This window comes from Actinoplanes sp. ATCC 53533, assembly GCF_003947245.1.
This window is the reverse complement of sequence record NZ_QHHV01000039.1, coordinates 1-56,191: the sequence shown is the minus strand read 5'-3', so window position 1 is coordinate 56,191 and position 56,191 is coordinate 1. Positions and strand designations below refer to the sequence as shown.

The 56,191-nt window shown below is 71.5% G+C and carries 54 protein-coding genes and 2 tRNA genes (1 of these 56 cut by a window edge); 25 read left to right on the top strand and 31 right to left on the bottom strand.

What is annotated here, in order from left to right; all coding sequences use genetic code 11:
* Positions 1-2,669, top strand: the 3' portion of a protein-coding gene (locus tag DMB66_RS14840; RefSeq protein WP_125804656.1) for a hypothetical protein. The gene continues 31 nt to the left of window position 1, outside the view; the window shows 2,669 of its 2,700 coding nt (coding positions 32-2,700); its start codon lies beyond the left edge, outside the window; its stop codon occupies positions 2,667-2,669.
* Here the strand turns inward: DMB66_RS14840 and DMB66_RS14835 are convergent.
* Positions 2,659-3,087 carry a VOC family protein gene (locus tag DMB66_RS14835; protein ID WP_125804655.1) on the bottom strand — a complete coding sequence of 143 codons (429 nt, stop codon included), beginning with the start codon at positions 3,085-3,087 and terminating at the stop codon, positions 2,659-2,661. The genes DMB66_RS14840 and DMB66_RS14835 overlap by 11 nt on opposite strands.
* A gap of 10 nt (positions 3,088-3,097) precedes the next feature.
* Positions 3,098-3,550, bottom strand: a complete 453-nt coding sequence (locus DMB66_RS14830) for a helix-turn-helix transcriptional regulator (protein WP_125804678.1) — start codon at positions 3,548-3,550, stop codon at positions 3,098-3,100.
* Between the two features lie 94 nt (positions 3,551-3,644).
* Here DMB66_RS14830 and DMB66_RS14825 point away from each other — a divergent pair, with 94 nt between their 5' ends.
* The 3 genes from DMB66_RS14825 to DMB66_RS14815 all read left to right on the top strand — a co-directional run bounded on the left by DMB66_RS14825 (position 3,645) and on the right by DMB66_RS14815 (position 6,731).
* Positions 3,645-4,685 carry a MerR family transcriptional regulator gene (locus DMB66_RS14825; protein WP_125804677.1) on the top strand — a complete coding sequence of 347 codons (1,041 nt, stop codon included), beginning with the start codon at positions 3,645-3,647 and terminating at the stop codon, positions 4,683-4,685.
* Positions 4,686-4,738: 53 nt separating this feature from the next.
* Positions 4,739-5,800: a low specificity L-threonine aldolase gene (locus tag DMB66_RS14820; RefSeq protein WP_125804654.1), complete on the top strand. Its 1,062-nt coding sequence runs from the start codon at positions 4,739-4,741 to the stop codon at positions 5,798-5,800.
* A gap of 76 nt (positions 5,801-5,876) precedes the next feature.
* Positions 5,877-6,731 (top strand): oxidoreductase, encoded by an 855-nt coding sequence (locus DMB66_RS14815; RefSeq protein WP_125804653.1) that lies wholly within the window; start codon positions 5,877-5,879, stop codon positions 6,729-6,731.
* Positions 6,732-6,758: 27 nt separating this feature from the next.
* On the opposite strand, the gene DMB66_RS14810 is transcribed toward DMB66_RS14815, so the two are convergent.
* Complete coding sequence (locus DMB66_RS14810; RefSeq protein WP_125804652.1) at positions 6,759-7,739, bottom strand: hypothetical protein; 981 nt, start codon at positions 7,737-7,739, stop codon at positions 6,759-6,761.
* Between DMB66_RS14810 and DMB66_RS14805 the strand changes: the two genes are divergently transcribed.
* The 5 genes from DMB66_RS14805 (at position 7,738) to egtD (ending at position 12,821) form a co-directional block, all read left to right on the top strand.
* The gene (locus DMB66_RS14805) at positions 7,738-8,478 is read left to right on the top strand and encodes a class I SAM-dependent methyltransferase (RefSeq protein ID WP_125804651.1); all 741 of its coding nucleotides are present in this window, start codon (positions 7,738-7,740) and stop codon (positions 8,476-8,478) included. The genes DMB66_RS14810 and DMB66_RS14805 overlap by 2 nt on opposite strands.
* Before the next feature lie 89 nt (positions 8,479-8,567).
* Positions 8,568-9,806, top strand: a complete 1,239-nt coding sequence (egtA, locus tag DMB66_RS14800; protein ID WP_125804650.1) for an ergothioneine biosynthesis glutamate--cysteine ligase EgtA — start codon at positions 8,568-8,570, stop codon at positions 9,804-9,806.
* Positions 9,803-11,110 carry an ergothioneine biosynthesis protein EgtB gene (gene egtB / locus DMB66_RS14795; RefSeq protein ID WP_125804649.1) on the top strand — a complete coding sequence of 436 codons (1,308 nt, stop codon included), beginning with the start codon at positions 9,803-9,805 and terminating at the stop codon, positions 11,108-11,110. Before egtA ends, egtB begins: the two co-directional genes overlap by 4 nt.
* Entirely contained in the window at positions 11,110-11,859 is a 750-nt protein-coding gene (gene egtC / locus DMB66_RS14790; protein ID WP_125804648.1) for an ergothioneine biosynthesis protein EgtC, read from the top strand. The genes egtB and egtC overlap by 1 nt, the downstream gene beginning before the upstream one ends.
* Positions 11,856-12,821 (top strand): L-histidine N(alpha)-methyltransferase, encoded by a 966-nt coding sequence (gene egtD / locus DMB66_RS14785; protein WP_125804647.1) that lies wholly within the window; start codon positions 11,856-11,858, stop codon positions 12,819-12,821. Before egtC ends, egtD begins: the two co-directional genes overlap by 4 nt.
* Here the strand turns inward: egtD and DMB66_RS14780 are convergent.
* The 3 genes from DMB66_RS14780 to DMB66_RS14770 form a co-directional block, all read right to left on the bottom strand.
* Complete coding sequence (locus DMB66_RS14780) at positions 12,818-13,564, bottom strand: SDR family oxidoreductase (protein ID WP_125804646.1); 747 nt, start codon at positions 13,562-13,564, stop codon at positions 12,818-12,820. The genes egtD and DMB66_RS14780 overlap by 4 nt on opposite strands.
* 58 nt (positions 13,565-13,622) lie before the next feature.
* On the bottom strand, positions 13,623-14,576 hold the full coding sequence (locus DMB66_RS14775; RefSeq protein ID WP_125804645.1) for an RNA polymerase subunit sigma-70: 954 nt from the start codon (positions 14,574-14,576) through the stop codon (positions 13,623-13,625).
* Positions 14,577-14,638: 62 nt separating this feature from the next.
* Positions 14,639-15,025 carry a RidA family protein gene (locus tag DMB66_RS14770; protein WP_199752358.1) on the bottom strand — a complete coding sequence of 129 codons (387 nt, stop codon included), beginning with the start codon at positions 15,023-15,025 and terminating at the stop codon, positions 14,639-14,641.
* A 27-nt stretch (positions 15,026-15,052) separates the two neighbouring features.
* Between DMB66_RS14770 and DMB66_RS62560 the strand changes: the two genes are divergently transcribed.
* The gene (locus tag DMB66_RS62560; RefSeq protein WP_199752356.1) at positions 15,053-15,247 is read left to right on the top strand and encodes a hypothetical protein; all 195 of its coding nucleotides are present in this window, start codon (positions 15,053-15,055) and stop codon (positions 15,245-15,247) included.
* A gap of 40 nt (positions 15,248-15,287) precedes the next feature.
* Here the strand turns inward: DMB66_RS62560 and DMB66_RS14765 are convergent, their stop codons facing one another.
* From DMB66_RS14765 to DMB66_RS14725, 9 genes are all read right to left on the bottom strand, one after another.
* Positions 15,288-16,265, bottom strand: coding sequence for an ABC transporter substrate-binding protein (locus tag DMB66_RS14765; RefSeq protein WP_125804644.1), 978 nt, complete (start codon positions 16,263-16,265; stop codon positions 15,288-15,290).
* Positions 16,266-16,294: 29 nt separating this feature from the next.
* On the bottom strand, positions 16,295-16,900 hold the full coding sequence (locus tag DMB66_RS14760) for an ATP/GTP-binding protein (RefSeq protein WP_199752362.1): 606 nt from the start codon (positions 16,898-16,900) through the stop codon (positions 16,295-16,297).
* A complete protein-coding gene (locus DMB66_RS14755) occupies positions 16,881-17,327 on the bottom strand; it encodes a DUF742 domain-containing protein (RefSeq protein ID WP_125804642.1) in 447 nt (148 codons plus the stop codon). The genes DMB66_RS14760 and DMB66_RS14755 overlap by 20 nt, the downstream gene beginning before the upstream one ends.
* Positions 17,324-17,749, bottom strand: a complete 426-nt coding sequence (locus DMB66_RS14750) for a roadblock/LC7 domain-containing protein (RefSeq protein WP_125804641.1) — start codon at positions 17,747-17,749, stop codon at positions 17,324-17,326. Before DMB66_RS14750 ends, DMB66_RS14755 begins: the two co-directional genes overlap by 4 nt.
* 46 nt (positions 17,750-17,795) lie before the next feature.
* The gene (locus DMB66_RS14745) at positions 17,796-20,306 is read right to left on the bottom strand and encodes a nitrate- and nitrite sensing domain-containing protein (protein WP_233624561.1); all 2,511 of its coding nucleotides are present in this window, start codon (positions 20,304-20,306) and stop codon (positions 17,796-17,798) included.
* Positions 20,307-20,625: 319 nt separating this feature from the next.
* Positions 20,626-21,594, bottom strand: coding sequence for an ABC transporter substrate-binding protein (locus DMB66_RS14740; RefSeq protein ID WP_125804640.1), 969 nt, complete (start codon positions 21,592-21,594; stop codon positions 20,626-20,628).
* Between the two features lie 59 nt (positions 21,595-21,653).
* A complete protein-coding gene (locus DMB66_RS14735) occupies positions 21,654-23,642 on the bottom strand; it encodes a proline/glycine betaine ABC transporter permease (RefSeq protein ID WP_125804639.1) in 1,989 nt (662 codons plus the stop codon).
* Positions 23,639-24,697: a glycine betaine/L-proline ABC transporter ATP-binding protein gene (locus DMB66_RS14730; RefSeq protein ID WP_125804638.1), complete on the bottom strand. Its 1,059-nt coding sequence runs from the start codon at positions 24,695-24,697 to the stop codon at positions 23,639-23,641. The genes DMB66_RS14735 and DMB66_RS14730 overlap by 4 nt, the downstream gene beginning before the upstream one ends.
* 37 nt (positions 24,698-24,734) lie before the next feature.
* Positions 24,735-26,243, bottom strand: a complete 1,509-nt coding sequence (locus tag DMB66_RS14725; protein ID WP_199752354.1) for a GMC family oxidoreductase — start codon at positions 26,241-26,243, stop codon at positions 24,735-24,737.
* 853 nt (positions 26,244-27,096) lie between these two features.
* Here DMB66_RS14725 and DMB66_RS14720 point away from each other — a divergent pair.
* From DMB66_RS14720 to DMB66_RS14705, 4 genes are all read left to right on the top strand, one after another.
* Positions 27,097-27,555 carry a hypothetical protein gene (locus DMB66_RS14720; protein WP_125804636.1) on the top strand — a complete coding sequence of 153 codons (459 nt, stop codon included), beginning with the start codon at positions 27,097-27,099 and terminating at the stop codon, positions 27,553-27,555.
* Positions 27,556-27,761: 206 nt separating this feature from the next.
* A complete protein-coding gene (locus DMB66_RS14715) occupies positions 27,762-28,190 on the top strand; it encodes a hypothetical protein (protein WP_125804635.1) in 429 nt (142 codons plus the stop codon).
* A complete protein-coding gene (locus DMB66_RS62555; protein ID WP_199752352.1) occupies positions 28,187-28,909 on the top strand; it encodes a hypothetical protein in 723 nt (240 codons plus the stop codon). The genes DMB66_RS14715 and DMB66_RS62555 overlap by 4 nt, the downstream gene beginning before the upstream one ends.
* A 216-nt stretch (positions 28,910-29,125) precedes the next feature.
* Positions 29,126-30,313 carry a hypothetical protein gene (locus DMB66_RS14705; protein ID WP_125804634.1) on the top strand — a complete coding sequence of 396 codons (1,188 nt, stop codon included), beginning with the start codon at positions 29,126-29,128 and terminating at the stop codon, positions 30,311-30,313.
* Positions 30,314-30,521: 208 nt separating this feature from the next.
* Here DMB66_RS14705 and DMB66_RS14700 read toward each other — a convergent pair.
* Both DMB66_RS14700 and DMB66_RS14695 read right to left on the bottom strand, forming a co-directional pair.
* Positions 30,522-30,596: transfer RNA gene (locus tag DMB66_RS14700), tRNA-Met, on the bottom strand.
* Between the two features lie 2 nt (positions 30,597-30,598).
* Positions 30,599-30,671, bottom strand: a tRNA-Lys gene (locus DMB66_RS14695).
* A 153-nt stretch (positions 30,672-30,824) separates the two neighbouring features.
* Between DMB66_RS14695 and DMB66_RS65865 the strand changes: the two genes are divergently transcribed.
* Together DMB66_RS65865 and DMB66_RS14685 are read left to right on the top strand one after the other, a co-directional pair.
* Complete coding sequence (locus DMB66_RS65865) at positions 30,825-31,019, top strand: hypothetical protein (protein WP_199752350.1); 195 nt, start codon at positions 30,825-30,827, stop codon at positions 31,017-31,019.
* 400 nt (positions 31,020-31,419) lie between these two features.
* Entirely contained in the window at positions 31,420-32,136 is a 717-nt protein-coding gene (locus tag DMB66_RS14685) for a hypothetical protein (RefSeq protein ID WP_233624560.1), read from the top strand.
* 154 nt (positions 32,137-32,290) lie between these two features.
* On the opposite strand, the gene DMB66_RS14680 is transcribed toward DMB66_RS14685, so the two are convergent.
* The gene (locus DMB66_RS14680; protein WP_125804633.1) at positions 32,291-33,571 is read right to left on the bottom strand and encodes a DUF4407 domain-containing protein; all 1,281 of its coding nucleotides are present in this window, start codon (positions 33,569-33,571) and stop codon (positions 32,291-32,293) included.
* A gap of 109 nt (positions 33,572-33,680) precedes the next feature.
* Between DMB66_RS14680 and DMB66_RS14675 the strand changes: the two genes are divergently transcribed.
* Positions 33,681-34,535 carry an aldo/keto reductase gene (locus DMB66_RS14675; protein WP_125804632.1) on the top strand — a complete coding sequence of 285 codons (855 nt, stop codon included), beginning with the start codon at positions 33,681-33,683 and terminating at the stop codon, positions 34,533-34,535.
* Positions 34,536-34,559: 24 nt separating this feature from the next.
* Here DMB66_RS14675 and DMB66_RS14670 read toward each other — a convergent pair whose 3' ends face one another.
* The 6 genes from DMB66_RS14670 to fdxA form a co-directional block, all read right to left on the bottom strand.
* On the bottom strand, positions 34,560-35,207 hold the full coding sequence (locus DMB66_RS14670) for an SIMPL domain-containing protein (RefSeq protein ID WP_125804631.1): 648 nt from the start codon (positions 35,205-35,207) through the stop codon (positions 34,560-34,562).
* Positions 35,208-35,318: 111 nt separating this feature from the next.
* Positions 35,319-36,491, bottom strand: coding sequence for a S8 family serine peptidase (locus tag DMB66_RS14665; RefSeq protein ID WP_158647242.1), 1,173 nt, complete (start codon positions 36,489-36,491; stop codon positions 35,319-35,321).
* Positions 36,479-38,041 (bottom strand): hypothetical protein, encoded by a 1,563-nt coding sequence (locus DMB66_RS61165; RefSeq protein ID WP_158647241.1) that lies wholly within the window; start codon positions 38,039-38,041, stop codon positions 36,479-36,481. The genes DMB66_RS14665 and DMB66_RS61165 overlap by 13 nt, the downstream gene beginning before the upstream one ends.
* On the bottom strand, positions 38,038-38,460 hold the full coding sequence (locus DMB66_RS14660; protein WP_125804629.1) for a hypothetical protein: 423 nt from the start codon (positions 38,458-38,460) through the stop codon (positions 38,038-38,040). The genes DMB66_RS61165 and DMB66_RS14660 overlap by 4 nt, the downstream gene beginning before the upstream one ends.
* A gap of 114 nt (positions 38,461-38,574) precedes the next feature.
* Positions 38,575-39,663, bottom strand: a complete 1,089-nt coding sequence (dapC, locus tag DMB66_RS14655; protein WP_370318414.1) for a succinyldiaminopimelate transaminase — start codon at positions 39,661-39,663, stop codon at positions 38,575-38,577.
* Between the two features lie 2 nt (positions 39,664-39,665).
* A complete protein-coding gene (gene fdxA / locus DMB66_RS63715; RefSeq protein ID WP_125804627.1) occupies positions 39,666-39,992 on the bottom strand; it encodes a ferredoxin in 327 nt (108 codons plus the stop codon).
* An 82-nt stretch (positions 39,993-40,074) separates the two neighbouring features.
* Here fdxA and DMB66_RS14645 point away from each other — a divergent pair, with 82 nt between their 5' ends.
* On the top strand, positions 40,075-41,091 hold the full coding sequence (locus DMB66_RS14645) for a GNAT family N-acetyltransferase (RefSeq protein WP_125804626.1): 1,017 nt from the start codon (positions 40,075-40,077) through the stop codon (positions 41,089-41,091).
* Here DMB66_RS14645 and DMB66_RS14640 read toward each other — a convergent pair.
* Genes DMB66_RS14640 through mshB form a run of 5 tightly spaced genes read right to left on the bottom strand, consistent with a single transcriptional unit; the run spans position 41,045 to position 46,155 of the window.
* Positions 41,045-42,559 (bottom strand): diguanylate cyclase, encoded by a 1,515-nt coding sequence (locus DMB66_RS14640; protein ID WP_125804625.1) that lies wholly within the window; start codon positions 42,557-42,559, stop codon positions 41,045-41,047. The two genes, DMB66_RS14645 and DMB66_RS14640, sit on opposite strands and share 47 nt — an antisense overlap.
* 40 nt (positions 42,560-42,599) lie before the next feature.
* Positions 42,600-43,064 carry a hypothetical protein gene (locus tag DMB66_RS14635; protein ID WP_199752348.1) on the bottom strand — a complete coding sequence of 155 codons (465 nt, stop codon included), beginning with the start codon at positions 43,062-43,064 and terminating at the stop codon, positions 42,600-42,602.
* Between the two features lie 19 nt (positions 43,065-43,083).
* A complete protein-coding gene (locus DMB66_RS14630) occupies positions 43,084-44,808 on the bottom strand; it encodes a VanW family protein (protein WP_125804624.1) in 1,725 nt (574 codons plus the stop codon).
* A gap of 52 nt (positions 44,809-44,860) precedes the next feature.
* On the bottom strand, positions 44,861-45,310 hold the full coding sequence (locus DMB66_RS14625; protein WP_233624559.1) for a hypothetical protein: 450 nt from the start codon (positions 45,308-45,310) through the stop codon (positions 44,861-44,863).
* Entirely contained in the window at positions 45,307-46,155 is an 849-nt protein-coding gene (mshB, locus tag DMB66_RS14620; protein WP_125804671.1) for an N-acetyl-1-D-myo-inositol-2-amino-2-deoxy-alpha-D-glucopyranoside deacetylase, read from the bottom strand. The genes DMB66_RS14625 and mshB overlap by 4 nt, the downstream gene beginning before the upstream one ends.
* 106 nt (positions 46,156-46,261) lie before the next feature.
* Here mshB and DMB66_RS14615 point away from each other — a divergent pair, with 106 nt between their 5' ends.
* Positions 46,262-48,016 (top strand): prolyl oligopeptidase family serine peptidase, encoded by a 1,755-nt coding sequence (locus DMB66_RS14615; protein WP_370318410.1) that lies wholly within the window; start codon positions 46,262-46,264, stop codon positions 48,014-48,016.
* On the opposite strand, the gene DMB66_RS14610 is transcribed toward DMB66_RS14615, so the two are convergent.
* The gene (locus DMB66_RS14610) at positions 48,013-48,480 is read right to left on the bottom strand and encodes a zinc ribbon domain-containing protein (RefSeq protein ID WP_199752346.1); all 468 of its coding nucleotides are present in this window, start codon (positions 48,478-48,480) and stop codon (positions 48,013-48,015) included. The genes DMB66_RS14615 and DMB66_RS14610 overlap by 4 nt on opposite strands.
* A 101-nt stretch (positions 48,481-48,581) precedes the next feature.
* On the opposite strand from DMB66_RS14610, the gene DMB66_RS14605 reads away from it, so the two are divergent.
* Both DMB66_RS14605 and DMB66_RS14600 read left to right on the top strand, forming a co-directional pair.
* On the top strand, positions 48,582-49,100 hold the full coding sequence (locus DMB66_RS14605; RefSeq protein WP_125804623.1) for a Uma2 family endonuclease: 519 nt from the start codon (positions 48,582-48,584) through the stop codon (positions 49,098-49,100).
* A 37-nt stretch (positions 49,101-49,137) separates the two neighbouring features.
* The gene (locus tag DMB66_RS14600) at positions 49,138-49,695 is read left to right on the top strand and encodes a Uma2 family endonuclease (RefSeq protein ID WP_125804622.1); all 558 of its coding nucleotides are present in this window, start codon (positions 49,138-49,140) and stop codon (positions 49,693-49,695) included.
* On the opposite strand, the gene DMB66_RS14595 is transcribed toward DMB66_RS14600, so the two are convergent.
* On the bottom strand, positions 49,692-51,242 hold the full coding sequence (locus tag DMB66_RS14595; RefSeq protein ID WP_233624557.1) for a GGDEF domain-containing protein: 1,551 nt from the start codon (positions 51,240-51,242) through the stop codon (positions 49,692-49,694). The genes DMB66_RS14600 and DMB66_RS14595 overlap by 4 nt on opposite strands.
* A gap of 128 nt (positions 51,243-51,370) precedes the next feature.
* Between DMB66_RS14595 and DMB66_RS14590 the strand changes: the two genes are divergently transcribed.
* From DMB66_RS14590 to DMB66_RS14570, 4 genes are all read left to right on the top strand, one after another.
* Positions 51,371-52,807, top strand: coding sequence for a TldD/PmbA family protein (locus tag DMB66_RS14590; RefSeq protein ID WP_370318432.1), 1,437 nt, complete (start codon positions 51,371-51,373; stop codon positions 52,805-52,807).
* Positions 52,808-52,850: 43 nt separating this feature from the next.
* Positions 52,851-54,227: a TldD/PmbA family protein gene (locus tag DMB66_RS14585; RefSeq protein ID WP_125804619.1), complete on the top strand. Its 1,377-nt coding sequence runs from the start codon at positions 52,851-52,853 to the stop codon at positions 54,225-54,227.
* 739 nt (positions 54,228-54,966) lie between these two features.
* Positions 54,967-55,425 carry a hypothetical protein gene (locus tag DMB66_RS14575; RefSeq protein WP_125804617.1) on the top strand — a complete coding sequence of 153 codons (459 nt, stop codon included), beginning with the start codon at positions 54,967-54,969 and terminating at the stop codon, positions 55,423-55,425.
* Positions 55,426-55,553: 128 nt separating this feature from the next.
* Positions 55,554-56,191, top strand: a 638-nt coding sequence (locus tag DMB66_RS14570) for a hypothetical protein (protein WP_125804616.1), incomplete at its 3' end; no start/stop codon positions are given.

Sequence of the window (56,191 nt, the reverse complement as noted above, 5' to 3'; positions counted from 1 at the left end):
CCGCGGCTTTACTGGTGAGTGGCGCGGGTCAGGCATGGGCGGCCCCGCCCGATCCGGCGCCGGACGACGGCTGGTCGGTGACGGACGGCCAGCTGACCTGGCGGGCCGACAAGCGGATCCCGATGGGCGACGCGGCGGTCGAGTTCTACGCCGGTGACCAGTTGCTGGGCCGGCCGCAGGCGGCGGCCGACGACCGCACCTTCCGGCTGCCGCTGGAGCACGCCAGGAGCCTGCGGGACCTGCAGGTCCGCGCCGGCGGCCGGCGCCTCGACGCGGCCCCGCCGGCATCGGCGCGCAAGCGGGCGGCAGTGCCACCGGCGGCGCCGCAGGCTCTCCCGGCCAGCAAGGTGGATCCCGGCGTCAAGGGGCCGTACCGGACGGTCACCGGCGAATACACGCTGCCCGGGGTGAAGCTGCCGGACTTCCCGGCACCGGTCGAGATGCAGGGGGTGGTGGTCGCCCCGCGAGGTGCGCCCGGCCCGCGCCCGCTCGCGTTGTTCCTGCACGGGCGGCACTACACCTGCTTCAAGGGCGCCGACGAGGACGCGCTGAGCGGCGACTGGCCCTGCGCCGAGGGCACGCTGCCGATCCCGAGCCACCGCGGCTATCTCCAGGCCCAGGAGCTGCTGGCCTCGCAGGGATACGTCACCGTGTCGATCTCGGCCAACGGCATCAACGGCCAGGACTTCGCCGCCTTCGACGGCGGCGCCCAGGCCCGGTCCTCCCTGGTGCGGCTGCACCTCGCGCGCTGGGCCGACTGGGCCGGCGCCGGGCGGGCGAACGCACCGGCCATCGTGAAGTCCGCGCCGCGGGCGGACCTGTCCAAGGTGTTCCTCATGGGACACTCCCGTGGCGGCGAGGGCGTCAGCCGCGCCGCGATGGACAGCCTCACCCCGCCACCCGCCGCGCAGGACGGCTACCACGGCAAGGTCCGCTGGGCGATCCGCGGCATGCTGCTGATCGGCCCGACGATCTTTGGGCAGAACCCCGTTCCGGACGTGCCGTCCGCGACGATCCTGCCCGGCTGCGACGGCGACGTCGCCGACCTGCAGGGTCAGATCTTCGTCGACGCCACCCGCGGGGTCAGCCGGGGCAAGGCCCTGCACAGCTCGCTGTACGCCATCGGCGCCAACCACAACTTCTTCAACACCGAGTGGACGCCGGGCCAGTCGGTCGCGCCGTCCTTCGACGACTTCTACGGTGGCGAGGTGCCCGACCCGGTGTGCTCGCCCGGCACCGCGACCCGGCTCACGGCGCAGCAGGAGCAGACGGTCGGTGCGACGTACATCGCGGCTGCCGCGCGGCTCTTCGTCGGTGCTGACGACCGGGTCCGGCCGCTGCTCGACGGCTCCGGCGTGCGGGCCCCGTCCGCCGGCACGGCCCGGGTGCTCAGCCACGCGATCGGCGCCGGGCGCACCGCCGCGCTCATCCCCGACGAGTCCGTCAAGGTCACCGGCGGGCGGCTCTGCGAGCAGGTCACCGACGACGCGACCAAGGCGTGCCTGGCCACCGACGCCTGGTTCAGCCCGTCCCCGCACTTCGTCCCGTTCGGCTTCGCCCGCGAGCCGGGCCGCTACGCCGTCGACATGACCTGGTCGGCGCCGGGGCAGCCGGTCGCGCTGCGGCCGGGCCGGCCCGTCAGCGTCGCCGGCGCGCGTGACCTGGCCCTGCGGCTGGTGGTGCCGCCCAACACCACGAACAACCGGTTCGGTGTCGCCGTCACCGACACGACCGGCCGCCGGACCGAGCTCGGCGAGGTCCGCCTGGACGGCCTGCCCGGCACCGAATACACGACCGCGCACTGGGGCCAGGAGGTCCGGGTGCCGATCAAGCAGGTTCGCGGCAAGGTGGCGAAGCTGGAGTTGACGCCGCGCGGCGCCGCCGGCCGGGCCTGGCTGATCGACGCGTGGGGTTGGCGGCCGGGCACCCCGGCGGTGCGGCCGGTCTCGCTGCCGCGGATCGACATCGGTGAGCTCAGGGTCGCCGAGGGGGATGCGGGCACCCGGACCTACCAGGTGCCGGTCAAGGTGACCGGCCGCGGCACCGGTCAGGTGCGGATGTTCCTCACCGACGGCAACACCTCCGAGACCAGGTCGTGGCTGGTCGCGGTCCGGCCGGGCACCCGGACCATCCGGGTGCCGGTCGAGGTCACCGGCGACACGCTCTACGGCGCCGGGGAGGCCTCCGTGCTGAACGCCAAGGCCGTGCGGGGCACGGTGATCGGGGACTACATCGGCGGCGTACTGGTGAACGACGACGACCCCGCGCCTCGGATCACCGTCGAGCCGGTCGCGGACCGAGTCGCCGAGGGCGGCACGCTGTCCTGGCGGATCCGGCTGTCCGCCGCCGCGGAGATCCCGATCTGGGTGGCGGGCGGCCTGCAGCCACCCGCCACCGGCACCGAGCTGTCCAGCACGGACGTCGACCCGACCTGGTTCACGGAGCAGACCGGCGAGGAGCCGCTGCCGTCGCGGCCGCTGTCCCAGACCTATCTGCAGCCCTACACCGAGGTGGCGCCCGGTGAGCTGGCCGGTGAGCTGACCATCCCGACCGTCGTCGACTCGACGGACGAGCCCGACGAGGTGGTCCAGATCGAGCTGACGCGGAGCGGCCGGGGCGAGGAGGAGCCGCCCCCGCTGGGCACGGTGACCGGAACCGTCACGGATTGAGCCCATCCGCCGACCCCTCGGAGAACCGGACCATGTTTCCCGAGGGGTCGCGGAAGGCGCAGTCGCGGACGCCGTACGGCTGGTCGATCGGCTCCTGGATCACCTCGGCGCCCGCCGCCCGCACCTTCTCGAAGGTCTTGTCGCAGTCGTCGGTGCGGAAGATGATGCCCGGCAGCAGGCCCTTGGCCAGCAGGTCCGCCGTCGCCTGCCGGTCGGCGGGCGAGGTGTGCGGGAAGTAGCCGGGTATCTCCAGGCCGATCTCCACCCCGGGCTGCTCCGGTGCGCTCAGGGTCAGCCAGCGGTTCTCCTCGAAGGTCACGTCGTTGCGCACCTCGAGGCCCAGGACGTCGCGATAGAAGGCGAGCGCCGCGTCGTAGTCGTGCACGATCAGGAAGCAGTGCGACAGCGAGAGAGTCATGCCGACCACGCTAGGAGGCCCGGGCGGCGGCCGCTTCTCGAAACCGACCCGGTCGCCCCAGCCGGCTGAGCACGCAGCCCGGGATGGCGCCGGCCGCCCGGTGGTCCCGGGCGCGGTAGGCGGACGGCGACTCGCCGACCAGGGCGGAGAAGCTGGCGCTGAAGGAGCCCAGCGAGGTGCAACCCACCCGGACGCAGGCCTCGGTGACGCCGACATCGCCGCGGCGCAGCAGCGCCTTGGCCCGCTCGATGCGGCGGGTCATGAGATAGCCGTACGGGGATTCGCCGTAGGCGGCCCGGAAGCGGCGGCTGAAGTGGCTGGGCGACATGCACGCGGTCCGGGCCAGCGCGGCCACGTCGAGCGGCTGGGCATAGTCGCGGTCCATCCGGTCGCGGGCCCGGCGCAGCAGGCCCAGCTCGTCCGCGGGTCCGCACTTGCCCGAGCCCGGCCGACCGTTCACCATCACCACGTCACGCGCCATGACAAGCACCATCGCACAGGCGCTTGACCCTCGAGCAGGTCGAGACAGCAGGGTCTCAGGTGTGGAGAGCGACGACATGTACGGCATCGGGGAGATCGCGCGGGCCAGCGGCCTGAGCATCAGCGCGCTGCGCTTCTACGACGGGGCCGGGGTGCTGGTCCCGGCCGAGGTGGATCCCACGACCGGCTACCGCCGCTACAGCGACGACCAGCTCCGGGCGGCCCGACTGGTGGCGGGGCTGCGCCGGGTGGGGATGCCGGTCGCCGGGATCACCCGCGCGGTCGCGGAGCTGCGGAATCCCCCGGCGGTGCGCGAGCTGCTCGACGAGCACCTGCGCCGGCTGGAGGACGGCCTCGCCGACGCCCGTCGTGAGCTCTCCCGCGTCCATGCCCTGCTGGATCTTCAGGAGCACACCGTGACCAGAATCTCGCTGCCCGCCGCCGCCCTCGCCGCCGCCCTCGACGCGGTCCGCTTCGCCGCCTCCACCGACCCCGAGCTCCCGCTGGGCGGGGTGCTGTTCGAGACCGGGGCCGCGGGGCTGACCGTGGTGGCGACCGACCGCTACCGGCTGGCCGTCGCCGAGGCTGCCACCGCCGGCTCCGGGCCGCCGGCCAGGCTCGTGGCGCCCCTGCCGTTCATAGCCGACTTGCGCGCGCTGCTCGCCGGGGACGGCCCGGCGGTGCTCACGCTGACCCCGGACCTGCTCAGCGCCGAGGTCGACGGGCGGCTTGTCGAGGGCAAGCCGATCGACGTCGACTTCCCCGACTATCGCCGCCTGATCGACCTCGGCGCGGCCGGCACCCGGCAGGTGACGGTCGACGTGTCGGCCCTGCGCGCGGCGGTCGGCGCGGTGCCGGCCGTGCCCCGGGAGCACGAGGGCAGGCAGTTCGACGTCACCGTGCTGGGCCTGGATCCGGCCGGCGGGCTGCGGGTCGCGGCCGATGCGGAGTGGGCCGCCGACGAGGAGGCGCACGTCGCGGTCAACCGCGAATTCCTGCTCCAGGCCCTCGGCGCGGGCGGCGCCGGCCAGCTGGTCCTGGAGCTCGACGGCCCGATCAAACCCCTGGCGGTACGCGGCACCGGCACGTTCTCGCTCCTCATGCCCGTGCGCCGCTAGCGGACATCCGCCGGCACCCTGACACCGGGGCGGTAACACGACAGACTGGCGCGGTGGATGACGACCTCAACGCCCGCCGGGCCGCCTGCACCGACGCTCTGAACAGCAACGGCCTGCTCCGGCCGCCGGAGATGCTCGCCACGATCGACCCCGATACCGCCACCGACCTGTACGGCGAGGGCGGTGTCGTGGCCGAGCTGGAGGCGCACGTCGCCACCGTGCTCGGCAAGCCGGCCGCGGTGTTCCTGCCCAGCGGCACCATGGCGCAGGGTGCCGCCCTGCGCGTGCACGCCGATCAGCGCACCAGCCGGACGATCGTCTGGCATCCGTACTCGCACGTCGAGCGGCACGAGGGGCAGGGCTATGCGCGGCTGCACCAGCTCGTCGGGCGGCCGGTCGGCGACTTCGAACGGCTGATCCGGATCGACGACCTGAACGGCGTGGCCGAGCCGGTGGCGGCGCTCCTGCTGGAGCTTCCGCAGCGTGATCTCGGCGGGTCGCTGCCGCCGTGGGACGAGCTGGTCGCGCAGACCTCGTGGGCCCGTGACCGGGGCGCCGCCGTGCACCTCGACGGTGCCCGGCTGTGGGAGGCCAGCGCCGGCTACGAGCGCAGCCCCGCCGAGATCGCCGCCCTCTTCGACACCGTGTACGTGTCGTTCTACAAGGGCATCGGGGCGCTGCCGGGCTGCTGCGTGGCCGGGTCGGCGTCGGATGTCGCCCAGGTGCGGGAGTGGCGGGGGCGGCTGGGCGGGACGTTGTTCGCCATGTGGCCGGCCGCGGCGTCGGCGCTGGGGCTGCTCGACGCCGCGCTGGCCGAGATGCCGGCCCGGCTGGCGCACGCCCGGGCCATCGCGGCGGCGCTGGCCCGGGTGCCAACGGTCCGGGTGGTGCCCGACCCGCCGCAGACGCCGATGATGCATCTGCTGTTCGCGACGACTTCGGAGCGCTTCCGGGCGAACGCGAAGCGGATCTCCGAGGAGACCGGGCTGTGGGTGTGGCCGAGCCCGGTCGAGACCGGCGACCCGGGGGTGGTGCGCTGCGAGCTGTCCGTCGGCCGGGCGACGATGCGCCACAAGCCGGAAGCGATCGCCGAGATCCTCGCCGACCTCTGCTGAGCCGCGCGGGCCCGAATAGGGTCGGGCATTTCGGTGACCTCTGGCGGAACCGGGTGGGAATCGTAGAGTGAGGGGCGTGACTGATGACACCTTTCCGCTCGGCGACCGCTCGGTGCGACGGATCGGCTTCGGCGCGATGCAGCTCGCCGGGCCCGGGGCCTTCGGACCACCACGTGACCGCGCCACCGCACTCGACGTCCTGCGCAAGGCGGTGGAGCTGGGCGTCAACCACATCGACACCGCGCAGTACTACGGACCGGACGTGGTCAACGGCCTGATCCGCGAGGCGCTGCGGCCGTACCCGGATGATCTTGTCTTGGTCAGCAAGGTCGGCGCGGCCCGGGACGACAGCGGGCGCTGGCTGCCGGCGCTGGCGCCGGAGCAGTTGCGGGCCGGCGTGCTCGACAACTTGCGCTCGCTCGGGGTCGACCGGCTGGACGCGGTCAACCTGCGGTTGTTGGACGGCGGTGGCGATTTCGACGCGCAGCTCGACGCGATGATCGCCATCCGGGACGAGGGCCTGATCGCCGGGATCGGGCTGAGCAACGTGTCCCGCCAGCAGCTCGTGCACGCGGTGCAGCGCACGGAGATCGTCTGCGTGCAGAACCCGCTGAACCTGCTGGCCCGCGAGTCGCTGCCGCTGCTGCGCGAGTGCCAGGAGCTGGGCATCGCGTTCGTGCCGTTCTTCCCGCTCGGCTCGGCCTTCGCCGGGGCCGACGGGCTGCTCACCCACCCGGAGCTGATCGCCGTCGCGGAGCGGCTGGAGGCGCTGCCGTCCCAGGTCGCGCTGGCCTGGCTGCTGGAGCTGGGCCCGAACGTCCTGCTCATTCCGGGCACGTCATCGCTCGGCCACCTGATCGACAACATGACCGCCCGCCGGGTCCGCCTGGACGACGAAGCCCGCAAGATCCTGGACACGATCACCGACTGACAGCCCGCGCCGGCGTGAGCGGGCGGCTCAGGCCGGAGCGGGGGCCGTCGTCGGGACGGCCGAGATCAGGTCGGCCAGGACCTGGCCCGCCAGGGTGTGCGGGTCCGGCGGGTCCGGGTATCGGGCGGCGATCCCTTCGTTCAGCGCCTCCAGGCGCGCCGGCAGCCCCGCCAGGAAGCCGTCCAGGCCGCGTTGCGCCGGCCGCTTCATGAGCGGCGCGAGCAGCCCGACGAACGGCCGCAGCCAGCCGGCCCCCTGGGCGCTCGCCTGGGTGGTCACCAGCCAGCGGCCCGGCTCGGCCGCGGTCACGGCCAGCTCCGCGGTGGCCCGGCCGCGCGGGTGGGTCACCGCCGCGACCAGTTGCGGTTCGGTGTTCCCGTACGGCGGCAGCCGGCTCGGATCGACCTGCACCCGCACGGTCACCATGCCACTGAGCAGCCCGCGGGCGCCGAGCCAGTCCGGCACCTCCAGTTGCACGCCGGCCGGCCCCGGGGAGAGCTCGACCCGCGCCCGGGTGCCCGAGCCGTCGTGGTGCACGGTGAAGCACGTCCGTTCCCGCTCGTCGGCTTCGAGCCTGATCGCGTACGCGTGCCAGGTCGTTTCCACCCGCCCGGTGGCCCGCGCCGCGGCGATCCGGCCGCGCTCCCACTCGGTCGCGGCCTTCGCGTCCGCGTGCACCAGCCGGGCCGCCACCGCCGCTTCCTCGGCCGTCGGGGCCGGCACCTCGTCTTCGCGCAGCACCAGCCGGTAGGTCACACCCGGCAACGGATGCCGCCCGTCGACGACCCGCAGCCCGCCGTGCGGGCGCTCGGTGACCGGATGCCGGACCACGCCGTCGACGAAGACCAGCGCACGCCAGCCGGCGAGCAGTTCCGGCAGGGCGGCGAGGAACGGTCGCGCATCGATCGCTGCGACTTCAGTCCGACCGCAGAGGCGCACCATGTCCGGATGGTAGACCGGGCCGAACCCGGTCGCGCCGCGCGGAGCAGCCCGGTTACCGTCGGGCATGCGCACTTCACCGGATTACGGCCGACTCGTCGATGAGGCCGTCGGGGTGCAGATCACCGGGTGGGAGTTCGCCTGGCTCGACGGCCGCGCGGTCGGTTCCGATCCGTCCTGGTCCTATCCCGGGCTGGCCCGGCCGCTGCTGCGGCACGCGGGCAGCCTGCTGGATCTCGACACCGGCGGCGGTGAGCTGCTCGTGGAGCTGACGCCGCTGCCCGCGCACACCGTGGCGGTGGAGAGCTGGGCGTCGAACGTGCCGGTGGCCCGGGACCGGCTGACGCCGTTCGGGGTGTCGGTGGTCACCGAGCTCCCGGGCGGGGAGAACGAGTTCGACGTGGTGCTGAGCCGGCACGGCCGGTTGCCCGCCGAGGACATCGCCCGCCTGCTCAAGCCGGGTGGGACGCTGCTGAGCCAGCAGGTCGGCAGCGACGACCTGAAGGACCTGAACGCCGAGCTGGGCGCGCCACCGCCGTACGCGACGAGCTGGACGGCGGCGAAGGCCGTCGCGGCCCTGGAGGCGGCCGGGCTGACCGTGACCGACGTCCGCGAGGAACGCCCGGCGCTGACGTTCCACGACATCGGCGCGCTGGTCTATCAGCTGCGGGCGGTGCCCTGGCAGATCCGGGATTTCACTCCCCAGCGGTACGACCGCGCGCTGCGCCGGATCGACGCGATCATCCGCACCCACGGTCACTACGCGGCTACCGCGCACCGCTTTCTGGTCCAGGCGTCGCGGCCTTGACCGGCGATGAGTGTGGCGCAGGCAACCTATACGAGCTCGGCCTATTGTCGGTAAGGTCCGGCGTGGACTGATCTACTCGGGGGAGGGGCATGCCCACCTTCAGTCACGAAGACAAGAGGTCCGACGGCGTCCTGCGGCATCTCGCTCAGGCCGCCGACCACATCTCCGGCATCTGCTTCAAAACCGGTCCACCCCGGCGCATCGGCGTCGAATTGGAATGGACCGTCCATCGCTCCGACGCCCCGGCGGCCTACCTGGAAGCCGCCGACCTGCGCACAGCCCTCGGCACCCACGCACCATCCGCACTCGGCAATCCCCACTCCGGCGCAGTCCTACCCGGCGGTGGCGCGGTGACCGTCGAGCCCGGCGGCCAGCTCGAGATCTCCTCGGCGCCGGCCGGCTCCCTCACCGAATTGCACCAATCCCTCAGCGCCGACCAGGCGCACCTCACTGCCCTGCTGGCCCGCTCGGGCCTGGTCCTGGGTGACACCGGCCTCGATCCGTACCGGTCGCCCCGGCGCATGCTGCAGACCCCGCGATATGCCGCCATGCAGCGCAGTTTCGACGCCGCCGGCCGGCACGGCCGCACGATGATGTGCAGCACCGCCGGCATGCAGATCTGCCTCGACGCCGGCACCGAACGGCAACTGCCGCACCGCTGGGGCGCCCTGCACGAGATGGGGCCGGCGTTGCTGGCCGCGTTCGCCACCTCGGGCCGGCACGCCGGCCGCGACACCGGCTGGGCCTCGGCCCGGATGGCCACCTGGTACGGCATCGATCCCGGCCGCACCCGGCCGGTCAGCACCCCCGGCGACCTGGCCACCGGCTGGGCCGACTACGCCCTCGCCGCGCCGCTGCTGTGCGTGCGCCGGGGCGAGCAGTCCTGGGACGTGCCGGCCGGGGTCAGCTTCGCCGACTGGATCGACGGCGCGCTGGGCGATCCGCCGCGGGTGGACGACCTCGACTACCACCTGAGCACGCTGTTCCCGCCGGTCCGGCCGCGCGGCTACCTCGAGGTCCGCTACCTCGACACCCAGCCCGGCACCGAGTGGATCGCCCCGGCCGCGGTGGTGACGGCGCTGCTCGCCGACGACGCGACCACCGACGCGGCCCGCGCGGTCGCCGCCGCCACGGCCGGCGAGTGGGTGACCGCCGCCCGCGCCGGGCTGGCCGACCCCGCGATCCGGCGCACCGCCACCGACCTGCTGGATCTGGCCTGCCGCAACCTCGACAGCACCGGCCTGCCCCCCGCCGTGCGGGACGAGGTCACCGACATCGTCGACCGGCGCCTGGAGCGCGCCGGCACCCGGAAGGACGCACACCGATGACCCCGGATCTCCGCCTCGCCGTCGCCGCCGAGCTGGAGCGCGCCCGCGCCCGCACGGCCCTGCTGACCGACGCCGTGGACGACGCCGATCTCGTCCGGCAGCACTCGCCGCTGATGTCGCCGCTGGTCTGGGACCTGGCGCACGTCGGCAACCAGGAGGAGCTCTGGCTCGTCCGGGACGTCGGCGGCCGCGAGCCGGTGCGCCGCGACATCGACGAGCTCTATGACGCGTTCAAGCATCCGCGCGGCGACCGCCCGGCCCTGCCGCTGCTCGGCCCCGCCGAGGCCCGCGCCTACGTCGGGCAGGTCCGGGACAAGGCCCTCGACGTGCTGGACCGGGTGCGGCTGGACGAGGGCCGGCCGCTGCTCGCGGACGGGTTCGCCTTCGGCATGATCGTGCAGCACGAGCAGCAGCACGACGAGACGATGCTGGCCACCCACCAGTTGCGCACCGGCGCGCCGGTGCTGGCGGCGGATCCGCCGCCGCCGGCCCGGGTGGGCGTCTCCGGCGAGGTGCTGATCCCCGGCGGCCCGTTCGCGATGGGCACCGACACCGAGGCGTGGGCGCTGGACAACGAGCGGCCCGCGCACACCGTGCAGGTGCCCGCCTTCTTCATCGACGCCGCGCCGGTGACCAACGGCCGGTATGCGGAGTTCATCGCCGCGGGCGGCTACGACGATCCACGCTGGTGGAGCGAGCGGGGCTGGGCCCACCGCCAGCAGGCCGGCCTGACCGCGCCCCTGCACTGGCAACGCGACGGCGACGGCTGGGCGGCCACGGCGTTCGGGCGCACCGAGCGGATCGTGCCGGACCAGCCGGTGGTGCACGTCTGCTTCTTCGAGGCGGAGGCCTACGCCGCCTGGGCCGGACGCCGGCTGCCCACCGAGGCGGAGTGGGAGAAGGCCGCCCGCTTCGACCCGGCGTCCGGGCGGTCCCGGCGCTTCCCCTGGGGTGACGAGGACCCGGAGCCACGGCACGCCAACCTCGGCCAGCGCCACCTGTCGCCCGCCCCCGTCGGCGCCTACCCCGACGGCGCCTCGCCGCTGGGCGTGCACCAGCTCATCGGCGACGTGTGGGAGTGGACGAGTTCCGGCTTCCACCCCTACCCGGGCTTCGCCGTGTTCCCGTACGAGGAGTATTCGCAGGTGTTCTTCGGCGGCGACTACCGGGTGCTGCGGGGCGGCTCCTTCGGCACCGACCGGGCCGCCTGCCGCGGCACCTTCCGCAACTGGGACCACCCCGTGCGACGGCAGATCTTCAGCGGCTTCCGCTGTGCCCGCGACGCCGGGCCCGGCGTCGGCTGATGTGCCGCCATCTGGCCTACCTGGGTCCATCCCTGCCGCTGGCGCGGCTGCTGTTCGACGCGCCGCACGCCCTGGCCCAGCAGGCGTGGGCGCCGCGGGACATGCGCGGCGGCGGCACCATCAACGCCGACGGCTTCGGCGTGGCCTGGTATCCGGGCGACGGCGCCGACCCGGTGCGCTACCGCAGCGCGGCACCGCTCTGGTCGGACGCCGCGCTGCCGGCGCTCGCCGCGCACACCCGCTCGGGTGGCGTGCTCGCGGCGGTCCGCTCGGCCACGGTCGGCATGCCGGTGGTCGAGACCGCGGCGGCGCCGTTCGCCGAGGGGCCGTGGTTGTTCAGCCACAACGGGGTCGTCAAGGGCTGGCCCGACTCGGTGGCCGGGCCGGCCGCCCGGCTGCCGGTGCGTGACCTGCTGACCCTCGACGCCCCGACCGACGCGGCGCTGCTCTGGGCCCTGGTCCGCGACCGGCTGCGGGCCGGGGTGCCGGCCGCCAAGGCGCTGGCCGAGACGGTCACGGAGGTCTCGGCGGCCGCGCCCGGCTCCCGGCTCAACCTGCTGCTGACCGACGGACGGCAGATCGTCGCCAGCACGGCCGGCCATGCCCTCTCCGTCCGCGCGGACGCCGCGTCCGTGCTGGTCAGCTCCGAACCCATCGATCCCGGCCCGGCCTGGCAGGCCGTGCCGGACGGCCATCTGCTGGTCGCCACACCGTCCGGACTGGACATCACCGCCCTAGGGAGATCATGAGCGCGCTGGAGATCCATCTCGACGATCAGGACCTCGACCGTACGCTGCGCGGCGACGTGGCCGCCGGGCTGACCGCGACCCCGAAATCGCTGCCACCGAAGTGGTTCTACGACGCCCGGGGCAGCGAACTGTTCGAGGACATCACCCGGCTGCCGGAGTATTACCCGACCCGCACCGAACGCGCGATCCTCACCGGGCACGCCGCCGAGATCGCCCGGATCAGCGAGGCCAAGACCCTGGTCGAGCTCGGCTCCGGCTCCTCGGAGAAGACCGTCCTGCTGCTCGACGCGCTGCTCGCGCACGGCACGCTGGGCTCGTTCGTCCCGCTCGACGTGTCGGCCTCCGCGCTGGGCGAGGCCGTCGACCGGCTCGCCGTGCGCTACCCCGGGCTGTCCGTCCGGGGCGTGGTCGGCGACCTGACCCGGCACCTGGCGCACATCCCGGACGGCGACAGCCGGATGGTCGCGTTCCTCGGCGGCACCATCGGCAACCTGGTCCCCGCCGAGCGCGCCGAGTTCCTGACCCGGCTGCGGGCGGCGCTCCAGCCCGGCGAGTGGCTGCTGCTCGGCACCGACCTGGTCAAGGACCCGGCAGTGGTGGTGCCCGCGTACGACGACGCGGCCGGGGTCACCGCCGAGTTCAACCGCAACGTGCTGCGCGTGGTCAACAACCGGCTCGGGGCGGACTTCGACGTGGACGCCTTCGCCCACGTCGCGCTCTGGGACGCCGAGCACGAGTGGATCGAGATGCGGCTGCGGGCCACCTCGGCGCAGCGCGTGTCCATCCGCGATCTCGACCTGACCGTGGAGTTCGCCGCCGGGGAGGAGCTGCGCACCGAGATCTCGGCGAAGTTCCGCCGGGAGGGCCTGGCGGCCGAGTTGGCGGCGGCGCGCTTCGCCCTGCGGCACTTCTGGACCGACCCGGCGGACCTGTTCGCGGTCTCCATGGTGCAGGCGGTCTAATCCACGACGGCGCCGCACGTCATGTTGAGCGCGGCGCCGGTGATCGTGCGGGCCCAGTCCGAAGCGGCGAAGACCGCCACGTGACCGACGTCTTCGAGGGTCGCGGTGCGGCCGAGCAGGGTCCGCGCCGTCAGATCCGCCTCGATCGCGGCGCGGCCCGCGAAGGCGACCGGGATCGCCTCCGGCACGCCGCCGGTCCGCAGGGTGACGACCCGGATGCCGTGCGGGCCCAGCTCGGCGGCGAGCTGGCGGCGCATCGCCTCGATCGCCTCGAAACCGGTCAGCAGGCCGCCGAGCCGGTAACGGCGGGCCGCGGTGGGGTCGCCCGAGCCGCCGAAGGTCAGGATCACCCCGGAGCCCCGGGGCATCATGTGCCGGGCGGCGGCCCGGGCGGTCAGGAACTTCGAGCGTACGGAGGTGACGACCGGGCTCAGGTAGTCGTCGAGCGGCATGTCCACCATGGCCGTGCCCTGCACGTCGTGGTCGGCGATCAGGTTGACCGAGATGTCGATGCCACCCGCCGTGGCGGCCACGGCGTCGGCATGCGCGTCGACCGCGTCGGCGTCCAGCGCGTCGACCTCGGCGATCTCCGCGCCGATCGGGCCGGCCACGGCGGCGAGGGTGGCGCGGGTCCGGCCGGCGAGGAAGACCCGGGCGCCCTGGGCCGCGTACGCCCGGGCGATCGCGCCACCGATCGATCCGCCGCCGCCATAGATGATCGCGTTCCTGCCGTCGAGCAGCATGTGCCGTCTCCTTCTCGCCTCGGGTTGTCCCCTCTACAACCCGGCTCTCGTCGGAAACTCATCGCACTTCGCCGGGCAGGTCGAAGTCGCGCTGCAACCCGTCGGTGAGAAACGAGACCACCTCGGCGATGCTCGGGCCGTCCAGCCGCAGCACGTCGAGCCCGGCCCACACGTAGGCGCCCCGCTCCTCGTCCCACAGGTAGGTGCCGAAGGCGAGCTGCCCGTTCGCGTACGCGGGCCGCAGGCGCCACCGGTGCCGCAGCGGTCCGGCCAGTAGGAACTCCCGGATGGCGGCCCGGCCGCGATACCACTCGGACAGCGGCGGCATCGAGTACGTGGCCCCTTCGGTCAGCAGCGCCACGATCGCGTCGACGTCCGCAGCCTCCCACGCGGCCGCGTACCGGTCGGCCAGCTCTTTGATCTTGTCGTCGCCGGCCGGAACCGGATCGCCGAGCGCGGGCCGCCGCTCGGCCAGGGCGGCGCGGGCGCGCTGCAGGCCGCTGTTGACCGCCGCCACGGTGGTATCGAGCTGGGCGGCGACCTCGGCGGCGGAGAAGCCCAGCACCTCGCGCAGCAGCAACGCGGCCCGCTGCGGCCCGGAGAGGTGCTGCAGCGCGGCGACGAAGGCCAGCCCGATCCCTTCCCGTTGCTCCACGGTGGCCGCCGGCCCGAGCCGCCGGTCCGGAAACGGCTCCAGCCAGGCCACCTCGGTGAGCGGCGCGCCCGGGCTGAGGTCGGCGGGCAGCTCCCGGCGGGCCCGCTGCTCGATCAGGGTGAGGCAGCGGTTGGTGGCGATCCGATAGAGCCACGGCCGCAGGGCTCCGGCCCGGAACGTGTGCAGGCCGCGCCACGCCCGCACCAGCGATTCCTGCAGGGCGTCCTCGGCGTCGTGCAGCGAGCCGAGCATCCGGTAGCAGTGCGCCAGCAGCTCGGCGCGGTGCCCGCCGACCAGCCGCCCGAAGGCGTCGGCGTCGCCCGCGCGGGCGGCCGCGAGCAGGGCCGTCTGATCCATCCGACCATGGAAGCAGAGCCCACCGCGCGGCGGGCACCCGGCTCCCGGGGTGCTCGCGCTGGTCAGCCGGCGACGGCGAGCGCCTCGATCTCGACCCGGAACGCCGGGTGGACCAGGCCGCTGACCTGCACCAGGGAGCTGGCGGGCGGGCGCAGCGGGTCGATGAACTCGTCCCGGACGGACCGGAAATCGGCTAGGTCGCCCATGTTGGTGAGGAAGACGGTCAGCTTCACCACGTGCGCCAGGTCGGTGCCCGCGGCGGCGAGCGCGCCCCGCAGATTGTGGAAGACCTGCCGGGTCTGCGCCCGGGGGTCGTCGGCGCCGACCACCCGGCCGTCGGCGTCCAGGGGCACCTGACCGGAGACCACGACCATGGTGCCGGTGAACGAGACGGCGTGGCTGTACCCGTTGGTCGGCGGTAGCCCCGCCGGATTAACGTGGTGCTGCATGCCGGGCAGCGTAGCTATGGTGTCCGAATGTCGCGAATCTTCGGTGAGGTCGCTGCCCTGTATCTGGGGCTGCTCCGGACGTTCTCCACCTACCGGCAGCGCTCGCCGGCGGATCAGCGACTCGCGGTGGCCAACCTCGGCGCGGCGATCGACGGCTGGGGCGGCAGCCTGCGGCTGGACCTGCACACGGTTCTCGTCCTGGCCCGGGCCACCGCCTGGTGACCGCCCGCTCGACCTACCGTCGCGCCGAGGTGCGCGCTCGTCAGCGGGCCGGCAACCACGCCTGCCAGGTCGCGCGGTTCGCCTCCAGCCAGCGCTTCGCCGCGTCGTCGCGCGACAGCTTCTTGACCGTGATGTCCCGGGCGACCTCGTTCTGGTCGTCGTTGGTCCAGCGGAAGTTCTTGATCAGATCGGCCGCCGGGCTGCCCGAGTCGACGAACGCCTTGCGCGCGATCTTGTCAAGGTCGTACGGCTGGTAGTCGCAGGCCACGGTCTTCGGGTCGGCGTCGCAGCCGGGCTTGTAGATCGGCAGCGGGATGTGCACGAGCTCGATCTCGGAGAGCAGCCACTGCGGGGTGTAGAAGTAGCCGATCAGCGGCTTCTTCTCCGCCTCCGCCTTCTGGAACGCCGCGATGAGGGCGTCCTCGCTGCCGGCGTACACCACCGAGAAGTCGAGCTTGAGGTTTTTGATCAGCGAGGCGTCGTTGGTCACGAACGACGGGTCACCGCCGAGCAGCTGGCCCTTGCCGCCGGACTTGCTCGTCTTGAACGTGTCGGCGTATTCGTTGAGGTTCTTCCACTGCAGGATGTCCGGGTGTTCCTTGGCCATCCACGGCGGCACGTACCAGCCGATGACACCCTTGTTGCCGGTCAGGCCCTGCTCGACGGCGACCTTCTTGTCGTCGATATAGGTCTTCTTGAGGTCGTCGTGACCCCAGTTCTCCAGGATGGCGTCGACCTCGCCGCTGGCCAGGCCCTTCCACGACTCGTCCTCGGTGAGGTCCTTCTCCACCACGGTGCAGCCCAGCTCCTGCTTGAGCAGGTAGCTGACCACCGCGACGTTGGCGGCATAGCCCACCCACGGGTTGACCGCGATCGACACTGTGCCGCACGCGGTGCGCTCCACCCCGGGCGGGGCGGTGATCGCCTGGGACGAGTCCGCGCAGGCGGCCAGGGCCGCCACGCTCGCCAGGGCGACCACCCGCCGCAGCGTACGGGTGACGGTGGTGCTTGCTCGCATCGCTTTCCGTTTCTCTGTCGTCCGGGTGGTCACCACGTCGGCACCGGCCGTTCCCGGCTCAGCCGCTTGGTCAGGACCTCCTCGGTCAGCGCTACCAGGAGGTTCTTCACCGATTCCCGCCGGCGCGCGTCGCACTCCAGCACCGGCACGTTGTCGCCGATGCCCAGGGCCTCGCGGACCTCCTCGAGGTCGAAGCGCTGCGACAGGTCGAAGGTGTTAACCCCGATGAGGAACGGGATGTCATGTTCCTCGAAGTAGTCGATCGCCGGGAAGCAGTCCTCGATGCGCCGGGTGTCCAGCAGCACGATCGCGCCCAGCGCCCCGTCGACCAGGTCGTCCCAGAGGAAGGCGAACCGGTCCTGCCCGGGCGTGCCGAACAGATAGAGCAGCAGGGCGTCATCGAGGGTGATGCGGCCGAAGTCGAGGGCCACCGTGGTGGTGGTCTTGTTCGCGACCGCGGAGGTGTCGTCGATGCCGATCGACCGCTCGGTCATCTCGGCCTCGGTGACCAGCGGCTCGATCTCGGAGATCGCACCGACGAAGGTGGTCTTGCCGACGCCGAAGCCGCCGCTGATGACGATCTTGACAGCCACCGGCGGCAGCGGCGCCGGCTCACTAGAGCGCCCGAACACGATCCCTGATCCTTTCGATCAATGCGATGGGAAGCTCACCGAGCTGCTCCTCGATCCGCAGATAGCCGTCGGTCACCAGGTCGGCGACGATGACCCGGACCACGCCGAGCGGCACCCGCAGGGCCACCGACAGGTCCGCGATGGACATCGGCGCCTGACACAGCTCGACGATGCGCCGCGACTCGAAACGCAGCGGAGCCGACAGCGCGGCCGGGGCCGCGTGCAGCAACGTCTCGATGCGCAGCCCGTCGTGCAGCGGGCGGGTCCGGCCACCGGTCAGCATGAACGGACGGACGACCAGGTCGTCGCCCGGTTCCGGTGCGGCGTGCGCGGGCCCAGGCCCCGGCGACGGCTCCGACCACGAGGGCATGGCCGGCTCGGCGTACGGGATCATGCGGGGGTCCGGGCCCCACTCCCCCCGATGACTCATCGCGGCAGGTACTGGCGGGATTCGGAGATCAGCGCCGGGGTGAGCAGGGCGCCGAACCGCTCGGCCAGCAGGGATATCTCGTAGCCGACGAGACCCACGTCGCTGTCGCCGCCCGCGACGACACCCAGGCAGCTGCCGCCGGCGATGACCGAGACCAGCAGGAAGCCCCGCCGCATCTCGATCATGATGAGCTTCAGTCCGTCGAAGTCGTAGCGGCGGGAGGCGCTGCGCGCGACGCTGGCCAGGCTGGACACGATTGCCGCCAGATGGTCGGCCTCGGCCCGGCTCAGACCGTCGGAGCTGGCGATCAGCAGGCCGTCGGAGGATACCGCGACCGCGTCGCGGACCCCGTCGGTCTGGTGGACGAAGTTGCCTAGCAGCCAATTGAACTGGTGCCGGTCGGCAGACGTGTCAACGCTCATCGGAGCTTCTTTCGGCCTCGTTGCGGGGGGTGGGCAGGGGCGAGGGTCATAGCTGGTCGGTGGACTCGGTGCTGCCGCGCTGCATACCGCTGCGGAACGCGGTCAGCCGGGCGCGGACCTCGTCCGGTGAATCGCTGACCGGCGCCGGGCGTTCGGCGGTGCGGGTGGGGGCCGTACCGCCTGCCTTGCCCGGGCCGGAGTTCGCCGTCTTGCGGGCCTTCGGAGCCCGCTTCTTCAGGCCGTTGGGGGTGCGCTCGGATTCATCGGGTGGTGGCGCGAAAGAGTACATGTCCATCCCCATCGTCGAGGTGGTCATCGCGTCCTCGTACCGGGCCGTGGGTGAACCGGCTCCGACCGGCTCCACGTCCGCCGGCTGGCGGCGGACGGCCGGGCTGCCGGGCACGGTCACGTACTCAATCGTGCCAGGCCGGATGCGGCTGTCCAAGGCCGTCGGCTGCTCGGCGGACGGCAGGGTGAGGACCTGGGTGGCCGCCGGGTCCGACGCTTCGAGAGCGCGCGGGGAATCCACCGCCGGGAGCCGTTCCTCGTCGGCCGGCCGGGCGGGACGGCCCGAGCCGGTCACGGCCTGGTTACCGGCCACGATGGACGGCGGCAGCACGATCCGCGCCGTCACACCGGTCACCGGCGAGGGCGCCAGCTGCACATCGATGTCCATGTCGGTGGCGAGCCGGCCGACCACGTAGTGGCCGAGGAAGCGGGTCGGCGCGGTGATGAAGTCGCCCTCGCCGCGCAGCCGCTGATTGGCCAGTTCGAGATCCGCGCGGCCCATGCCGATGCCCTGGTCGGTGATGGCGATCAGGTAGCTGTCGCCGATCCGGCGGCCCTGGATCTCCACGTCCGCGTCCGGCGGCGAGAAGGCCAGGCCGTTCTCGACCAGCTCGGCGAGCATGTGCGCGACGCCGCTGACGACCGCGCCGGCGACCAGCGCGTCGTCGACCCGGCGCAGGGCGACGCGCCGGTATTCCTCGACCTCGGACACCGCGGCGCGGATGACGTCGGCGATCGGCAGCGGGTCCGACCACTGCCGCGGGCTGGCAGCGCCGACGAGGACCAGCAGGCTCTCCGCGTTCCGGCGCATGCGGGTGGCCAGGTGGTCGAGCTCGAAGAGGTTCGCCAGCCCGGTCGGGTCGGACTCCTCGCGCTCCAGGCTGGTGATGAAGCCGAGCTGGCGGCGCAGCAGGTTCTGGTTGCGGCGGCCGAGGTTGGCCAGCGACTCGGTGGTGCTGCGCCGCAGCATCGCCTGCTCGGTGGCCAGCGAGTAGGCGGTGGCCTGCACCCGGTCCAGCGCGTCGGCGACCCGCCGGACCTCGTCGCTGGCGCCGGGTGGCACGGGGACGGTCAGCGGCGGAGCGTCGTCGTCACCGCTGATCGCCTTGCGGACCGCCTCGGGCAGCCGCTCGCCGGCCAGCCGGTTGGCCTCGTCGGCCAGGGTGGCCAGCGGCGCGGCGATCGAGCGCGACGCCACCGTGGCCAGGTAGACCGAGCCGATGAAGCAGATGATCACGGCGCCGACCAGCAGGCCCATCCGCCGGGTGGCGGCATCCTGCAGGACGGCGGCCCGGGCCTGGATGACGGAGCCGACGTGCTGCTGCAGCTGCAGCATGTCGTCCAGGACCGTGGTCAGGGCCGACCACCAGGACTGCGGGTTGACCTGCAGGTTGCGGCCGTCGCCGGCGTTGAGCGCCACGTTTTCGAAGTAGCTGGCGACCTGCGCGGCGCCGGTGCTCAGCACGTAGTCCTTGGCCTTGCGCTGGGTCTCGTCCGCATAGCGGGTGAACGACGCGAGCGCCGCGTCCTTCGCCGAGCGCATCGTGGCGAACTGCAGGAACTCGCCGCGGTTGAAGCCGCTGGCCGAGAACACGCCGTTGAGGAAGGCCCGCTCCTGCGCGGTGCTCTCCTTGGCGTCGCCGAGGGCTTCCAGCGCGGCGACACCGCGCCGCAGGGCCGGGTCGGCGGAGCTGTCCAGGCCATAGTCGACGCTGCTCAATTCGGCGATGCGCCCGGTATAGAAGGTGAAGGTGGGTGCGCGGTCGGCGGCTCCGGCGTCGGTGCCGGCGCGGACGCCGGCCAGGCCGTCAAGCTCGCTGACCGCGGTGGCGACCCGGTCCTGGGCGACGCCGCCGGAGGAGATCAGATCCTCCACCTTGGCCCGCTGGTCGTCGACCCGCTTGCGGGCCGGTGCGAGCTCGGCTCGGAAGCCGACGTTGCCGCCGAGCAGGCCGGCGGTGAGACCACGCTCGGTCTGCAGTTCCTGCACGAGGTCCTGGACCGCGAGGACGAGGGTGACGGCGCGCGCGGAGGCAGCAGCCGTGCGGTAGTTGCCGACCTCGGTGACCGTGATGACGCCCAGCAGCACGAGGACCGCGACGACGGGCAGCGTCAGCGTGCGGACGACACGGCGGCGGATCGAGCTGCCGCCGGCTCCCGGAGCGGGCGCCGCGGCAACGGCGGCGGACTCGGGCGGGTAGGCAGCGGAATTGTTGGTGTCGGTGATATCGGCGTCGTGGCGGGCCTGCCGCGGACGGGGGATCTTCACGGACGTACCGCCCCTGGAGCGACGCAGCCGGCAGTGCGGCCGGGTCCAGACCGTCTGCCGATGGCGATCGGGTCTACGACCGGACAACTCCGTGCGGACACGCGATCTCTCCTTCGTCGGGTGGCGGCTGTCTCTGTCTGCCGCTGAACGGGGATTCCAAGTTGTATCAAGATCAGCTTCTGGACCGGTGGGTAGATCGGATCATCATTGGACGGCATAAGGGTCCCGCAAGAAGGTTGCAATCAGATTTCAATTGTCCAGAGGGCGTCGCGAGTGAGCACAGCATGGCACTCGCGACACCCATCGGACAGCCCGCCTGTCAGCTGGTGGCAGGGATCCAGGGCTTCCAGGTGGCTTCGTGTTCGTTGACCCACTTCTCGCCGGCGGCCTCGGCACTCATGCCCTGGTTGGTGATGTAGTCCGAGACCAGGTTCTGGTCGTCATTGGTCCACTGGAAGTTCTTCACCAGCTGGTATGCGGCACCGCCGGTGTCGGCGAACTTCTTACTGGCGATCTTGTCCAGAACGTAGTCGGGGTAGTCACAGGCGACCTTCTTCGGGTCGGCGTCACACCCGGCCGTGTACGCGGGCAGCTTCACCCGGGCGTACTTCTCCTTGGCGAACAGCCACTGCGGCTCGTAGAAGTAGAACAGCAGCGGCTTCGTCTGCGCGGTGGCCTGCTGCGCCGCCTTGATGATCGCGGCCTCACTGCCGGAATACACGACCTTGTAATTAAGTTTCAGGTTTGCCACCAGGGCGACGTCATTGGTGACGAACGACGGGTCGCCGGCGAGGAACTGGCCCTTGTCTCCGGACTCGGAGGTCTTGAACAGGGCCGCGTACTTGTTCAGGTTCTTGCCGTCGGTGATGTCGGGATACTTGTCGGCCATCCACTGTGGCACGTACCAGCCGATCGTGCCCTTGTTGCCGGTGGGGCCGACCTCGACCGCGACCTTCTTGTCGGTGATGTAGGTCTTCTTCAGGTCGTCGTGGCCCCAGTTCTCCACGATGGCGTCGACCTCACCGGTCTCGAAGCCCTGCCAGGCGATCTCTTCCTTGAGATTCTTCTTGTCCACCGTGTAGCCGAGCTTCTTCTCCAGCAGGTAGGCGAGCACGGCGGCGTTCGCCTCGTAACCCACCCACGGGTTGATGGCGAGCTTCACCGTGCCCTTCGAACCCGCCGCCGGTTCATCGCTACCGGCATCGGATTTCGCGCCACTACAACCGGCCACGGCCAGGCTCAACGCCGCGGCCACCGCGGTGAGCCGGATCAACTTCGCGTGTCTCATCAAGGGCTTCCTTCCGGATGGTGCTTGCCGCCGGGCGGCGGCAGAGGGGAGTACGGAAATCAGGTCGCCGGCTTTCGCAGGCGCTCGTTGTCGGCGCGCCGGCCCGCGCCCTGGGTGAGCCGGTCGAGCAGGACCCCGAGCAACACGATCGCGAAGCCCGCCGCCAGGCCCTTGCCGAAGTCCTCACGCTGGGCGAACCCGGCGACCACGTCATAGCCCAGCGCGCCGGCGCCCACCAGGCCACCGACCACGACCATCGCCAGCACCATCACGATGCCCTGGTTCGCCGCCAGCAGCAGACCCCGCCGTGCCATCGGCAACTGCACCTTCCACAGCAACTGCCGCGGCGTCGAACCCGCCGATTCCGCCGCTTCCACCACCGTCGGCGGCACGTCCCGCAATCCCCGCTCGACGAGGCGCACCACCGGCGGCACCGCATAGATCACCGCCGCCACGATCGCGGTGAACCGCGACGCACCGAACAAGGCCACCGCCGGCAGCAGATACACAAACGACGGCATCGTCTGCGCCGCGTCCAGCACCGGACGCAGCACCCGCGCGAACCGGTCGTGTCGCGCGGCCAGCACGCCCAACAACACGCCGAACAGCATCGTGGCGACGGTCGCGACCAGCACGGTCGCCAGCGTCTGCATGGTGTGCTGCCACAGACCCAGCCCCGCCAGCCCGGCCACGGCGAGCCCGGCGATCGCGGCGGCCCGCGGCCCGCTGCTCAGCGTGCCGAAGATCAGGACGGCCAGCAGGAAGAGCCACCACGGCGTCGTGGTCAGCACGGTCTCGATGGGGTCGAGCAGGCCGGCGCTGATGCCGTTCTTCACGGCCTCGGTGGCGTCGTACCAGTGGAACTCGACCCACTTGGTCACCTCGTTGACCGGTGCGGCGAACGAGGCCCGCCACCCGGGCGGGAACTCCGTGCCCCACGACGACATCCGGCCCAGCACGGTCACCACCACGACGGCGACCAGCGCCGCGAGCGGACCGGCGGCCCGCAGCCGGACGGATCGATGGGTGGTCGGCGCGGCCCGGAGCGCCGCGTGGGTGGTGATCCGGTCGAGGACGACGGCCAGCACCACGATCGCCAGCCCAGCGTCGAAGGCCGCGCCGACGTTGACCCGCTCCAGGGACTGCACGATGGTCTCGCCCAGGCCGGGCGCGTCGATCAGCGCGGTGATCACCACCATCGCCAGGGCCATCATGATCGCCTGGTTGACGGCCAGCATGATGGTGGGCCGGGCCAGCGGCAGGCGGACCTTGGCGAGCAACTGCCAGCGGGTCGAGCCGAGCGCGGTGGCGGCCTCCACCGTGGACTTCGGGACCTCGCTGATGCCGAGCGCGGTGATCCGGATCGCCGGCGGGATCGCGTAGATCAGCGTGGCGATCGTGGCGGCCGGCGAGCCGATCAGGAAGAGCAGCGTCATCGGGGCCAGGTAGGCGAAGGTCGGCATGATCTGCATGACGTCGAGCACCGGCCGCAGCACCGCACCGACCGCCGGCACCCGGGCGGCGAGCACGCCGAGCGGAATGCCGATCAGCACCGCGAGCAGCACGGCGGACAGCGTCAGGACCAGCGTGTCGACGCTCTCGTCCCACAGGCCCAGCACGCCGAAGCTGAGGAAACCGGCCACCGCCAGCAGCCCGACCCGCCAGCCGGCGACGACCGCCCCGATCGCACCGGCAGCGGCCACCAGGCCGGCCCAGCCCAGCCCGGACAAGGCACCGTGCACCGCGTCGACCAGCAGGTCGACGCCGAGGCGCAGGTAGTTGAAGCCGTAGAGGAACAGCGGGCTGGTGTCGCGGTTGTTGTCGACCCAGTCCCGCAGATCGCCGAAGAACCGGAACGCCCAGGCGTTGTCATCGTCGGCGGGGGCCGAGGTCCGCACGGCCAGGTACACCCCGGCGGTGACCAGGGCGAGCAGCAGGATCGCCAGGCGCCGCCGGGACTGCGACCGGCGCGGCCGGGGCGCCGGCGGGTCCTCGCCGGGACCGGTCGCTCCGACCGGGACGGCTATGTCGGTGACGGCGGTGCTCATGCCGGCACCGGGGGCCGATGGCCGATCAGGGCCGGCAGCAGTCGCTCGGCGTCGACGACACCGATCCGCTCGTCGCCGTCGACGACCGGGATGGGGTGGGCGGCGCGCAGCACCCGCTCGACGGTGTCCCGGATGACCGTCCCGGCCGACAACGGCTGATCCTCCAGCACCTCGCCGGGCTCCGCCGCGCGCACGATCCAGCGCAGGGTCAGCACGTCAGCGCGGGGCACCTCGCGGACGAAGTCGGCCACGTAGTCGTCCGCCGGGGCACCGACCAGCTCTTCCGGGGTGCCGACCTGCACCAGGGCGCCGTCGCGCATGACCGCGATCCGGTCGCCGAGGCTGAGGGCCTCGGCCAGGTCGTGGGTGATGAACACCAAGGTCTTACCCACCTCGGCGTGCAGGCGGCGAACCTCGGCCTGCATGTCCCGGCGGATCAACGGGTCCAGCGCGCTGAACGGCTCGTCGAACAACAGCACCGCCGGGTCGGTGGCCAGGGCGCGGGCCAGCCCGACGCGCTGCTGCATGCCGCCGGACAGCTGATCGGGATACTGATGTTCGTGACCGTCGAGACCGACCAGGGACAGCACCTCGGCGGCGCGGCGGTGCCGGTCGGTCTTGCTCATGCCCTGGATCTCCAGGCCGTAGGCGATGTTGTCGACCACCTGGCGGTGCGGCAGCAGACCGAAGTGCTGGAACACCATCGCCACGCCGTGCCGGCGCAACTCGCGCAGCCGTTTCGGGCTCATCGCCCGTACCGGCTCGCCGTTGATGTGCACCTCACCGCTGGTGGGCTCGATCAGCCGGGTCAGGCACCGCACCAGCGTCGACTTGCCGCTGCCGGACAGGCCCATCACGACGAACACCTCGCCCTGCTGCACCTCGAAGCTCACGTCACGCACCGCGGCCAGGCAGCCTGTCTTGGCCCGCAACTCCACCCGCGACAGGTCGGCCAGTGGCGTGCCGACGACCTTGCCGGCCTTCGGGCCGAAGACCTTCCAGAGCCGGTCGACGGCGATGGTCGGTGGTGGGCTGGATTCGCTGGTGTCCGTCATGTGGGGTCCTCGGGGTGGCGGCGAAGGAACGATCGGCTCAGTCGGACGACAACGTCCCCGCGATCAGGTCGGCGGCACGTTCGCCGATCATCAGGACGGTTACGACCGGGTTGACCGAGGTCATGGTCGGGAAGATCGACGCGTCCGCGATCCGTACGTTGCTCAGCCCACGCAGACGCAGTTCCGGATCGACCACGGCAGTGGGGTCGTCGGCGGCGCCCATCCGGCACGTACCGGCCGGATGATAGACGGTGTGGTGCGCGGCCCGCCCGTACGCCGACAGTTCCTCGTCGGTCTGCAGCGCGGGCCCGGGCGCGATCTCCCGGGCGATCCACGACTTGAACGGCTCGGTCGCCGCGACCCGCCGGGCGATCCGCAATCCGTCGACGATGGTCTGCTCGTCGTAGCCGTCGGGGTCGGTGAAGTAGCCGAAGTCCAGCGCCGGCTTCACCCGCGGGTCGGCGCTGGTCAGCCACAACCGGCCCGAACCGCGCGGGCGGGGGATGTTCGGCGTCATCCCGAAGCCGTGCTCGGGCACGTCGTAGCCGAGCCGCTCGGTATTGGTGGTGAACGGGATCTGATAGAGATGGAACATCAGATCCGGCCGCGGATCGCCCTCGTCGCGGCGCACGAAGAGGCCGGCGTCGGAATCCATCGCGGTCTCCGGCGGCACCGGCCGCGCGGCCTCCCAGAGAATCAGCGACTCGGGATGATCCAGCAGATGCTCGCCCACCCCCGGCAGGTCCACGGCGACGGGAATGCCCAGCCCGCGAAGTTGTTCGGCGGGCCCGATCCCCGACAACAGCAGCAGCCGCGGTGTGTCGATGGCACCGGCGGACAGCACGTATTCCTGGCCCGCCGTCAGAATGCTCTCGACGCCGTTCTTGTCCCGGACGCGTACCCCGGTGACCTGCCCGGCGGCGGAGTCCAGGCGATAGGCCCAGGTATCGGTCAGAACCGTCAGGTTCGGCCGGTCCAGAATCGGGTGCAGATAGGCCACCGACGACGAGGAACGGACGCCCGTCTCCGGGTAATAGGCCACCGGGAAGAAGCCAGTGCCGTCGGCGAACGGCTCGGCGTTGAAGTCCTCCCGCACCGGCACACCCAGCGCCGTATGACAGGAGGCGACGAACGCCTCGGTCAGCGCGTTGCGATCCTTCTTCGCGACCGGCTGGATCTGGACGGCCAGGCGCCGCCACAGCGGCAGCATCTCCTCGTACGACCAGCCGGTCGCACCGGCCGCCACCCAGTCGGCGAAGTCCCGGGGCGGCGGCAGGAAGCTGATCATCGTGTTGTGCGACGAGCACCCGCCCAGCACCTTCGCCCGGGAATGCCGGATGTGCGAATTGCCGCGGGGCTGCTCCACGGTCGGATAGTCGTAGTCGAACTCGGTCTCGAGCAGGCTCAGCCAGTTCTTGAGCCGCAGCACCCGGTCGTCGCCGACGTCCGACGGGCCGCCCTCGACCAGACAGACCCGTACCGTGGGATCAGCCGACAACCGCGACGCCACGACCGCGCCGGCCGTGCCACCGCCGACCACGACCACGTCGAAATCCTGTGTTGCCGAGGTTTCCAGTTCCCTGCTCCTGCCGCTCACTAGCTGTGGATCACCGATCCACGGGTATCGACGGCTGAACAAACGACAGGGCCGCCGAACCGCCGCCATAGGGTGGGGGTGGGGGGCCACAGTGGTCAATGCCGACGACAGAGTTTTACCAGAGCGCAACGAGTGTTTCGATGCGTAACACTACTGAATCAGCCTCGCAAACCAGCATTGACCTGCGCCTGCACCGGCGGGAACGGGGCTTCGCGCGGGGGCCGGGCCCCGCCGACCTCACACAGCCTGTGATGTCGACGACAACACAGAGCGTCCGGTCGCCGTCGCTCCGAGGCCTGTCGTTGCGGCGGGCCGTGCCCGCCCGGCGCCCTCCCCCCGGACCGGTGGACAGAAGCATCGGTAAAAAGCTTCTTTCAGGTGACGCTGCTGCCGTTCAGCCTAATCCGTTAGGGAAGAAGCCCGGAAAATCGCGTATCGCGGCCCAGAATTGTGCCTGCGAATTTACCGCGAAAATCCCTTCTGGCGGGTCCGGGCCGGCTACCTGACTTGATATCCGCCGACGCGCCTGATAGCCGCCAGATGTCCCAGGCGGCGGCCATAGCCCCAGGTGCAGGCGATGCCGAAGCGCCTCGATCCTTCACGTTGCCGTCAGCCGTTGGGATTAGCCCGGTCGGCGGGAACGGGCGGTATCGCCGTATCGGATAGGACAAACGGAAGCACTATCGCCGGACTGTCCCGAATGAGCCATCTTGGTCGCAGCGCCGGAACGCCACTGGGCTCGGCGCCACACCGATCCAACGAGCAAGTCGAACGTCGACCAACCGTTCCAGGAGGAATACCCATGCGCAAGATCACCAAGCGTTCCGCCGCCATCGCGGTCGCCGCAGTCGTCGCCGTCGGGGCCACCGGCGCAGCGTGGGCAGCCTGGTCCATCAGCGGTTCGGGCAAAGCCAGCGCGAAGGCCGGAACCGTGGTGCCGCTCACAGTGACCGGCGACCCGGTCGTCGATGCCCTGGTACCCGGCAGCAAGAGCAGCGTGACGTTCAAGGTCAAGAACGACAACAAGTTCCCGGTGACCATCCAAACCATCAAGTACAGCGACTTCACCTCATCGGCACCCGCCTGCGCCAAGAGCATCGAGCAGGTTGAGAAAGCCGACCTGCCGGACGGCCTCGTCGTCGCTGCCGAGACGGAGAAGACCTACACCTACGCCCAGTCTTTGAAGCTGGTCGACGACCCTTCCAATGCTTGTCAGGGCAAGGACTTCGGCTTCACGGTGACCGTCAACGCCACAAGCTGATGGTCAACGGCGGGGAGGCGCGACAGCCTTCCCGCCGCCGTTCGACGGCGTCCGACTCCGCCTGCCAGGGAGCCACCTTCCATGTGCCGATCACGGCCGTCGGCCGAAGTGCCTGAGGCCTCGCTTGTCACCATCTTCAGAAAGGCAGCAGACCTGTGTGTCGGTGGCGGATCTTGGTCGCGGTCGCAACCGTTGTGGGATGCGCGGTGGCGCTCGGCGCCGCCGAGCGATCCACCGGCGTCTCGGCGCAGGAGATGGTGCTGACGATGTCGGGCGAGGGGTCGCGCGGCTCCGGGCACTACGCGTTCACCATCAGCGGGATCACACCGAAGGACCTCTTCCCCGGCGCGACCAGGAAAATCGAGCTGACCTTCGCCAACCCGTCGACCGCCGCGCTGCGGATCAACCGGGTGCGCGGGCGGCTGACCGCCACCTCCAGGACGGGTTGCCGGCCGGTGGCGTCGAATCTGACGATCAAGGATTACCACGGCCGGCTCCCCGTCCTGGTACGGCCGCTGAGCCGGAAGACCGCCGGTTCGCTGACGATCTTCATGCCGCGCTCGGTCGCCAACGCCTGTCAGGGTGCGACGTTCGACATTCTTCTCACTGGCGATGCGACCAAGGCGGCCCGATGAGGCCTCGATACCGCGGATTGATCGTTACGGCCGGGGTGGTCGCCACCGTCGCCGCCGGCGGTGGCCTCACCGCATGGGCCGGCTGGTCCGCGGGGGGAAGTAGCGCCGTCACGACCGCACGATCGGGTCGGGTGCCCACGATGGCGCCACCGCGGGCCGAGATCTCGGGGAAATCCCCCAAGATCGAGTGGGACGCTGTCCGGCTCTCGGCCGAGGTGCCCGTCGACCGGTACGTCGTGATCCGGATCCAGGGCTCGGCGCGCGAAGAGGTGTGCAGGACCGGCGGAAAGTCGTGCCACGACGCCGGCGCGCCCGCCGGCGGCACATTGACCTACGTCGTCCATGCCACGAAGGGCGCCCACTGGGTGGGCGAGGACAGCAAGCCGAGTAACGCGGTCGTCGTGCCGGGTCCGAAGACCCTCTCGACGCAGACGAACGAGGTCTCCGCGGTTACCCGGCCTGCCCCGGGCTCCAAGATCGCGTCCACCCCGGCGGGAACGGCGAACCAGGGCGCCGATCCCGCCGACGACGTTCCCGGTGCTCCGGACCCGAAGCCGGCCGGGGAGTCCGCGCCCATGGTCGTCCCCGAACCGAGCATGTCGTCCTCGGCCGCTCCCGACGGCACCGGTTCTGGTTCCGGCTCCGGCTCCGGCTCCGGCTCCGGCTCCGGCTCCGGCTCCGGAGTGAACTCGACGGCTCCACCGCTCGGCACGGATTAGCTTCCCGAGCTCCCGTGGCCCTCGGCGTCCTTCATGGCGCCGGGGGCCACGTGCTTTTCCCGGCCGTGTCGATGCGGGCGCCGCATTGCCGCCCGGTGCGCGATGGCGACCGGACAGGTACGTACCCATAGAGATGTCACGGCCGAGCCACAGGTCGCACCCGCACCTGCTGGATATGTGCAGACTTAGGCACAGACGTACCATTTACAGTGATCATTGGCATGCCAAAAATGTGCTAGCTTCCCGCCGCGAGGCATTCACGAATCACACTGCGTGAATGCCTTGTACTCATTCGTCGAATTTGCCGAATCCGCAGGGGATCCCATGACCACAGCCACATTTGCGCGCGTGCGCACCCTTGAGTCACCCTGGCGGGGGGTCCTCGCCGTGTCGCTCACGCTGGCCGTGCTGCTTCCGACGGTGTTTCTCGGAGCGATGCGCGCCTCGGCGGCCACCGCCAACCCGAACGCGAAGTACCTGCAGGTCTACGACAACAACGTAGAAAATCTCCTCACCGCCGCCGAGACCTGTGCCGGCGACTGGCAGGACCTGATCCACTACATGGTCTCCCAGGCTAACGCTCCGGATCTGTTCCTCGTCCAGCAGGTCGACGAAGCCAAGCTGATTACGCTGGTCGCCAAGATGGAGGATCTGCTTGGCCTCGACTACGCATGGATCATCTCCAACCGGCTGGCCGGCGACACGATCGAAAAGTGCAACGGCGAGAAGCAGGTCCAGCGCAACGCGATCATCTATCGCACGGGCCGGCTCGCCCCGGTCTCCGGCTTCACGGTGTCCTGGCAGTCCAAGCACGAGGTTGGTGGCTCCTGCGTGCTCAACAACCAGGACCGCACCGTAGGCATCCGGATGACCTTCAACGACAGGCTCAACACCGGCAAGACGGTGACCGCGGCATCGTTGCACTGGGCCACCGGCGCCAGCGACGGCCCGCCGTGCGCGGAGATCAACGCGACCGAGGCCGCCGCACAGGTCGCCGCGCCCGGCAGCAGCCTGACGATCATGGCCGGAGACACGAACGTCACCGACCTGAACGCGAGCAACGGCTGGCGCCCCTGGTATTCGAAGATCAACGGAGACCTCGGCGGCTCACTGGGCTACCGGGACGTGATCTACGACAACTGCCGAGAGGACACCGACGGCTCGGCGAGCGCCATCAAAGCGTGCCTGCCGTGGACCCTGGTGGACACCGACCGGCGCATCGACTTCATGTTCGGCAGGTTGTCCGGCGGGAGGCTCCCCTTCATCGGCTCGGAACACACCATCACGTTCAACGAGGGCGACGCTGCCGACCAGGCTCAGACCGGCAGCGACAATGCCAGCCTCAACTATTCCGAACATCGCGCGGTCATGGCCCGGATCCACTACAACACCACCAACACCTGATCGCCTGAGGCGCGCGGCTCGACGGCGCCGGCCAGCGGGGACGACGGGGTGACTCCCTGGATGCGCCCCGGGCCGGCGCCGCCGGGTCGGCCACCATCGCCGGGCGACGGGATGGCCGACATCAAACGAGAAAGTCGCAGGCCCCGGTGTCGAACCGGGCCGGTCGCCCTTATGAGGGGCGAATGAGCAGCCAACGCTCCGCCTGCGGTTGCAGGGGTGGGATTTGAACCCACGACCTCAGGCCTATGAAACCTGCGAGCACTCCGAGCTGCTCCACCCTGCGCGTGCGCCGCCGGGGAATCGAACCCCGAACCCTCCGCTTAAGAGGCGGATGCTCTACCTGTTGAGCTAGCGGCACTCGTCTTACTGCGTTCTGCTTTCCTGCGGCCTTTCGAGGGCAAGAAAAAACCGCCCTCCCCGGCCGGGATGGGCGGCACACTGACCGATATGTCAGCGGCGTTGCCAGCCCGTCCCGGGGCGCTTCATCCGGTCACCATCCATGGTGCGGAACATGTCGAACCCCCTTCGGCCGGACGCTTCGTGCGGTGTGCTTCTCACAGTAAAGACCACCGCCGAAACGCTCAACGCATTTAGCTCGGCGGCGAGCAAAGCCCCGCGCGACGCCAGCCTCAGTCCCTGGGCCATCGGCCGGATCACCGCAGCCGCCCTCGTGATCCTGCACATCGAGCACGGCCGCACCACCTGACAAGACTGGCCACCGGACGCCGACGGGCGTTGCTCGGAAGGCCTCAGTGACGGTCGCCGGTTTGATATGTCGGGATTCCGGTGCTGTCGGGTGTCCTTCCTGAGTGGCACGTCCGCCGCTCCGGACGTGAGTCCCGCTCCCGGGTTGTTTCGCGTTTCCGCGTACCCCCTGCGGGTTAAGCCGGACAGACTCTCCTGCCCGATTTATGCGCCGGGAACGGCGGACGGATCACCGATCACGCCGCGACCGCTTTTCCGGGAACGTGGTAACCGCACACACCCGCACCGATTCGCCCCTCGCACCATCGCAGGAGGATGCTCCGAATGCGCAAGCTCAGCAGACGGTTTGCCGGCGCTCCGACAGCCACTCTTCACAGGTTCGGCGCCGCCCAGGTGAATCCGTGAACCGCGACGGGCTGACCAGGCGCGACATGCTCAGCCAGCGCGACGGGGGCCCGGCGGGCGGCACCGCGCCCAGCGGCCACCCCGGGACGCCGAAAGGCTTCGACGACGAGGAAAAGGTCATTCCGCTGCGGCTGGGCGACAACCCGGCCCTCCCCGACGACCCAGCCATCGAGGAACCCACCGGAGATGTGACCGTCGTCGCTCCGCGGCGTCGTTTCCCGGGTCGGCTGAACGCGCGCACCCGGTCGATTCTCACCGCGGCCGCCGTGGCCGCCGTGCTCGTCAATGCCGGCGCGGTCTGGGCCTACTGGCACATCACCGGCTCGGAGACCGGCCGGGAGCATGCCGGCGCCGTCGTCGAGATGAACCTGCGCGGCCGGTCGAATCTGAACAAACCGCTCACCCCGGGCAGTACCGGCGACCTGACGGTGACGGTGACCAACGACAACAACTTCCCGATCAGGATCACCTCGGTGTCACCGGGCGCGGGCAACATCGTGGCCGACGACGAGCACCGGGAGAACGGCTGCGTGGATCACGGCGTGGTGGTCAGGTCACCGTCGGTCGAAGTGCGCTGGGACGTGGACCGCAACAGAGTGGGGGCCTTCACCGTGCCGAACGGGCTGGCGATGGCCGGGACCTCCGGCCCGGCCTGCGCGGGCGCGGTCTTCACCGTGCCTGTGCTGGTGAACGGGGTGGCGGGGATCAGCTGACCGGGGCTGCGGGGTCACGGCGGCGGCGACGGTGAACCGCCGCCTCCGCCGCACCTGATGACCACCCGGGCCAGGGCCCGGTCGGCGCACCGCCGGTAACAGAGCGTGGGCTGGCGGTACGCCGGAGTGAAATCCTAGCGCCGATTCGCGACTTTTACGCGCGCAGCCGGTCAACGTTGCGCAGCGTGCGCGTCGCGGCCGGGTGCCGCTCGATCAACGGCACCGGGGGCAGGGGCGGCAGCGAGCTTCCGGTGACCGTGTCGAAGAGATGGGCGCGGGCGCGCTCGATCGCCACGTCGTTGAGCTGCTGGTCCAGGGAGGCCTTGCCGATGCCCTCGGCCATCACCCGGGAGGTCGCCTCCGCATACCGGCGCATGTCCTTGAGGCCCTGCTCGTAGCCGATCGCCGCCTCGTGCTCGTGGCCGCGCGCCTGGCGGGCTTCCTCGCGCTCGTACGCGTTGCCGTGCGAGACGAACTTGAGCCCGACCGCCGCGCAGTCGAGGGCGACGAGCAGCAGGGCGATGCCCAGGTAGAAGGCGCCGATGCCCCAGAAGTCACTGGTCACCAGATGCCACATGGCCTTGGTGCGGGCACCGAAGCCGGCGTCCGCCCGGATCGCCTCCGCGTTGGCCGTACGCTGCTCGGCGATCTTGTCCGTGAGGTCCGCCGATTCGACGGCGCGCGCGGTCCGGGCGGCCTTCTGGGTGTCCTGCAGGCGCGCGGCCTGCGCGTCCAGCCGGGCGGCCTGATCGTCCAGCCCTCGGGAACGCTTGACCAGGGTGTCGCAGTAGCCGCCGTCCGGGCAGCCCGCCTTGCGCGAGACACCGTCGCCCGCCGAGTCCGCGATGGCCTGTTGGTAGAGCTTGCGGGCGTCGCGGCGCTTCTCCGCGGCCCGGGTGTTCAGCGCCCGCACGGCCTGGTCCTCGGCCGCCGTCTGCTTCTTCAGCACCTGCAGCCGGGCATCGTACGCGGCGATCGCCCCGCTCACCTCGACCACGCTGATCTGCTGGTTGTGCACGTCGTTGAGCCGGTTGTCGATCTCGCCCTGGTACCGCGCCAGCATCAGCGGCTCGGTGATGATCACGGCGAACAGCAGGGCCAGCGTGATCCGGCCCGCGTACAGGCCGAAGGTGGGGCGGCGCAGCAGATCCTTGGGGTCGGGCGAGTCCAGGCGCTCGTAGTTGATCGCCACCCGGCCGACCACCGCCCGGTCGTACGCCACCACCCCGGTCGCGACCAGCGGCCCGACCAGCCACTGCCACCAGGGATGGGTGTAGTTCGCGCTGGCGTCGACGAAGGCGGCGCCGCCCACGGTCGCGTAGGCGAAGTACAGCAGGATGAAGACGCCGATCGAGCTGTACAGCACCCGGTCGGAGTGGGTCGTCACGCTGTCCGGGTTCACGTTGGCGATCCGGAGCAGCAAGCGACGACGCATGCAGCCGAGTCTCGCCCATCACAGCGGCCCGCGCCGGGAAACGGGTGGATCGCACCGGACCCATGGGTAAGCCTGAGCACACGGAATTCGGACAATCACGAGGAGCAGCATGGCTTCCGCTGTACCAGACATCACTCTGAACGACGGCCGTACCATTCCCCAGCTCGGCTTCGGCGTCTTCCAGGTGCCGCCGGCCGAGACCCAGGCGGCGGTCGAGACCGCGATCGAAATCGGCTACCGGCACATCGACACCGCCCAGATGTACGGCAACGAGCACGGCGTCGGCGCGGCCGTCGCCGCGTCGGGCCTGGGCCGGGACGAGTTCTTTCTGACCAGCAAGCTGAACAACGGCGCGCACCTGCCGGACGACGCGCGGCGCGAGTTCGACGCCACGCTCAAGGCCCTGGGCAGCGACTACGTGGACCTCTTCCTGATCCACTGGCCGCTGCCGGGTCGCTACGACGGCGACTTCAGCCAGACCTGGCGCACGCTCGAGGAGTTCTACCGCGACGGGCGAGCCCGTTCCATCGGCGTCTCCAACTTCACCCAGCATCACCTGGGCCGGCTGCGCGCCGAGACCACGGTCCGGCCGGCGGTGAACCAGATCGAGATCCACCCGTACCTACCCAACGAGGACCTGCGCGCCTACAACACCGAGAACGAGATCGCGAACGAGGCATACTCGCCGATCGCGCAGGGCGCGGTGCTCGGCGACCCGGCGATCGTGGAGATCGCCCGCCAGGTCGGCCGGACCCCGGCCCAGGTGGTGCTGCGCTGGCACATTCAGCGCGGCGACATCATCTTCCCGAAATCCAACACCACCGACCGGGTACGGGAGAACTTCGAGATCTTCGACTTCGAGCTCGACGGCGGCGCGATGGGCACCATCACCGCGCTGGACCGGGGCGAACGGGGGCGCACCGGCGCCAACCCCGACACGATGAACTGGGTGCCGAAGAACTGACCCGGCTCTGCTCCTTGAGCTCCGCTACTTGAGGGCCGTGGGCTCGGTGATCGTCACGCGGACGAGGACCGAGGCCTGCACGGTCTGCTGCTGGGGGTCGACCTCGAGCGCGAGGTCCTCCTCCGGCGCGGCTTCGAACTTCATCATCCGCATCATCGGCTGCACGCCGCCGTCGGTGCCCTCGTCGGCGATCTCGACCAGCCGGTCCACCTGCGCGCCTACGGCCTCGGCGTACTCCCGGGCCCGGGAAAGCGCGTCAGTGATGGCCGCCCGCCGCACGTCCGCGCCCGCCCGGCTGCCCGGCCGCAACTGCCACCAGGGCCCGGCGACCGTGGTCTGATCCTGGTTGGCCAGGCGCAACAGCAGCTCACCGAGCACCGAGAAGTCGGTGACCGTCACCGTGGTCGTGACGCTGCCGGCGTAGGCGGCGATCCGCTCGCCTCCCCGCTTGAGCTCCGGGTGCACCTGCACGCCGGTGGTCTCGCGCCGCTCGATCGCATCGGGAAAATCGTCGAGATGGGTACGCAGCGCGGCGGCCCGCTCGGTCAGCCGGGTCAGCGCGGTCTGCCTGTCCTTGTCGCGGGAGGACACGGTCACCGAGAAGACCGCCAGCTCGGGCGGCACCTCCCGGGTCGCGGCACCGCGGACGACGATCATCGGTTGCTCGGCCATGCCCAGACGCTAGCGGGTGCACCCGCCCGTCGCACCCGGCACAGCCCGCCAGGCGGGTGCGAAGAGGTGAAGCCGGCGGGCCTCGTTGCGGGAACGGTTGCGACGAGTCGCTCAGCCGCCGGCGCGGCGTGACCGGGCGAGCAGGACGGCCGCGGCCACACCGGCGCCCAGCAGCACCATCGAACCGGCGGCCACGAGGACGATCGGTGGAATGCCACCGTCCTCATCGGGCGGCTCAGCACCCGCAGCCGCATTCTGCTTTCCGCCGCGGGTTGGCTCAATATCCGGGGTGGCGTTCTGTCTTCCGCTGCGGATTGGCTCAGCGCCCGGGACCGGTGGATCGGTCCCCGGAGCCGTCAGCGCGGCCAGCAGGTTGAGCTGACCGGCGCCGTAGTAGTCGTCGCGGCCCTTGTCGCCGCGATCGGTCGCGGTGCCGGTGAGCCGCCGCACGACCTCGGCGGCCGGCAGATCGGGATACTTCGCGCGGATCAGCGCCGCCGCACCGGCGACGATCCCGGCGGCGCCGCTGGTCCCGGTGCCGGTCACGTATTTGTCGCCGGGGGCGGGCGCCGGGATGTCGACGCCGGGAGCCACCAGGTCCACGTGCGGCCCATGGTTGGAGAACGCCGCCACCTTGTTCCGGCGGTCCACCGCGCCGACGGTGAGCACCTGCGGGTACGCGCCCGGGAACTCCACCTCGTTGCCCTTGTCGCCGCTGTTGCCGGAGGTGCCGACCAGGACCACATCGGCCGCGGCCGCCTCGCTGACCGCCGCCCGCAGGCCCTCCCCGTCGTCGATCCCGAACGCCAGCACAATCACCTTGGCGCCGTGCCCGGCGGCCCAGCGAATGCCCTGCCCGACGAAGAACGTGTCGTCCGCCGGCGTGATCGGCATGATCTTCGCCTGCGGGGCGATGCCCAGCACGCCCCGGCCGGCGCCGTGCCCACGACCGGCGATGATGCCGGCCATCCCGGTGCCGTGCCCAACGGTGTCGAGGTTGCCGGCCGGCTCGTTCCGCACGACCTGGCGGCCGGCCAAAACGGCCCCGCCGAGATCCTGGTGGCGGGCGTCCACCCCGGTGTCGAGCACCGCGACGATGACGCCGGCGCCCTTGCTGATCCGCTGAGCCTGGGCGACCTTGAGCGGCGCCAGAAACCACTGACTGTCCCGGACATCGTCGGCCCGCGCGGGTGCGGCGGATCCGAACACGACAGCGAGAACGGCGAGAACGGCGAGAATCCCCCGCAGCGCCGGAATATGGCCGGGCAGGGTCACTCGTGCCACCCGATGACATTCGGGCCCGGGTCGTGCCGGGCGGCGCCCTGACCGGGCTCGATCACCGGATCCACTCCCGTCGCGACCTCCCACGGGTTGCCCGGGCCCAACGGCCGCTGCTCGCCGGCACCCAGGCGACGACCGCCACGCGCGCCACCCGGCATACCCAGCGTGCCCGCCGTGCGAGCCGCACCGACGGGCTCGTCCGGCAGCCAGGACGGCCGGGGTGGCCGGACCAGTTCGGCGCCACGACCCGCGGCGCCCTGGACAGCACTGCCGCCGACAACGCCGTCCCGGAACGTGCCACCACGTGCGCGACCCGTAGCCTCCCGGCTGGCACCCGATCGCGCGCCCCGGCCCACCCCGCCGAAACCGCCGGCACCGAGACCGCCCGTTCCGCCGCCACCACCACCGCCGGCGCCGGTGCCACCACCGGTGCCGGCGCCGCGCGGCCGGGGCTCGGCTCCATCCGCGCCGGTGCCGCCCGACCCGCCGGAGCCACCCCGCCGTGACCCACCCATCCCGCCCGGTCCCGTGCCACCGGCACCAGAACCGCCAGCACCAGAACCGCCAGCACCAAGACCAGGACCAGGACCAGGACCGACTATCGAAGGCACGATGCCCGGCACGCCGCCATCGGGAGGAAACGCACCAGGAGGAAACGCACCAGGAGGAAACGCACCGGGAGGAAACGCACCGGGAGGAAACGCGCCTCCACCGGGCGGTGAGGTGACCGGGGGCGGAGTGACCACCGGCGGGTTGATGATCCCGGCAAGACCGGGACCGCCGCCCACCCCGGCACCGCCACCGCCACTGGTCGATCCGCCGCCGGTCGATCCGCCGCCACCGGCATCAGCTCCGGAAGGGACGGTCGGCTCCCGGCCGGGCAGCGGCGGGACCGGATCGTGCGGCACCGGCACGGTCACCCCGCTGCCGGCGCGTCCACCGGCCGAGTCGCCCCCGCCCGCGGCATCCGGCAACCCGCTGCCCGGGCCGCCGCCGTCCGCCAGGGGCGCCGGCTGGAAGTGCGGGTCCGCCGGTTGCAGGGCGTACGGATCGGGGATGCGCAGCCGGGCGACGTTGTCCTGCACGATCTGCTCGGCCGTGAGCATGTGGGCCCGGGCCTGCTGGTCCAGCTCGTCCTCGGCGTTGTCCCACCACGCCGGGATCAGGTCGTCGCTCTTGTCCTTGTACTGCTCCCAGAGCGGCCGGATGTTGTTCTTCGCCTGGCGCAGCGCCTCGAGGATGTTCGCCAGCCCGGTCGACGTGTCGTCGGCCTCCGACCGGGCCGCGTCCATCCGGCCGATCAGCTCGTCGACCTCACGGACGAAGGCCTCCGACGATTTGTTCTGTTCCGGCGGCCACGCGGCCACCAGCGCCTCGCGGGCCTTGAGCAGCAGGGACCGCTGGTCTTTCACGGCGCCCGAGATCGCGCCCCAGGCGGCGACCTGGCGCCAGGCCTCCGGGTCGTCCTCGTCCTTGACCATCGCCCACAGCCGGGGCGTGTTGTACGACCCCCAGGCCGTGCACCAGCTGCTGGTCAGCACCGGCTCGCTCACATCCCCACCGCCCTGCCCGGGCGCCGCGGGCCGGCGGCGGCCTGTTCGGCGGCGAGCCGGGCGAGGCGTGCCTCCTCGGCGGCTGCCCACAGGGCCTGCTCGACCCGCCTGGTGCCGTCGGCCGAGCGGGCGTCGCTGGCGTCGAACTCGGCGGCCACCTTCTCCGCCGCGGCGGCGAGCAGCCGGGCGGCGGCCAGGAAGTTGCTGAGGTTTCGCGTCGACGCGTTCAGGCTGCGGGCGTACCGCTGCTTGGCGGCGTGGACGGCGCCGCTCGCGTTCTGCGCCCCGAACGGCACGCTGCTGAGCGGCATGGTGGCTCGGCCCACGGCCGGCTCGGTGACGTAGTCGACGTCCGCGCGGACGTCGGCGGCGAACCTGGTCAGCCCGCCCGTTTCCACATTGATGCCGGGATCGCCCACGACAGCCTCCCCGTAGCCGCGTCGTCACAACGCACCGAGCGTAGCGACCCCGAGCGATGTCCGGGGACCCCGCGGATTGTCGATCTTCGCAGGTGGGAGGCGGTCAGTGGGCGATCAGGCGGTGAGGCGGGTGACCGCCGCGGCTACGCGTTCGTCGGTGGCGGTCAGGGCGATCCGGACGTGCCGGGCCGCGGCCGGGCCGTAGAACGCGCCGGGCGCCGCCAGGATGCCGCGCTGGGCGAGCCAGTCCACTGTCGTCCAGCAGTCCTCGTCGCGGGTCGACCAGAGGTAGAGCCCGGCGGCCGAGTGCTCGATGGCGAACCCGGCCTTTCCCAGTGCTTCCCGCAGCGCCTCCCGACGGGCCGCGTATAGCACCCGCTGGGCCGTCACGTGCGACTCGTCGCCGAGCGCGGCCACCATCGCCGCCTGCACCGGGGCGGGCACGATCATGCCGGCGTGCTTGCGGACCGCCAGCAGCTCGGCGATGAGCGCCGGGTCGCCGCCGAGGAAGCCGGCCCGGTAGCCCGCCAGGTTGGACCGCTTGGACAGCGAGTGCACGGAGATGACGCCGGTGTAATCGCCGCCGCAGACCGCGTCCGAGAGCACCGACACCGGCGTCTCGTCCCAGCCCAGCGTCAGGTAGCACTCGTCGCTGACCACGATCGCCCCGCGCTCGCGCGCCCAGTCGACCACCTTGCGCAGGTGATCGACCGGGAGCACGCGGCCGGTCGGATTCGACGGCGAGTTGATCCAGACGAGCTTGACCCGCGGATCGGGGCCCAGCGCGAGCAGCGAGTCGGACCGGACCACCTCGGCGCCGGCCAGCCGCACCCCGACCTCGTACGTCGGGTAGCAGACCTGCGGGATCACCACGACGTCACCGCGCCCGACCCCCAGCAGCGTCGGCAGCCAGGCCACCAGCTCCTTGGAGCCGATGGTCGGCAGCACGCCGAGGGTGCCGGACGCGTCGCAGTTACGCGCCAGCCAGCCGGAGATCGCGGCACGCAACGCGGGGGTGCCGGCCGTGAGCGGATAGCCGGGCGCGTCGGTGGCCTCGGCCAGCGCCGCCTGAATCAGCGCCGGGACCGGGTCGACCGGGGTGCCGATCGACAGGTCCACGATGCCGTCCGGGTGCGCCGCCGCGACCCGCTTGGCGGGCTGCAGCAGGTCCCAGGGGAAATCGGGCAGCGAGGCTGACAGCACGGTCAGTGCGCGTCCCCGCGCGGCGGCTGCGCCGTCACGAACGGGGTGTCTTTGTCGATCTTGCCGACCTTGGAGGCGCCGCCGGGCGAACCGAGGTCCTCGAAGAACTCGTAGTTCGCGTTGGTGTAATCCTTCCACTGCTCCGGGACGTCATCCTCGTAGAAGATGGCCTCCACCGGGCAGACCGGCTCACAGGCTCCGCAGTCGACACACTCATCGGGGTGGATGTAGAGCATCCGGTTGCCCTCGTAGATGCAGTCAACCGGGCATTCTTCGATGCATGCCTTGTCGAGCACATCGACGCAGGGCTCAGCGATGATGTAGGTCACGGTCTTTCCCTTCCAGAGCCACGCCGCGGGACACCGCAGCGATACGGGCAGAGCCTAGTATCTCGCCGGGAGGAGGTGGCACGTGCTCCGACGGCAGGATGTGGGACACCGGGTTGTCGTTCGCCGAATTGTAGGCGTTTCTCAGGATCGCCCAATTTTCACGGACGCGCTGGGCGAGCTCGTCGAGCTGACCGAGACGGAGCTCACTCTCCTCACGGCCAAGGGCCCGCTGCGCGTACCGCTGCGGGAGGTGCACCGCGCCAAGCGGGTGCCGGCCGCCCGCCGTCCCCCCGCGGCCGACGTGATCGCCCTCGAGCTGGCGGCGAACGACGCCTGGCCGGCACCGACCCAGGCCCGCCTCGGCGGCTGGATCCTGCGCGCGGCGGAAAACTGGACCGGCCGGGCCAACGCGGCGCTCGCGGTCGGCGACCCGGACCGCACGCTCGATGCCGCCATCGACGCCGTCGAGCAGTGGTATGCGGCCAAGGGCCAGCAGGCCCTGATCAACACGCCGATGCCGCTGGCCGCCCCGGTCAACGCCGCCCTCGACGCCCGCGGCTGGACCGCGCGGCCGTTGACGCTCGTGCAGACCGGCGCGGTGCAGTCGCTGGTCACCGACATCGCGGCCCGGCGGGACCTGCCGCCGGTCGAGCTCGCCGACTCCCCCACAGACGCCTGGCTGACCATGGTCTCGGCACACAAGGGCGATCTGCCCGCCGCCGCAAGGCACATTCTCACCGCCGTACCGGATGTGGTCTTCGCCTCCGTGCAGGATGAGGACGGCAACCTGCTCGCGGTCGCCCGCGGGGCGGTGACCGGCCCCGCGCCGGGCCGCTGGCTCGGCGTCTCGCTGCTGCAGACCGACCCCGCCGCCCGCCGGCGCGGCCTGGGCCGGCACGTGCTGCGGGCGGTGGCCCAGTGGGCGATCCAGCGCGGCGCGGTCCGCGCCTATCTGCAGGTGGAGGAGCGCAACACCGCCGCCGTCGCGCTCTACCGGAGTCTGGGCTTCAGCACGCATCACACCTACCTGACCCGCGAGGGGCCGTTGCCGGTCAACCCGGTCGCACGGGCAGCAGCGAGCGCGCCGCCGGCGGCGTGAAGGGCTCGGCGTCGGTCGTGACCGCGCGATTACGGCCCGCATTCTTCGCAGCATAGAGCCGCCGGTCCGCATGGGAGAGCACGGCGCCCGGCGCCTCGGCCGCATCCTCCCGGCGGACGCCGCCGACGGAGACCGTCACCGTCGCCGTGGCCCCCGCCGCGACCGGGATAGGCATGGCGGCGACGGTCTGCCTGACCCGGTCGGCGAATCCCTCCAGCTCGGCTGCGGACAGCCCCGGCGCCAGGACGGCGAATTCCTCACCGCCGTAGCGGGCCACGATGTCCCCGTCCCGTACGCAGCCACGCAGCAGCGCGGCGACGGTGGCCAGCACCCGGTCGCCGCCGTCGTGGCCGTACGTGTCGTTGATCCGCTTGAAGTGATCGATGTCGAGCAGCAGCAGGCTCAGCCCGGGACGCTTCGCGGCGTCTGGACCGCCGTAGGCGGCGAGGGCCTCGGTGAAGGACCGGCGGTTGCGCAGCCCGGTCAGCACGTCGGTGTCGGCCATCCGGCGGTGCGCGAAGGTGAGGACGGCCATCCGCGCCAGGGTCAGCGAGAACAACAGCATGCAGGCGATCGCCCCGGCGACGACGTTCTCCTCCGAGCCGCTCAGGTGCTGCACGAGCAGCAGGATCGGGGCGGTGAAGGACGCGGAGGTGAGCAGCGTCAGGCGGGCCGGGCTCAGCTGCGGCCCGGCCACCGGCGACGGCTCGGTCATGGCGGCCATCGAGGGGTGCAGGGCCGCCGCGCCGAGGCCGAGCACGACCAGCAGCCACAGCACTTCGAGGATCCCACCGGGCACGTAGGCGTCGTTCAGCTCGAGGTAGCCGTAGCCGACGTCGGCCGCGAACATGGTGAAGATCGCGCCGAGGAGCAGCCGGAACGAGACGCTGCGGGCCCCCGGTCCCATGGACAGGCGCAGCGCCACGGTGATCAGCAGCAGGTCCATCGAGGGGTAGGCGACCGACACCGACCGGGCGAGCATGGTGTCCCCGGCCGCCCCGGCGACCTCGCTGATCACGTACACCCACAGCAGCAGCGCCGCCACGATCGTCACGATCAGCGAGTCGAGCAGGGCGGGCAGGTCCCACGACGGGGTGCGCGCCCGGACGAACGCGACCACGCCGGCGGCGAGCATCGGGTACGACGCCAGGTACAGCAGGTCGTCGTAGGACGGGTACTGGTCGATGCCGTAGACCGACCGCATCAGGTAGAAGCAGAAGTCCGCGGCCGCGTACAGGGCCTGGCCGCCGGCCAGCAGATACCACGGCAGGCGGCGCGCGGGGCGGTGCAGGCGGGCGCCGAGCACCAGCGCGACGGCGCCGGACGCGCTGATCGCCGTGTACCAGAGCACCGGCACGATCGCCGGCACCGCGGCGTGCGCCAGCACGACGTAGCCCACCAGGGCCACGCCGCCGAGCCCGGCGTACCACAGCCAGGACCGGAATGCCGGGTTCCTGTGCTCTCGCATGCCCACTCTCATCGACGGCCGGAGCCTCAAGATGAGGGAGTCAGCGACGGACCACCCGGCGCGGCTTGCTCGTCTTGGCCCGGGCGAAGGCCGCCAGCGACTTGGAGCGGTAGTCGCGGCCCAGCATGGTGGCGATCCAGTAGCCGAGCAGCGTGCCCACGATGGCGAAGCCGCCGTAGAGCCACACCTGGGAGAAGAAGTTTCCGGCGCCGCCGGAGAACGGCCCGTCGCCGCTGACGAACGGGCCGACCAGGATGGTCAGCAGCATGCCGCCGATCGCCGCGGCCCCCAGCTCCGGCAGCCAGCTGCTCGGGGGGACCCGCTGGGCCCGGACGAAGGTGATGATCGCCAGCACGACGCCGATCACGGCGAACATGACGATGGAGACCCTGTTCTGGGCCGTTTCGTTGTCGTTGAAACCGATGCGGATCACCAGCCGTGCGATCACGTTGATGGCGAACAGACCCGCGGCCAACAGAGCGATCGACACCCAGCGCTGCCTCATTGCGTCCTCCCCGGACGTACTACGGCTTCGCGCCGCAGATGAATCTAGGCTCGGGATCGTAGCGCCAGGTGAACTTCTCGCGCTCGATCTCCTTGCCATCCTTGCGGATGACGCGCCATGCGTCCTGGGTGAAACCTGGGAGTCCGCTGCTGGCGATGCACTTCGGGCCGGGCTCGCGATACACCGTCGGCGGCGAGGTGATGCCGCGGCGAGGGCTGCGTATGGTCCGCACGCTGTCGTAGACCTTGGTGCTCCACAGCGCGACCGTCACCGACCTGCCGGTGTACGAGGTGTCGATCAGGACCCCGTACGGCGTGGTGTTCTTGAACTTCAGATCGAGCGTCGGGTAGAAGATCGTCGACTCGATCACCGCCGGATAGCGGGAGAAGTAGAACGAGTGCGGCTTGTGCTCGACGTCCTGGAGCCCCGCGTAGTACGCGGCGTTGAACAGCGTCGTGGTGAACTGCGAGGCCCCGCCGCCGACGCCCGGTTCGAGCTTGCCGCCGACGATGACCGGCGCGTCCTGATAGCCGGCCGCGTAGTCACGATCTCCGGTGTGCTTGTTCAGCGAGAACGTCGCGCCCGGCGGCACCACCGCGCCGTCGACGGCCCGGGCCACGGTCATGATGTTCTGGCTGCGCGGCGAGCTCTTGCCGCCGGTGAAGTACGTGGTGAACGTCGACACCTTCTCCTTGACCCCGAGCTTGGCCAGGTCGGCCTCGGTGGTCGCCGCCTCCCGCGCGGAGAGCACCGCCTCGACCGAGCGGGGCGCGGGGTTGCCCAGCACGGCCAGCAGGGCCGGCCCGAGCTTGGCGAGATCGACCATGTCGCCCGGGCTGTCGGCCACGATCTTCGGCCTGCCGTCGGCGAGGGTGATCGTCGCCTGTTCCGGCTCCTCCTCCACCGCGGCGAACTCCTCGGCCGCGGCGGCGTGCAGCTTGTCGCCGTCGATCGCGGGGGTCAGCAGCCCGTCGTCGTCGGAGCGGAAGACCAGTCCTCGAGCGATCGCCTTCGGGGTCAGGACCAGCGATTCGTCCCCCACGGTCACGGTGACCGGCGCCGCGACGGCCGGGGTGGCCAGGTCCGCCACCAGCGCGTCGACCTGCTCCCGGGTGGTCTCCGGCGGCTTGGTGACAAGACCGATCGTGGCGACGCCGCCGACCAGCCAGGCCTGCCGGACCGTGGTCGCGGCGGCGGCCACGTCCAGTCCCTGCCCGGCGGCCGGATAGGTGGGCCGCGGCGTCAGCCCGGTGTAGGCGATGCCGGGCCGCTTCAGCGTGATCTTCCTCGGATCGAGGCGGCCCCGCAGCGTCCGCTCCAGCTTCGCCTCGTCCAGCTCGATCACCGGCAGGACCGTGCGCTCCCCGGCCAGCCTCGGGCTGCCCTTGATCGCCTTGCCGATGCTGCGGCCGACGTCGAGCCGCAGCGCGATGTCGGCGGCCTCGATCGAGAACCGCTCCCCGGCGAGGTCGACGGCCACCGGGTCGCCGGTGCGCGGGCCCACCGCGTCGGTCAGCCTTCGCTCGGCGTCGCTGCGGGACCGGCCGCCGAGATCGACGCCGAGGATCTTGGTGCCGCGGGGAACGTCTCCGATGTACGCCCAGGCGACCGCGCCCGCCCCGGCGATCAAGACGGCGGCCACCGTGCCGACCGCGACGGCACGCTTGCGGTTGACCGGTCCGTCGGCGGGCGGCGGGATCACCGGCGCGGCGGCCTGGCCGGCCCGGGTCTCAGAGGCGAACACGGCGCAAGTGTGCAGGCCAGGGCTCCGCACCGGCCAACGCCACGAGCGTTCGTCACCGCTTTGTGACAGCCGGCGATTTCAAGATCATCCGGTACGTGTACCCGGCGAAGGTCAGGCTGCCCACCAGGATCGTCACCAGCGCGACCCAGTCGTCGCCGCTGATCAGGTAGTCGCCCTCGGTGGTCCGGAGCCCCGCCGCGAAGAACATGATCAGCGTCCACACCGCCCAGGGCGGCGCCAGCGCCCAGCGCCGGCCCACCGTGGTCACGGCGAACCAGGAGATCGCCACGTTGGCCACCACCGCCGCCGGCACCGCGACGCCGATCGGCACGCCGCCGATCCGCAGCGGGGACAGGAATATCTCCAGGAAAGCGGTGAGCACCGCGGCCAGCACGGCGATGAGCGCGCCGGCGGTGCGCACCGCGAGCTCCAGCGCGCGGCTGGGCGGCCCCGGTGGCGGCTCTTCGACCGGCGCGGCGACCGGGGGCGCCTCCAGCGTCATCGCCCCGCCACGTTGCTGAACAGGTCGTCCTCCCACTTGTGCGGGCCGTTCACCTCGCCACGCTCGCCCTTGACCAGGGTGAAGTATTCGACGCCCATGAACTCCCCGCCGAAGTCGCCGGCGATGCCGTACAGCCAGGAGTTGTCCGGGATCTGGGTGGCGTGCGCCCGCATCGCGGCCTCCTTCCGCTCGTAGAAGTCCGTGCCGTCGATCCGGGCGGCGATCTCGTCGTCCGGGTGACCGAACGGCAGGTCCTCGACGTTCTCCACGTCGGCGAAGGGGTTGTCGTCCATGCCCTTGAACGCCGCCATGCCACCTTCGAGAACGCTCAGCGGCATGGCGGTCCAGTAGATCTTCTCCGGCCCGAAGCCCTCGGCGTCGGCCAGTTCCGCCGCGCGCATCGCGACCCGGTGGGCCTGGATGTGGTCCGGATGGCCGTAGAAGCCGTTCTCGTCGTACGTGATGAGCACCTGCGGGCGTACCTCCCGCATGATCTCCAGGCACTGCCGGGCCGCCTCCTCGAGGTCGGCCCGCCAGAACGCCCGGGGGTGGTCATTGGTCTCCAGTCCCATCATCCCCGAGTCGCGGTAGCGGCCCGCCCCGCCGAGAAAGCGGTGGTCGGTGACGCCGAGCGCGGCGCAGGCCCGCTCCAGCTCGACGATCCGCCAGCCGCCGAGCTGATCGGCCTGGCGCGCCTCGAGCTGGGCCAGCGCGGGCACGTGGATCTCGCCCTCCTCCCCCAAGGTGCAGGTCACCAGGGTCACCGAGGCACCCTCGGCGGCATACCGGGCCATGGTGGCGCCGGTGCCGGTGACCTCGTCGTCGGGGTGGGCGTGCACGAGCATGAGGCGGCGTGCGGGCAGGGCATTCGTCACGCGCGCCACTCTACGCGCGAGCGCCGTCCGGCTCCGCGTGTGCGGTTTGCCGGGCGGAAGGGGCGGGTGATCAGCGATGCTGTTCGGCGTGGAGTATCCCGAGCTCGCGAACCGCACCGGCCGGTTCCGCTTCGGCGCCCCGCACGCCTTGACGGTCGGTGACGACGGCGCGCGGGTCGCCTTCCTGCGCTCGGCCGGGCCGCGCGACCCCGCACCGGCGTTGTGGGTGCTCAACGTGGCCACCGCCGCCCTCACCGAGATCACGCCGGGGCCGGTGGACTCCTACGCCGGCTCCGCGTCGCTCGACGTCCTGGCCTGGGCGCACGAGGGGCAGCTGTGTTCCTCGGCGGTGGGACCGATCGCCACGGCCGCGCCGGTGCTGGCTCCCCGGCCGGATCCTACGGGCCGGCACATCGGCTATGTCACCGCCGACGGCTGCCTGCGGGTCGTCACTGCCGGTGACGATCAGCTGCTGGCCGGGGAGCCGGGCAGCGGCGTGTCGTGGGGTGTGGCCGAGCCGGTGGCAGCCGAGTTCGGCCGGGACCGCGGCTGGTGGTGGGCCCCGGACGGGACCCAGATCCTGGCCGTACGCGGCGCCGGCACGTCGTCGAGCCTGCACCTGCTCGACCTGTACGGCGGCTGGGTCGACGTGCACTGGGACCGCGAGACGTACCCGTACCTGGTCGACGTGCGCTGGCGGGGCACGGGCAACGCCCTGATCACCGTGCTGCGCCGGACCCAGCAGCACGGCCTGGTGCTCTCGGTGGACCCGCGTACCGGGGAGACCCAGGTGCACGCCGAGTTGGCGGACGCGCGCTGGGTGGAGCCCGTACCCGGGACTCCCCGGCAGCTGCCGGACGGCCGCATCCTGGTCGGCGGCGAGCTGGCCCACGACGGCTTCGACGCCCGCTGCCTGTTCGCCGACGGCAGCCTGATCACCCCGCCCGGTCTCTACGTGCGCCGGGTCGCGGGAGTGCTGCCGCGCCAGTCCGGCGGCCCGGAGCTGATCGTCGAGGGCACCGACGGCGAACCGTCCGAGCAGCACGTCTTCGCGGTGCGCACGGCCCTGGGCGGGGGCGGCACGAGCGCCCGCCGGCTCACCGCCGCGCCGGGCTGGCACACCGCCACGGTCGGCGGCGACGTGCTGATCCTCGACCTGACGGTCTCCCGCGGCGCGGCCGGCGTGCTGACCCTGCCCTCGCTGGCGGCGCCGCTGCCGTTCCAACCGAAGCCGATCCTGGAGCGGGTCACCGACCGCCGGCTGCCGGCGGCCGTGCTGTATCCGTCCGGCCACGTCACCGGCACCCGGCTGCCGGTGCTGCTGGAACTGGGCGCGGGACCGGGCCACCAGCAGGTGGTGGCCGACCCGGCCGCCTGGCAGGACCGGCAATGGTGGGCCGACGCCGGCTTCGTCGTGGTCAGCGTCGACACCAGGGGTACGCCCGGAGTGACGCCCAGCTTCTCCAAGGTGGTCTACCGCAGGCTGGCCGACGTGGCGCTGACCGACCAGATCGACGCGCTGCACGCCCTCACCGGCAAACACCCCGACCTGGACCTGGACCGGGTCGCCGTCCGCGGCACCGGCCTCGGGGGCTGGCTCGCGGCGCTGGCCCTGACCCGTCGCCCGGAGCTGTTCCGCTGCGGCGTCGCCCGCGACCCGGTCACCGACTGGACCGAGCTGCCGCCCGCGGCCGCCGAGCGCTACCTGGGCAGCCGCGCCGACAACTCCGACATCTACGAACACCACAGCGTCACCCCGCCGGCGGCGCTCCTGATCTCCCCACACGGGGACCTGTCCGCAGAACTCGCATACGTCCGGGAGTGTGCTTAACGCTTCCCCACGGATGAGTCCGGGGGATTTCCAGCTCGGACCGCATCCGATCCACCGTCCCGGAAGGAGGCGATCGCATGTCTGACGTCGTCAGCACTGGCACGGACACGCTCTGCCGTGGCGAGGATCGTCCTCGCGGCGTTGAGGTCCCGATCAGCGGTGTAACCGCAGGCCGCGCACTCGAAGATCCTGATACCCAACCCGAGGCGTTCCTTGGCTCTCGTTCCGCACCCGGAGCAGGTCATCGTGGTGTAGGCGGGCGGCACCAACACCACCTTCCGGCCCGCCCGCACACCCCGGTAGATCAATTCACGTTTACCCGCCCCGATGGCGGCGTCGGCCGCCTTACGGGCCATCCGGGACGACTTGGCCAGGAACCTCGGCTTGAAGTCCTCCACCGCGATCAGGTGGTGGCCGGCGACCACGCGGGCGGCCCACTGGCGGGCGTCGTGGGTGACACCCATCCACGTTGACGGCGGATCGGCTTTATATCTCTGACCTGCTCGGCAGGAATTTCCGTTTTCTTCCCCACGGCTGAAGCCGGGGTTTCCACGAAAGGCATCTGATGACGTCAGCCCTGATCGGCCGCAGCCTGCCCATGGAAGCCCTGGCGACGACCGAGTCCGACTATCTCCAGTTCGGCGAGACGTCGGCGCGCACGGAGCTGTGGGACGGAGGCGTGCTGACATGCCCCAGGGACACGCCGCGGCACCAGCTCATCCTGAACGCCCTGGCGAACGCGCTGCGGGCGAACCGCACGGACCTGACCGTGATCTCCGGCGTGCCGGTGCGCCTGGGCCCGGGCCGGATCGCGGTCCCGGACCTGATCATCGCGGGCGCGATCGACCTGGACCAGCCGCTGGTGGAGGCGCAGTCGGTCCGGCTGGTCTGCGAGATCACGTCCCCGGCGAGCGCGACGGTGGACTGGACGCTGAAGATGCACGCGTACGCCCAGGCGCGAATCCCCTGTTACCTGGTGGCGGAGCCGGAGCGCGGCCTGCTGCACAGCAACATGCTGTCGGCGCAGGGCTACGTCGAGCAGTCGGTGATGCAGCTCGTCCGGGTCACCGGCCTGGATCTCTGACCAGCCTGATCATGGCTCGATGTGGGAAACTCGGGCCATGACGTCCGCCATCTTCGGCCGGGGATCGCCGATGACAGAGGAGGAGTTCTTCGCGCTCGGCGAGACCTCCGAGCGCGTCGAACTATTCGACGGGAGCTTGTACGTGACCCCCGCGCCGACCCCCCGGCACCAGACTATTTCCCGCCGGCTGGCCAACCTGCTCGACCCGGGTGCCTCGAATGCGGGCCTGAGGGTGCTGGAAGCGGTCAACGTGCGGCTGCAGCCCGGCCGCATCCCGATCCCCGACCTTGTCATCACGACCGACATCGACCTCGATCTCCCAGTGATCAACGCCGAGGACGTCCTGCTGGTTTGCGAGATCGTCTCGCCGTCCAACGCGTCGACCGACAAGGTGCTCAAGATGCACTACTACGCGGCTGCGGGAATCCCCTGGTATCTGCTGGTCGAGCAGGAGACGCAGGCGCTCCATCTCTACGACCTCGCCGGCGGCCACTACCTGGAACGTTCCGTGACCAAACCCGGCGAGGTGTTGCTCATCACCGAGCCGGTGGTGGCGGCCATCGCGCCCGAGGACCTCCTGCCTCGCCATCCTTAGGCTGCGGCCAGCTGGTTTCGGCCGGCTCTTTTGGCGGTGTAGAGGCGGGCGTCCGCGCGGTCATAGAGGTCGCGGCCCCGTTCGCCGCTCTGGCAGGCAGCCAGGCCCATGCTCAGCGTCACCGTCAGGCCCGGCGCGATCGTGCTCCAGTCCCGGGCCAGGATCACCCGGCGGATCCGCTCGGCGATCTGCCGGGCCTCGTCCTCGCCGGTGGTCAGGAACATCGCGAACTCGTCCCCGCCGAAGCGGATCGCGACCTCGTCGTGCCGGCAGTGCGAGCGCAGCACCGCCGCGATCTCGCCCAGCACCCGGTCGCCGACGCCGTGCGAGAAGCGGTCGTTGATGTCCTTGAAGCGGTCCACGTCGATCAGCAGCAGGGAGCCGCCGTCCGCGACCGTGTCGATCCGGCGGTCGAACATCCGGCGGTTGCCCAGCCCGGTCAGCGCGTCCGAGCTGGCGGCCAGGTCAGCCGTCGTCCGCGCGGCCTCCAACTCCACCCGGCGGTAGGCTTGCCGCAGCATCGTGCGCCGGTCCATCCGCAGCTGCCACAGCGCCTGGACATGGGTACGCAGCGACTCGAGCATCGTCCACGTGGCCTCGCCCGGGAACTCCGCCACCGCGGTGATCGCCAGCTCGTACCGCAGCAGCAGCCGCTGGGAGGTCAGCACCGCGAGTTCCGCCGCGGCCCGGAACTCGCGGCGCGCCGCGCGCAGCTCGCCCGTGGCACGCAGGGCGACGCCGTGGGCGAGGTGCAGCAGCCGGGCCTCGTGCTGCTGGCCGGCCGCCCGCATGTCCAGCAGCAGGTTGTCGACCAGTGCGAAGGCCTCGTCGGTCCGGCCGCTCTTGGCGTAGCCGACCGCCAGCAGGGCCATCCCGACCGGTGAGTCGATGCCCCGGACGACCCAGTACTCCAGCAGCGCCACGCTCTTGTCGATCAGGACCGCCGCTTCCTCGACGCGGTCGACCTGCTCCAGCCGCAGCGCCCACTCCAGCCACATCTCGGCGTGCTGCAGCTCCGCCGACGAGCGGTACAGCTCGTCGGGTGACTCGAACGACGCCAGCGCCAGCCGCATGGCGTCGTCGGCCAGCTCGAACAGCTCGGCGGAGCGGGCCGCCTCGCCCAGCGAGGCCATCGCGGAGAAGTAGCGGATGCCCGTGCGCGGAGCCACGTCCAGCAGGGCCATCGCCCGGGCCACGTAGTGCAGGCCGTCGTCGATGCGGCCCAGGTGGATCAGCACCTCGGCACTGTCCGCCATGATCTTGGCATCGGTGGTCCGGGGACCGCCCAGCACGGCCCGGTCGGCGGCCAGCTCCTCGGCGATGCTCAGGGCCTCGTCGAGCCGGCCGAGGGCGCTGAGGGCGTACATCCGGCCCAGCCGGCTCACCCGGTGGGTGCGGTGGTCGCCGAGGATCAGCGTGATCGCTTCCGCCGCGTCGGCGGCGAGCAAGGTCTCCGTGTGGTGACCCCGGATGGTCAGGTCGTGCACGTGCAGCGCCAGGCTCGCGAATGGACCGTACGGCGACACCGGCACCGGCAGGCGGTTCATCGGCATTCCCCGTTTCCCATGGCCCTATGGTCGGCGGGACCCGCCTGGATGTGAGGTCTATGGCGGCGGCAGCCGACCGGGCCGGGCAGAGAATGTCGGTGGGGTCGCCTAGGGTCTCGGACATGAGCGTGGATCACTTCGACGAGGCGGGCACGGCGGTCCAGGCCGCCCTGGACGCCGGGGCCCGATATGCGGACGCACGGGTGATGGTGCGCCGCACCGAGACGATGAGCGCCCGGGACGGCGAGGTCGAAGACCTCAGTTCCGACGAGAGCGCGGGCATCGGAGTGCGCGCGCTGGTCGGCTCCAGCTGGGGCTTCTACGCCGTGCCCGACCTCTCCGACGCCGCCGCCCGTGCGGCCGGCCGGCGGGCCGCCGAGATCGCCGCCGCGAGCGCCATGGTGCCGGGCCCGGCGATCGACCTCGTCCCGACCGGCGCCGGCAGGGCGAGCTGGGCCAGCCAATGCGAGATCGATCCGCTGTCGGTGCCGCTGTCGGTCAAGGGTGACCTGCTGGTCGCCGCCACCGCGGCGGCCCGAGCGGCGGGCGCCGACCTGGCCGAGGGCATCTACCAGATCTGGGACACCCGCAAGTGGTTCGCCTCCAGCGACGGCCACCGCATCGACCAGCACATCCGCGAGTGCGGCGCGGGCATCACCGCGAGCGCGTACGGTGACGGCGAGATTCAGCGCCGCTCCTGGCCATCCCACCGCGGGCAGTATGGCACCCGCGGCTGGGAGCTGGTCGACGAGCTGGCCCTGACCGACAACGCCGCCCGGATGGCCGACGAGGCGCGGGCGCTGCTGACCGCCCCGCTCTGCCCGTCCGGCGAGACCACGCTGATCCTCGGCGGCGAGCAGCTCGCCCTGCAGATCCACGAGTCGGTCGGGCACGCCATCGAGCTCGACCGCATCCTCGGCTGGGAGGCCGCCTTCGCCGGCACCTCCTGGCTCGACCTGGACCAGCTCGGCACCCTGCGATACGGCTCCGACCTGATGAACATCACCATCGACCCGACGATCCCGGGTGCGCTGGGCAGCTTCGGCTACGACGACGAGGGCTCGCCCGCGGTCAAGCGCGACGCGGTGCGCAACGGCCGCTGGGTGGGCGTGCTGGCCGGCCGCGACTCGGCCGCGATGGCCGGGCTCGACTATGCCGGCAGCGTCCGCTCCGACGGCTGGGCGCGGCTGCCGATGGTCCGGATGACCAACGTCGGCCTGGAGCCGGGCCCGCACACCCTGGACGAGATCATCGCGGCCACCGACGACGGCGTGCTGATGGATATCAACCGGTCCTGGTCGATCGACGACCGCCGGCTCAACTTCCAGTTCGGCTGCGAAATCGGCTACGAGGTCAAGAACGGCAAGCGCGGGCGGATGCTGCGCAACCCGACATATACCGGGATCGGCCCGAAGTTCTGGCAGTCGATGGACATGCTGTCCTCCGAGACAGTCGCCTGGGGCACGCCGAATTGCGGCAAGGGCCAGCCTGGTCAGATCGGGCACACGGGCCACCCGGCCGCGCCGGCCCGGTTCACCGGAGTTCGCGTGGGGGTGCGGGGTTGAGCAGTCACGAGCAGGTTCCCGACCAGCGAAGCGGAGGATGGGCATGAGCGCCGAGCTCGATCTCGCGGCCCGGGTCATCGAGCTGACCCGGCGCCTGACCGGCCCGGGTGCCGAGGCCGAGGTCCTCGCCGCCCACTCCGCCGAGGCGCTGACCCGCTTCGCCAACTCGGCGATCCACCAGAACGTCGCCGACGCCACCACGACCGTGCGCCTGCGGCTGCACGTCGACGGGCGGACGGCCGGCGGCTCCACCACCGTGACCGACGCGGCCGGCCTGCAGTCCCTGGTCGAGCGCACGATCGCGGCCTCCCGGCTCTCCCCGCCCGACCAGGCCTGGCCCGGCCTCACCCCGCCCACCCCGCTGCGCTCGGCCCCCGCCTTCGACGAGGCGACCGCCGCAGCCGGCCCGCGCGAGCGCGCCGAACGCGTCCGCGACTTCGTCCGGGCGGCCGGCGGTCTGGAGACGGCCGGCTTCTGCCGCACGACGTATTCCTCGGGCGGCTTCGCAAACACAGCCGGCCAGGCCGTCGAGGGCCGGGCCGCCGAGGCCGCGATGGACGGCATCGCCCGCCTCGACGGCGCGGACGGCGTGGCCCGGCGGGCCGCCGGCCGCCTGGCCGAGCTGGACGGCGCCGCCCTGGGCACCCGCGCGGCCGCGAAGGCCCGCGCCGGTGGCCGCCCGATCGAGCTGCCACCGGGCCACTACGAGGTCGTGCTGGAGCCCACCGCGGTCGCCGACATCCTCGACAATCTGGCGAGCTTCGGCTTCAACGGCAAGGCGTTCGCCCAGCACCAGTCGTTCGCGGAGCTGGGCGCCCAGCAGTTCGACCAGGCCGTGACCATCACCGACGAGCCGCTGGGCGCGACCCTGCCGTTCGACCTGGAGGGCACCCCGCGCGGCACCCTGCCCCTGGTCGGAGACGGCACGACCGTCGCGGTCAGCCACGACCGCACCTCGGCCGCCGAGGTGGGCGCGATGTCCACCGGCCACGCCGGCGCCGCATCGCGCTCATGGGGCCCGATCGCCGCCAACCTGTGCCTGGCCCCGGACCCGACCGGCAACAGCACCCCGGAAACCGGCGAGGGCCCGACGGCGGCGTCGGCCCGCGCCCTGGTCAGCCGCGTGCGCCGGGGCCTGCTGATCACCGACTTCTGGTACACCCGGGTGCTCGACCAGAAGAGCCTGGTCATCACGGGCCTGACCCGCAACGGCGTCTGGCTGGTCGAGGACGGCGAGGTGACGGCGGCGGTGGGCAACATGCGCTTCACCCAGTCCTACCCGCAGGCCCTGGGGCCGGGCGCGGTGCTGGGGGTGGGCGCGGAGGCGATCGCGCTGCCAGACCGCTGGTCGGGAGTCCGCTACGCGGCCCCAGCCCTGCACCTGAAGTCCTGGAACTTCACCGGCAACGCCTCCGGCTGAGCGGGCCTCCGGCTGAGGAGTCACGAGCGTCGCCGCCGGCTGCGGGGCCGGGGGCGGTTTCCGTCTGCTGGATGCGTGGTGCTTCTCGCGAGCGCCCACAGGCCATAGCGGCGCAAGATCTTCTCCTACGGGCCGAGGATGGGCGGTCGGCCCGTGACGCCGTGAGCGTCGTCGGCGGGCGGGGCATTGACCGGCGTGTTTCACTGGGCCAGTGAGCGCTGGATCGAGGAGTGACGGGCCACGTGACCAGGAGTCCGATGGCGGTCGAGCGGTGCCCGACCCGGCGGACGAGCCGACCACCGGCCCGCCGGCCGGTGCCGGCTCCGCGTCCGTCCCCGACCCGAGTTTCCAGCCCGGTGCCGGGCGCGATGCCCTGCGATCCGATCCCGGCGAGGGCTCCGCTTCCTACACCCCATCCGACCCGGACGCCACGCCCTGGTCGGGAACCACAACCGGGTCGATCCCTAGGCCCGGATCAAGCACCACGCCCGGATCGAGCCCCGCACCCGGCACCAGCGGCGAACCCAGATCCAGGACTGCTTCCGAGGCCACGGATGCGGATCCCGGCGCGGGTGCCGATCCGGACGCAAGCACAGATCCCGATGCGGGTGCGAGTCCCGACGCGGGCGCCGGGTCAGGTGCGAGTCCCGACGCAGGCGCCGGGTCAGGTGCGGGTGCCGGGGCAGGAGCCGACGCGGGGAAGCGGCGCAAGCGGCGGCGGCTCGTCGCCGGGGTCGCGGTGGCTGCCGCCATTGTCGTCATCGCGCTCTGTGCCGGTGGGCTCGCCGTTCTGCGGGCCGTTTCCGGCTTCCGGGATGATGCGGCCGATGCCCGTGCGGATCGGCGGTTGCGGGACAGCGCCTGCCTTGAGCTCGAGGGCCGGCTCAACCGGCTCGTCCCGCCCGGCGCCACCACCAGTCCGCAGGCCCGGGCCGTCGCCGTGCGAGATGAGAACGCCGCCAGCCGCATCTACGTCGGCCGATTGGATGAGCAGCGGGTGTCCGACGGCTGGCGGGAGTTGCTTGATGCGCGTACCTCGTTCGCCGAGGCTCTTGATGCGCAGACCAAGTCCCGTACCACGGCCTTTTTCGTCGCTCCCGCGCCCCGCGAGGGGGTCTCGCTCGCCGACCAGCTGGCCCGGTGGTCTCCCCCCGCCTGCGCCGGTCCGATCCGCCGGCTTGCCGCGCCGGACCTGTAGCGCGTGGTAAGCCTTCCCTTACTAGGGCAGGAAGCTGACCTTCGTTGTAACGTGTGCCACACATTGCGGACGCACACCCCAAACAGGCGCGCCCGCCGGCAGCTGCAGGTCACCGTCAGGGAGAGTCAATGACGACGACGGCAACGAAGCCGGATCCGGGGCGCTCACGCGCCTCGATCGCGGCCAGGACGTTGCGTACGGACCGGTGGTGGTTTCCACCGCTGATCACCTTTGTGGGGTTGTCCGCGTGGGTCATCTACGCGACCGTCCGCGTGTTCATGCACAAGTGGTACTTCGTGGAGGAGCACCACTATCTGACCCCGTTCTACTCGCCGTGTCTCACCGACCGGTGCGAGCCGGCGTCGGCCTTGTTCGGCACTCCACTGCCGAGCTTCTGGCTTGTCCCGGAGGCGGCGCTCACGCTGCCGTTCCTGCTGCTCTTCCGCCTCACCTGTTACTACTACCGCAAGGCGTACTACCGCGCCTTCTGGCTGTCGCCGCCGGCCTGTGCCGTGCCCGACGCGCACGAGAAGTACACCGGTGAGACGCGGTTCCCGCTGATCTTCCAGAACCTGCACCGGTACGCGTTCTACGCCGCCGGCATCATCTCGTTGATCAACACCTGGGACGCCGTCATCGCGTTCCGGTCCGGCGAGGAGTTCGGCTTCGGGCTGGGCAACGTCATCCTGGTCGGCAACGTCGTGATGCTGTGGCTGTACACGTTGTCCTGTCACTCCTGCCGGCACATCGTCGGCGGGCGGTTGAA

Bases quoted from the DNA above. Each gene is read 5' to 3' on its own strand.
- DMB66_RS14835 (WP_125804655.1), bottom strand. From the start codon at position 3,087: ATGACTCTCTCGCTGTCGCACTGCTTCCTGATCGTGCACGACTACGAC.
- DMB66_RS14830 (WP_125804678.1), bottom strand. From the start codon at position 3,550: ATGGTGAACGGTCGGCCGGGCTCGGGCAAGTGCGGACCCGCGGACGAG.
- DMB66_RS14825 (WP_125804677.1), top strand. From the start codon at position 3,645: ATGTACGGCATCGGGGAGATCGCGCGGGCCAGCGGCCTGAGCATCAGC.
- DMB66_RS14805 (WP_125804651.1), top strand. From the start codon at position 7,738: ATGCGCACTTCACCGGATTACGGCCGACTCGTCGATGAGGCCGTCGGG.
- DMB66_RS14810 (WP_125804652.1), bottom strand. From the start codon at position 7,739: ATGCCCGACGGTAACCGGGCTGCTCCGCGCGGCGCGACCGGGTTCGGC.
- egtA (WP_125804650.1), top strand. From the start codon at position 8,568: ATGCCCACCTTCAGTCACGAAGACAAGAGGTCCGACGGCGTCCTGCGG.
- egtB (WP_125804649.1), top strand. From the start codon at position 9,803: ATGACCCCGGATCTCCGCCTCGCCGTCGCCGCCGAGCTGGAGCGCGCC.
- egtC (WP_125804648.1), top strand. From the start codon at position 11,110: ATGTGCCGCCATCTGGCCTACCTGGGTCCATCCCTGCCGCTGGCGCGG.
- egtD (WP_125804647.1), top strand. From the start codon at position 11,856: ATGAGCGCGCTGGAGATCCATCTCGACGATCAGGACCTCGACCGTACG.
- DMB66_RS14780 (WP_125804646.1), bottom strand. From the start codon at position 13,564: ATGCTGCTCGACGGCAGGAACGCGATCATCTATGGCGGCGGCGGATCG.
- DMB66_RS14775 (WP_125804645.1), bottom strand. From the start codon at position 14,576: ATGGATCAGACGGCCCTGCTCGCGGCCGCCCGCGCGGGCGACGCCGAC.
- DMB66_RS14770 (WP_199752358.1), bottom strand. From the start codon at position 15,025: ATGCAGCACCACGTTAATCCGGCGGGGCTACCGCCGACCAACGGGTAC.
- DMB66_RS62560 (WP_199752356.1), top strand. From the start codon at position 15,053: ATGTCGCGAATCTTCGGTGAGGTCGCTGCCCTGTATCTGGGGCTGCTC.
- DMB66_RS14765 (WP_125804644.1), bottom strand. From the start codon at position 16,265: ATGCGAGCAAGCACCACCGTCACCCGTACGCTGCGGCGGGTGGTCGCC.
- DMB66_RS14755 (WP_125804642.1), bottom strand. From the start codon at position 17,327: ATGAGTCATCGGGGGGAGTGGGGCCCGGACCCCCGCATGATCCCGTAC.
- DMB66_RS14750 (WP_125804641.1), bottom strand. From the start codon at position 17,749: ATGAGCGTTGACACGTCTGCCGACCGGCACCAGTTCAATTGGCTGCTA.
- DMB66_RS14740 (WP_125804640.1), bottom strand. From the start codon at position 21,594: ATGAGACACGCGAAGTTGATCCGGCTCACCGCGGTGGCCGCGGCGTTG.
- DMB66_RS14735 (WP_125804639.1), bottom strand. From the start codon at position 23,642: ATGAGCACCGCCGTCACCGACATAGCCGTCCCGGTCGGAGCGACCGGT.
- DMB66_RS14730 (WP_125804638.1), bottom strand. From the start codon at position 24,697: ATGACGGACACCAGCGAATCCAGCCCACCACCGACCATCGCCGTCGAC.
- DMB66_RS14720 (WP_125804636.1), top strand. From the start codon at position 27,097: ATGCGCAAGATCACCAAGCGTTCCGCCGCCATCGCGGTCGCCGCAGTC.
- DMB66_RS62555 (WP_199752352.1), top strand. From the start codon at position 28,187: ATGAGGCCTCGATACCGCGGATTGATCGTTACGGCCGGGGTGGTCGCC.
- DMB66_RS65865 (WP_199752350.1), top strand. From the start codon at position 30,825: ATGTCGAACCCCCTTCGGCCGGACGCTTCGTGCGGTGTGCTTCTCACA.
- DMB66_RS14680 (WP_125804633.1), bottom strand. From the start codon at position 33,571: ATGCGTCGTCGCTTGCTGCTCCGGATCGCCAACGTGAACCCGGACAGC.
- DMB66_RS14675 (WP_125804632.1), top strand. From the start codon at position 33,681: ATGGCTTCCGCTGTACCAGACATCACTCTGAACGACGGCCGTACCATT.
- DMB66_RS14670 (WP_125804631.1), bottom strand. From the start codon at position 35,207: ATGGCCGAGCAACCGATGATCGTCGTCCGCGGTGCCGCGACCCGGGAG.
- DMB66_RS14640 (WP_125804625.1), bottom strand. From the start codon at position 42,559: ATGCGAGAGCACAGGAACCCGGCATTCCGGTCCTGGCTGTGGTACGCC.
- DMB66_RS14635 (WP_199752348.1), bottom strand. From the start codon at position 43,064: ATGAGGCAGCGCTGGGTGTCGATCGCTCTGTTGGCCGCGGGTCTGTTC.
- DMB66_RS14625 (WP_233624559.1), bottom strand. From the start codon at position 45,310: ATGACGCTGGAGGCGCCCCCGGTCGCCGCGCCGGTCGAAGAGCCGCCA.
- mshB (WP_125804671.1), bottom strand. From the start codon at position 46,155: ATGCTCGTGCACGCCCACCCCGACGACGAGGTCACCGGCACCGGCGCC.
- DMB66_RS14615 (WP_370318410.1), top strand. From the start codon at position 46,262: ATGCTGTTCGGCGTGGAGTATCCCGAGCTCGCGAACCGCACCGGCCGG.
- DMB66_RS14610 (WP_199752346.1), bottom strand. From the start codon at position 48,480: ATGGGTGTCACCCACGACGCCCGCCAGTGGGCCGCCCGCGTGGTCGCC.
- DMB66_RS14605 (WP_125804623.1), top strand. From the start codon at position 48,582: ATGACGTCAGCCCTGATCGGCCGCAGCCTGCCCATGGAAGCCCTGGCG.
- DMB66_RS14600 (WP_125804622.1), top strand. From the start codon at position 49,138: ATGACGTCCGCCATCTTCGGCCGGGGATCGCCGATGACAGAGGAGGAG.
- DMB66_RS14595 (WP_233624557.1), bottom strand. From the start codon at position 51,242: ATGAACCGCCTGCCGGTGCCGGTGTCGCCGTACGGTCCATTCGCGAGC.
- DMB66_RS14585 (WP_125804619.1), top strand. From the start codon at position 52,851: ATGAGCGCCGAGCTCGATCTCGCGGCCCGGGTCATCGAGCTGACCCGG.